The sequence below is a fragment of the Deferribacter abyssi genome (assembly GCF_049472655.1).
Classification (GTDB): domain Bacteria; phylum Chrysiogenota; class Deferribacteres; order Deferribacterales; family Deferribacteraceae; genus Deferribacter; species Deferribacter abyssi.
Genome location: NZ_JAQNCS010000015.1, coordinates 1 through 57,671 on the forward strand (window position 1 = coordinate 1; position 57,671 = coordinate 57,671).

Sequence of the window (57,671 nt, forward strand, 5' to 3'; positions counted from 1 at the left end):
ATTTTCTCATAAAAAATTCCATCTAATTTTTTAAGTTTCTATAATATCCGTGGAATGAAAAATATTAGAATTCAAGTGCTCATCTATCATTTTTTGAAAGAAAATTATTACCAATACATAGTTTTCACTCTTTCACTGAGAACTATCTACTTTCTAAGGTTATGAAAAAGTTACAAAATGTATAACATTAACGTGTATCTATATAATAATCTTCTTACCATTATAAATCCAGACAAAAACAATAGGTATAAATACAAGAGTTAAAAAGGTCCCAACCATAAGTCCACCTATGGCAACCGCTCCTAAAGGTGCTAGACGTTCCAGACCTATAGCCCAACCAAGCGCAACAGGAAGCATTCCAGCTGTTGTGGCAAAAGCAGTCATAAGGACAGGTCTCGTTCTTATTTTGATACTTTCTAACATTGCCTCTTTGGCACTTAAACCTTTTTTCATACCTAATAATGCAAATTCTATAAGAAGAATTGCATTATTAACAATTATACCACTCAAAAGAATAAAACCCATCATAGCTGGCATCGAAACATGATATCCAAGTATTAAAAGTATCCAACTTGCACCAATAAGTGTCAAAGGTATTGAAAATATTATCAATAATGGTGATCTAACAGAATTAAACATCGGAACAAGTGTTAAAAAAATCAATAATATACCAAAGACAACTGCTTTTATCATTCTTTTTGCAGAATCTTTGAATTGAGCTATATCTCCAGTTTGAGTTAATTTAACATTGTCAGGTAATCTTACTCCATTAAAAGCTTTATTAAAATTTTGCATAATATGTGAGATTGCTGCTTTTTCTCTAAATCCATACACATCAACTGTATATTCAAGTCCTTCTCTTGTAATCTTACTAGGCTCTTTAACTTTTTCAAACTTTGCTAATGTTAACAGAGGAATTTTCCCTTTTGGAGTATCAATAAGTACAGTTTTCAATAATTCTAACATGCTATCCCTGTCACTACTCCAGATACGTACATTCATATCCCGTGAGTTTTGAACGGTTTTGGAGGCAGCAGGAATACCTTTCAAAATCATACTAATCTGATTTGTAATATCATTTGCATTTACACCGTAAAATGCGGATTGCTGTTCGTCAATAACAAGCTTGTAAACTGTTTTGTCCAAATCCCAAGTTTTTGCCACATTGACTAATCCTTTGGTGTTTGCAAGCACTTTTAGAAGAATATTTGAAGCTTCTTGAAGCTTCTCAAAGCTATCGCTGCTTAACATTACGTCAACATTCCCTCTGATACTGGAAAGTGCTGTTGCTCCATAATCAAAAACAGTAAAATATTTTATATTTGGGATTTGTTCGATTTTTTCTCTCAACCGCTTTTCAATATCCCAAATATCTTCTTTTCTTTCAAATCTATTTACATAAGTGGCTGTAATGGAAATATGGTCTATCCCGCTTCCACTTCCAACGCTAAGTACTCCAGGCTCACTACCCACACTTGCCGAAACCCTCTTAACTTTTCCACTATCATAAATAGCTTTATCAACCTTTTTCAAAATTTCTTCACTTTTTTGAATGGAAAGATTGGGGTCAACGGTAATATCAATTTTTACGATTCCCGTATCCATTGGAGGCATCAATTCCTGCCCAACTATAGGCATGACCAGCCTGACACTTACAAAAAAAAGTCCTATTAGTACTACAAAATAAATAACGGTTAGCGGTTTACTCCCCATGGCTGATTTAGCTAATTTAGCAAAAAAACTTTTAGCAGAATTATTAAAGCCATCTGTTATTTTAGAAAACAGTGCTTCTGCTTTTAAAACCCAGGATGATTTTATAGCCAAAAATTTTAGGCTCAAAAGTGGAACGGTTGTAATAGATATAACATAAGAAGCCGCAAGTGCTATGAGCAGAGTTGATACCAGTGGTCTGAAAATAGTCTGTGGATAATCCCCTACAAACATAATAGGGAATAATGCAGCCATAGTAGTAATAGTCCCTGAAAGATCAGCAAACATAATCTCTTTAGTACCATCCAAGACCGCTTTATTTATTGGCTTTTTAAGCTCTTTGTAATGGCGCTCAATATTTTCCATAACCACAACAGCGTCATCAAGTAAAAGCCCCAATGCAAGGATGATTGCTGTAAGTGTAACCACACTAAATTCAATACCAAACAGATACATCATTGCAATTGTTGCAGCATAGACAAGAGGAATTGTAAAAAGTACTACCAGGACCTGTCTGAAAGATGCTAAAAAGAAAAATGCTACAATGGTAGACATAATAATGGCATCACGAAGCGATTCAAACATATTTGTAATACTCTGCTTAATCGTATCTTTTTGAGTATCGGTTATCTCAAAAGTGAGTCCTGGATAAGATGCTTTTATACTTTTTAATTTTTTCTCCACGTTTTCGATTGTTTTGATGACATCGGCATCAATTGAGCGTTGCACTGCCAAAGCAATAGCAGGTTTGCCATTTCCATAGTATAGAGCCGTATTATCATAATGCCCATAAAAAACCTTTGCCACATCTTTTAAACGGATATTTTCAGTAATAGGAAGTTGTTTAATCGCTTGCAATGTTTCCCTTTTACCTCTGGATTTAAGCAAAAATCTTCCTCGAGGTACATCAATAAAACCTATAGCATAATCCCGATCATTCTTCGATAATGCTGCTAAAACTTGATAAAGAGTTATTCCATATCTATCTACAAGAGATTTATTGACTTCTACCAATACCTCTTTTTTATAACCACCAAATACATCTACATTTGCAACACCTTTTATCTTTATCAAAATATTCTTTATTTCATTTTCGGCTATTTCTCTGACATCTTCCAATGATACTTTATTAGAGGAAACACCAATAGTTACAACAGGAGCTGTAGCAGCAGTTATTTTATGAATCTGTGGTTCTTTAATATCTGGAGGCAACAAAGATCGTATTTTAGAAATAGCATTTGCAACATCTGAGGCAGCACTGTCTATATCTTTTTCATACTCAAATTCTGCTCTAATTACACTCACTTCATCTATAGTCGTCGAATAAACCCTACGTACCTTATCTAAAGTATACAGCTCTTCTTCCACAGGTACTGATATATTGGAAGCAATATCTTTGGCTCCAGCTCCTGGCCAAACAACTACAACAGCAATTTCAGGGCGATTTGAATCGGGGAATAATTTTCTATCGATAGAATTATACCCATATAAACCTAAAAAAACAAAAAAGCTTAATAAAGAAATAATATAATAAGGTCGTTTTAATATTCTTTCGATCCAGCTGTTATTCATTGTTTACAGCCTTTGCATTTGTAATCACAAAAAGTTTAGATAATTTATCATTACTTCCAATTGCCACTGGCTTATCTATATCCGGAGACACCACTGCATATTTGTCATTTTGAGAAAGAATTTGTACTTTTGTGGGAGTAAATCTTCCACCATTATAAACAAAAAGATAAACTCCATCTTCCTTTTCAAGTAATGCATTTACAGGGACCGCACTACCCGTAGCTTCTTTAATAACAACTCCAATTTTTATATTGCTGTTTTCAGGCAATGGTAAAGTTGTATCCAGGTCAATGTAAGCAACCGCCAAAAATTTAGATGCAACAGGTAAAACCTTTGTTATCTCAGCCTGTTTACCTAAAAGGTAAGCTTTCTTCCCTTTTTTTATTTTTCCAATCATGTTTTGAGAAAACGAAAACTCTACTCTTTTTTTCATACCATACAATGTCAAAATCTGTTTGCCAGGTACGACCAAATCCCCATCTCTCAATACAACTCTGCCCACAACTCCATCTATAGGGGATTTGATGGATGTATATTTCAACTGATTTTCCTTAGACAAAAGCTGTGCTTTTAAGGACTTTAATTCCTCTTTTTTCGCTTCTATACTTTTTTGAGTTGATTTCAATTTAGCAAGCTTCAATTCCATCGCCACACGTGAAAAATCGAGCTTCTCTTTGGAAAGTGCATCTACTTTATAAAGTTCCTTATTTCTTTCATAAGCATCTCTGGCATATAAAAAATCACTTTCAAGAGCCTTTAAATTTACTTTTAAAGATTCTATAGACTGGATTAAAGCTCTTATTGCAGCTTTTTGTGCATTTATAGATTCTACAATCTCTTTATCATCAATTTTGACAAGAAGTTGTCCTTTTTTAACCTTTTCTCCATCCACCACATATAATTTTTCAATAAATCCACTTACTTTTGAAGCAATTACAGGATGCTGGATGGAGTAATAAGTTCCCAAAAATTGCCTTATCTCCTCAATATGCATATTTTTAGGATGAACAGTTTCCACAGTAATCGTTTTAGCTGGAGGAGGCTGTAGGGATGCCAACTGCTGCTTTCTTTCCTTGATAAGAAATACACCACCTGCAACAATCAAAATAATAATAATCAGAGAAAGAATTTTTTTCATTTTTCACCCGCCAACAAATAATTAAGATAAGCTTTCTGTATCCTAAGATTATACAACGCATCAATATAATTACTTTTTGCATCCTGATATTTTGCATAAGCGAATAAAAGGTCATACATATTTGAAGCACCCTTTTCATATTTGATTTTTTCCGCTTCTTTGACTTTTGATAAAAATTCCAGTTGCCGTTTAACAGATTTCACTTTTTCAACTGCTGTAGCAATTTTATTTTGTGCATCAATTATAAAGCTTTTAAGTTCTAATTCTGTTTTTTTAAGCTGAAGTATGGCATTCATATGAGAGATTTTCGCTTTTTGTAGTTGAGATTTTCTGCTACCAAAATCAAATAATAACCAATTTACAGTAATTCCTGCTTGCCATAATTCTTCTTTTTCACCTTTTGCATAATTGTTTCCATAATAAGCACTAAACCCAATCTTAGGATAATAGAGAGATTTTGACTTCTTTAATGCCTTTTTCGATTTTCTAACTTCAATCTCAGAAAGTTTGTATTTATAAGTATCTTTTACATCTATAAAATTATTAATTTTCTCATCATCGTTCACAGGGGCAACATCTTCTATCTCATCAACACCAATCAATGCAGCAAGCATTGCTTTCAAAGAGTCAATGGAGTTTTTAATATTCTCCATATTAAATGAAGCATTTTCAAGATCGGCAGCGACTTTTAAAAGATCGATTTTTGCTTTTTTCCCAAGAGCCACTTCTTTCGCAACATTGTCATATAAGATTTTTAATGCTTTATAATAAGTCAAAGCTGCTTCCTTTTGACTTTCCATAGCCAAAATCTTAAAATAAAGAGATTTAACATTAAAAACTAACTGCTCTTTTGTAATATTAAGTTTTATTTTAGACGTATTCTCACTCAAATCAGCAATTTTTACTGCTGTTATATCTGCAAAACCATTAAAAAGAAGTACATCATAAACTATCCCTGCACTAGTTATATCTTTACTCGTAATTACATCAGGACTTATAGGAGGCACAATAGGCGCTAAAGTACGAGGTATATTATATCTGGTATAACTTCCTAAAGCAATAATTTTCCCATAATTTATGGCTTTTTTTGCTCTTTTTTCCTCTTTTGCTTCAAGAAGTTTTTGTTTTTGTATCAAAAATTCAGGATTATTTTTCAGGGCAATCTCTATCGCTTCATTCAAAGTAATCGCATGCAAAGGAGCTATCTCGACAACTGTACAAAGAAAAAAAATTAAGAGAAATTTTTTAAACATTTAAGTCCACCATTTCTTTTTTACAATTATAACATATATTTTGTTAATAAAATTGATTGGAATCAATTTTTGAACTTTTGTTAAAAAGATAATTATAAAATTCAGTGAAGAATTAATGGCAGCTAGCAAGAGGTTTGCCTATAAAAAAACCCTGGGAATAATCTATTCCCAATTCAATTACTTTCTTATAAACTTCTTCGTTGTGCACAAATTCAGCTACCGTTTTGATATTTAATCTTTTAGCAAAACTAACTATGGTACTAACAATAAGTTCTGAATTATTATCAATGTGTATGTTTTTTATTAAAGAACCATCTATTTTAATATAATCCACATTTAACTGTAATAAGTAAGAAAAGTTTGAATACCCACTACCAAAATCATCGATGGCAATACTTGTCCCATATTCCTTAACATCTTTTATAAACTCCAAAACTACCTCAAAATTTTCTATACCCTCACTTTCCAAGATTTCAAAAGTTAATCTTTTTGCTATCTCTGGATATTTTTTTAACTTATCTATAATAAACAACTTTGTAGCATTATCAATAATATCGTCCACTGAAATATTTATAGAGAACTCACACGATTTATTTTTAAAATAACAAAACGATTTTTCAATTACACGCTTTGTAATTGCTCCATACAACTTTCCTTTTTTAGCAACATCCAAAAAAACACCGGGAGAAACCATTTCATCTTTTTCATCAAGCATCCTTACAAGACATTCAAATTTATTGATAACTCCTGTTTTATTATCCACAATGGGTTGAAAATACGGAATAATCTTATCAGCCTCTAATGCAACTTTTAGCGATTTAAGAACTTTCATATTAATTTCAACATCTTTTTCAAAGTTCAAATTTTCATTATAAATTGCATATTTTACTCTACTGTTTCGTTTCACATACTTCAGTGCAATATCTGCCTTTTCAAGTAACGGTTCATCAGAAGAAATACCTATTGAAATAGACACAGAAATAGACCATTGAAAAATTTTAAATTCATTGCTTTCTATTTTATTAACAAGATAATTCGCAACTTTCTCAGGATTATCAACATGTTCCTTTCTGACTAAAACTCCAAAATCATCAGATCCAAGACGGTAAATCTTCGCTTTATAAGTTTTTTCAACCAATTCAGTTATCTCTTTACCAAAAACTTTCAAGAACTCATCACCTACCCTTACTCCATAAAAATTATTAATGTGTTTAAAATTATCTATATTTATAATAAATAAAAAATGTTCTTTACAATAACGTAAATCATTTAATAAATGATACCTATTATAAAGTCCCGTTAGATAATCAATGGTCGCTGCCTTTTTAAGTTTTAATATATAATAACCTATAAAACCAATTGATAATATCACACCTATGGCAAATATTATTGCAAGCAATACTAGTTGTGAAAAAATATGATTGTTCTCTTCCTGATAATTCATTTTTAATTTTATTAAGATATTTTTAGTTTTAATATCAGTAATTTTATTCAGATGATAAACATATAACGGAAAGTATTTTGCAAAAACATTAAAGTGATTAACAATCCGATCATTAACTAACTTTTGTTCTTTATTTTTAAGCTCAAAACTTTTTAACTCTTCAATATTTTGTTTTAATTCATCAATCAATCCCAAATCCAAATTATTTCTAAGTAATAAAAGATTTGATACCATAACAGAAACTTGTTTAATATAATCAAGTTCGTAAGAACCAATAGAATGTATACTTTTTATGACCAGAGTAGGAATATACACCACAGTATTTTTAATAGTAGAATTATATCTTATAAATTTAAAGAGATTTTCTCCTTTTTTATCCAACATTCTAACATATTGATTTACTAACTTCTCAATCTCTTCAGCCGATCTATGATTTCTATGTAAAACATCTTCCTGCAATTCGTGAGAATACTGTTTTAATTTGTCATACACATCTATGATTTCACTATAATTATAGTATAATAAGAAATTACATTCTAAAACTTTTCTCACCAACTCCTGTTCTAACCGTCCTAATCTTTCAATGTTTCTCAAAACATTCAAATGATCTCGGTACTTCCCTTCCAAACTGACAATAAAATAACCAGAGACAATAGCGGACATAATACTAATAAAAAAAATCAAAATAATATTAACAATTCTTCTCATTTGCTATTATTCTTCTTTCAATATTTCTGGAAGCTCACCTGTCAAGGTCTTAAGAAAAATACATATCTTACTGAGTTTATCTTTTTCTATGTTAAATCCTAAGTTGTGCAAAGCCATTTTTTCCACAGCATCTTCTAATGTTTTAGCACTTCCATCATGAAAATAAGGATAAGTGAGTTCGATATTTCTCAATGTGGGAACTTTAAAAACATTTTTATCATCAATATCTTTAGTTCTACTAAACAAATCAGGTGTGTTTTTATTCCATTTATAAGGAACTATCAAACCTATTTTTTGAAAAGAATTACCACCAACATTAACTCCATTATGACAGGTAATGCAACCTAAACTCTTAAAATAAGAATAACCTTCGCTCTCTTCCTTGCTAAGCTTTATTTCACCTCTTAAATATTTATCAAATTTACTATTTGGAGTGATCAATGCTCTCTCAAATTCTGCAATTGCATCAATAACATACTCAAACTTAATCTCTTTTGTACCATATATATGGTAGAACAAATCTCTATATTTTAAAGATTTATTTAACCTATATTCAACCTCTTTTTCAGTCATATCCATTTCTAAAAAACCTTTAATAGCCATTGCAGCCTGTTCTTTTAAATCCTTTGCACTACCATCCCAGTTTTGCCTAAAATTGAATACACAATTAAAAACTGTTGGGATGTTTACTAAAAGCTCCCTATTAAACACACCTTTAGAAAATCTTTTATGTACAGTACCACCATCATATAAAACATGACAGGACGCACAAGATACTTTTTTATCTTTTGATAACATTTTTTCATTAAACAATTTTTTACCAAGTAACGCTTTTGCCTTATTATAGCTTATTTTTCTAGGTATTGGAGTAATTATCTCAACCGCAAAAGAATTCAAGGATAATAATAAGATAAAAACAATAAACAATATATTTTTTTTTGAGTTCATTTTGAAACTACTCAATAACGACACAATAAAAACCCACTCTTACATAAGATTTTTACTCAACTTGTCAAAAATTTTATAGCTTTTAATATTATACACAAAATTATCAGGAATATCCACATTTTTACTTTGTATTAACACGTTGAAGTTTGTACCAAACCCACCTTCAGGAATAATTAATGACTTTACTCTAGCTCTATGAAGATCAGATTTTGCCTTTTTAATTTCATCCAAAATACCACTTTGTAGCAAAAACACCCATTGTGGCTCAAAATTTACCACATTCAACCCAGCTTCTTTTCCATATTCCATCAAAGCTGAAAAATCTACAAAAGCAGTAATATCTTGATATCCTATCCTTTCAAAAAAATCATTATTTTGAGTATGTTTAAAATAACATGTCACAGTCCCATCCATTCTAAACGGAGCATATAAATTTTTTGCGTCAAAACCATAATCAATAGTTATGACCAAGCCTTTATCTACTTTTCTACCCAAACTTTTAATCCATTTTACAGCATCTAGATTTATATCCGCAATCTGTTTATCAACAAGTTTAATACATAACCTCTCAAAATATTCCTTTAAATCAGCGGTAGAAAATTCTTCAGGATAATATTGTAATTTATTATCATAATAAATAACATAAAGCTCTTTTAAATTACCATTAATGTTTATTACTCTATGTACAGGAAACGCATCCACTAACTCATTAGAAAAAAAGATACCTTCAAAATTGTCTAGTTCATCAAAAGATATCCATTCTACTTTACCTTGATGTTTACTTAGCAATTCTTTTTGCATCTCAATTAAATATTTACTCTTTTCAATAATTATATATTTTAAGTCGTTATAAAACTTATCTGATTCGCTCTTATAATAATTTAAGATATCATTCGCAAGCATTCCACTACCAGCTCCCATTTCACAGAGCATCGGAGCCAAATCGAGTTCTTTTATAGCTCTCTCAAACCCTTTTGCAAGAGTTCTACCAAAAGACTCAGAAGCATCTACAGATGTATAAAAGCTTCCCTGCATCCCAAAAGGATTTTCTTTTTGATAATATCCATATTTAGGATGATAAAGAGCAATTTCCATAAACTCTGCAAAAGTTATTTTGCCTTTTTCCTTAACTAATTCAATTACATACTCTTTTAAAGTTGTATCCATTTTCATTTCACCCTGAAAAATAATGTTATTTCCACAACATCTGGTTTATTATAATCGACAGCATCAAAACGCAATCCTTTTACAAAATCTATAGCAATTTTTTCCACATTACTACTACTGCGAGTTAATAAATTTATATCAAATGGCTTTCCATATTTATCAACTTTAAAACTCAAAGTAATTTTTGTCCCTCTTTCAAGAGAAAAATTAGGTTTTGGTGGTTCATAAACAATTTTACGCTTGAGATTAGTAATGCTTTTTATTTCATAAAAGTCGTTTTTAGCAAAACTCTGCTGTTCATTTATAAGAGCCTTATCATTATTTGTTTTTTCTATCTCACTTTTTACCCTTTCAAGCTCACTTAAAATAGGTTTTTCATCCTGCTTTTCAATGTGTCTATTTTCCAAAATTTGCATATTGTTTAAATCAGGTATTAATACTTTTTCCTCCGTAGTCATAGTAGGTACTTCTACCACTTCTTTATTACCGCTATCACTTTTATTAAATTTTTTCCTTAATTTTTCTTTTAAATTTTCGATTCTTTTGTCACTAAAGAGAGGTTTCTCTTTTTCCTTTGTCTTGTCTTTTTCCTTTTTTATTGATTGCTTTAAAATTTCTATTTTCACAGTCTTCGGTTTGATATTTTTAAAGTCAAGATTATACTCTGGAATCATTTTCAAGAGCAATATATGCAAAACAATCGATAGAACAAAAAATAGACTTAATCTAGGATAGTTTATCATTCTTCTTCTACTGCAATGGTAAACCTGTCAAATCCAGCTTTTTTACATTGATCCATCACAAAAACCACAGTACCGTGTTTTGCATTCTTATCAGCTTGAAGTATAATGGGTATATTGGGATTCTTCTCTTTCAGATCCTTCATTACCCTGTAAAGTGCAAATTTCGGAACTTTCTTTTTGCCTACAAAAATCTGATTATTACTATCCACCACAACCACAATATTTTTATTTACCGTTTGTTCATCCCCTTTTGCCTTTGGTAAATCTACCTTCAAGGCATTTGTATAAATAAAGGTTGTTGATACCATAAAAAATATCAGTAACAAAAAAACCACATCTATCAACGGGGTTAGATTAATCTCTAACCCTCTATCATTTCTTTTGTCCGAAAATTTCATTTTAACCCTCTTTAAAAATTAGGTTAATTATCTTAGCAGTAGCTTTTTCAAGCTCAATAGTTAACTTTTCAGACCTATGCCTAATAATATGATAAAATATAACTGTAGGGATAGCTACTGATAAGCCAGCTGCAGTTGTCAAAAGAGCTTCAGATATACCTCCAGCAAGAGCCTGTGCATTACCAACACCTTGCTCAGATATCACAATAAAAGTTTTTATCATCCCTAAAACCGTTCCTAATAAACCAAGTAAAGGGGCAATATTCCCAATTGTTTGTAGTGTTGGTAAAAACCTATCCAATTTTGTAGCCTGAAATCTTCCCACATCTTCTGCAAGCTCCATAAGCCTTGTTACCGGTAAATCAAGATTACTCAGTATTTCTCTTGCAATTTCACTTATGGGACTCTTTTGCAATTCGCACAAATTCTTAGCATCTTCAAAATCTTTTTTCTCAAGATAAACCGAAAGCTTTTCTAAAAATGTATCTGGAACAAAGTTGCTTTTTCTAAGAGTAAATAATCTCTCTAGAAAAACAGCAAGCGAAATCACTGACAATGCAATTATGGGGTACATCAAAATTCCACCCTTTTGAATAATTTCAAACATTTATCCCTCCAGCTTTTTTAATATTTTTTCGATTTTATCAGCTTCATTTTTCTTATTTAAACGTTCATAACACATTTTAGCTTCATATAAACTTTTTTTAACATAAGCACTTTTTTTAAATAAGTAATATACTTTTAGAAAATGTTTCAATGCATACATATACTCTTTTTTATCAAACAAATATCTTCCTTTAAAATATAAGCCAGCAGGAATAAATTTTTCATTTCCGCTATTTAACAACTCTTCAATATATTGATAATCTTCATCAGAAAAATTACTCTGAAAATTCAAATACCTTTCAACACCTGCCAAGTAGATTTCCAAATTTTTATCTTTAAAATAAAGAGCATAATTCAAAACTTCCGAACTATTATCTGAAATAAAAATCAGCTCTTTCTTACTTAAAAATTCATAACCACTCTTACCTTGGACCAACTTCTTGAATAAAGGATATGCTTTTTTGACATTAATATTTTTAGTACACTCTGCTTTTAAAAACAAAGCTTCATAATCCTTAGAAATTGCAAGTGCAGCATTAGCATCATAAATACATTCTTGATACATCTTTTTTGACTTATAAAAGTTACCTCTTAAAATGTATGCCTCTTTTTTATACTTTGACTTCGGAAAACTTTTAAAAAAATAATTGATAAGCTTCATATAGTTTTCTTTATCCTGATTTTCATAAGCAATTTTAGCAAGCTGCAATATCAGAAAATCTTTATTTTTAAATGTCAACCTAGATGTAATATTAAAAATATTATTTATAAAATTTTCTTCATTTTTTTCTTTTTTAATTGAAATCAGTCCAAATATGGTATCAAAAAGATATTTCTTTTTATCTAAAAGTAGATTAAAATACCTTTCTGCTTCATTATACCTCTTAAGAGAATACAGTGCTTTTGCCTTTATAAGAGTCAGATAATCATCATTTAATCCACTTTTATCAATAAAATAAAGCGTATCTACATAATCTCCAGATAAAAATAAATATTTCACACCTTCTTTTATAAACTTATTATCAGTTTTATATTTTTCCATGATTTTAATAGCATCTTTTATTTTATCATTTTTAAATGACAAAAGCATCTTTAAGTAATCAACATCTTTTGTAGTTTTAGTCACTTTTTCTAACTCATTAAATGCCTTATTATAAATTTTTAAATTATAGTATGCCGCTGCTCTTAAAAAATAAACTCTATCACTTTTTATCCCTTCAGTAATTCTCAACACTTCATTAAAGTTACCTTTATTGAAAAAAACTTCACCTTTTATCCTCTTGCATAAATCCGAAAAACAATCAGCCACTATCAGAAAAGCATCATCTATTCTATTATTAAGAAGCCTAATTTGAGCAACTATAAATCTAGCTACATCTACTTTTTCTTCGTCAAAAGAGTTGTTTATATAATCAATCAACAGCTTTTCAGATGTTTCAGGATTATTATAAGCCTCTGCAACACCTCTATAAAATAATGATTCATTGTACAATTTATCATTAAAAATTATTTTACTTAAATAATATGATACCTTTTCATATTCTCTATTTTCTAAATAATAAATACCTAGATAAAAATTTTTATAATCATTTAACTTGTTATCATAAAAATCTAAACTTTTTAAAATCTCTACATTTATTTCAGGAAACCATTTTGAAATATAAAAAAGCATTAATGATAATTTATCTATATCTTCAAAATTAGAAAACAATTTTTTATCAACTACATTATCTAATATTTTCAATTTGACAAAGAAATAACGTTTTGTGTACTCATCACCAATTTTATTTATTTCATCCTGAATACCAGATAACTCATTTAAAGAAATTTTAGCATCCACCACAAAAGGTAAAACAACATCTGATACATCTTGAATAGATATAATTTTTTCAAAATCGCCCTTAAAATAAAGAGACAGCACATAAAAATCTTTTATAAAAGAATAGGCTAACTGTTTTTCAGAAATAAATTTTAGGATTTCATCATACTTCTTGTTTTGTTTCAAAATAGAAAGGTAAACATATGTAGAATAAGGTGTTTTATAATCAATACTTTGATAAATATTTATCAATTTTTTATTATCAATCCCATACAAAACGTCAAAATAAAAATCAAGAGCCGAATCTCTGAAAATATTTTCGCTATAAATTATCTTATTTAATTTTTCAAATGCTTCACTTTTGAAGTTTGCTTTGAAAAGGGAAACGGCATAAATAAAATCCACTTCATCTTTAATTTTTTCGTCCTTTAACTTTTCATAATACTTTTTGTAGTTCTCAATTACATTGATGTAATCCCCTTTTAAAAAATTTTTTAAAAGATAATTTCTATAAGCTTTCTCTCCCACAAAAATTACTGACAGTGCTGTACCAAATTTTGATGAATATATATTTCCTGGCTCACTAGCTCTAAATTCTCTTTTTTGAGGCTCTTCAATTTTTATTTTAGCAGACTGCAAGTAACTATTAAACTGGGATATATCGGAAAAATTTATTTTTACATTACTAAACGAAGGTTTAATATTAAAAGAAGATACTTCTTTACCTACAAAAGAAAAATTAGGAACCTCAACTGCAGCATAGGATATTAAAGGAAAAAATATTAAAACTAATAAAAATAACCGTAACCTTTTCATTGATTTTGAGTATTTGTCTGCTCGGGAGATGTAGGAGTAGAGTTTGAACATCCTTCACAACCAACTAAAACTGTCAATGAAACTAAAAAAATAAATATAAAAACAATAAATTTCATTCTTCCCATTCTTTGACCTCCATTTTCATCTTATGAAAAAAATTATAATTTGTCATATCGTATTTTAAGGGAGTAACACTTATATAACCACTGTTTATCGCTTTATCATCACTTTCATCAACAGACTCAACCTCAATTTTCTCACCTGTTAACCAATAATAAGTATTACCTCTTGGATCAACTCTCTTTTCAAAAGTATCAAGATATTTTGTTTTACCCTGCACAGTAAATTTCCATCCTTTAATTTCATCTCGCTTTAATGGTGGAACATTTATATTAAACAGAAGATTTTCACCCACATCAAGTTCATATAAATATTTTGCAAAAAATTTACCAAACTGTGCAGCAACAGAAAAATCACCATATTCTACAGAAGCTAGACTTATAGCAAAAGACTTAACCCCCATCATAGCACCTTCTGTGGCTGCTGAAATAGTTCCAGAATAAATAACATTTGAAGATAGATTTGCCCCATGATTTATACCTGAAACTACCAAGTCCGGTTTTGTTGTTAAAATATCGTCAAATGCTAACTTAACACAATCAGCAGGTGTCCCTTTAACACCATAGCCAAAAAATTTGTTTTTTCTTGTAACTTCATAAATCCTCAAAGGGTCAGAAATTGTTATAGCATGCCCAACAGCACTTTGCTCAGTAATAGGTGCAACTACTACCACAGTTGCTATTTCAGAAAGCTTTTCATACAAAGCATAAATTCCTTTTGAATATATACCATCATCATTAGTTAATAAAATTTTCATCCTAAACTCCTTTAAACCTTTTTACATCATTTTTGATACACTTTCAACCATACCTTTTAATTTTATTTTTATTGAAAATTTCATATTTCTAACTATATTAGCATTTGTTTATAAACACAACAAGGAGGTTTCAAATGTCTTCATGCAATTCAAATAGCTCATGCAGCAGCTGTTCATCTCAAAGCAGTTGCGACACTTCTGAAAAAGAACAGCACACAAAAGAACTTTTAAAACAAAGACTCTCAAAAATCAAATGTACATTAATGGTAATGAGTGGTAAAGGTGGTGTAGGTAAATCAACTGTGAGCACAAATCTTGCCACAATGTTAAACATGTTAGGACACAAGGTAGGTATTTTAGATGCTGATATACATGGACCCAATATTCCAAAAATGCTTGGAATTAATGAAAAAGGAGTACTGTCATCAGCTGGAGGTATCATCCCTTTTGAACCTATTGAAAATCTAAAAGTTATGTCTGTAGCATTTCTTCTTAAAAGCGATGATGATGCCGTTATTTGGAGAGCACCTTTAAAACATAGCTTAATAGAGCAATTTATTAGTGATGTAAATTGGGGTGAACTCGATTTCTTAATAATTGACTTGCCTCCGGGTACAGGTGATGAACCATTAAGTGTTGCTCATGTTATAGAAAACGTTGATGGAAGTATTATCGTAACAACTCCTCAAGAAGTTGCCCTATTAGATTCAAGAAAATCTGTAACATTTAGTAGGAAATTGAATATCCCGGTTATTGGTATCGTTGAAAATATGAGCGGATTTATTTGCCCAAATTGTGGTGAAAAAATAGATCTATTTAAAGTTGGGGGTGGCGAAAAAGCAGCAAAAGAGTTGAATGTTGATTTTTTAGGTAGAATACCTATCGATCCACTTGTCGTGGCACATGGTGATGCAGGAAAACCATATATTCTTGAATATCCAACCTCAGAAGTATCAAATGCATACAAAAAAATAGCAGAAAAAGTAATCTATAAAACAATCAAATAATATATCAATTTCTTTAGGGTGTTATAAAACACCCTGCCCTTTTATTAAAAAATCAAATATTACTATACTACTATTTCTTTTAATACCAACTAATAAACAGTAGTATTATCCACACAAAGCCAATTATTTTAGTTTATTATTATTTTTTTCTATTAATTTTCCATTAACAGACATAAAACTTAACTTTGTTCAATAAAATCATACCTATGATATTTATTTACAATAAGTAACCTGATTTAAATTAATATTTAATTTTATTTTTACAATAATTTATTGATTTTAAAATATTTATTGACAATTTTATTTTTCTATATTAAACACCTTTTACATAAGGAGGGTGTAATGAGAATAAAAAAAATACTCGCGGCAAATCGAGGTGAAATAGCAATAAGAATATTTAGAGCTGCAACCGAACTTGGGATTAGAACTGTAGCTGTTTATTCAGAAGAAGACAAGTATTCGCTTCACAAATACAAAGCTGATGAAGCATATCTTATTGGAAAAGGACTTGATCCAGTATCAGCTTACCTAAACGCTGATGAAATTATTGATTTATGTATCAAAAAAAATATTGATGCTATCCACCCAGGTTATGGATTTCTTGCTGAATCATACGAATTTGCTGATAAATGCGACAAAACAGGTATTATTTTTATAGGTCCCTCTCCAGAAACAATTAAAATCTTTGGAGATAAAAAAATAGCCAAAGATTTAGCTAAAGAGTGTGGCGTCCCAGTTATTGATGGTTCTGATAAAATCAATTCACTTAAAGAAGCAAAACAAGTTGCAAAAATCATTGGGTACCCATTAATGATTAAAGCAACAGCTGGAGGTGGTGGTAGGGGAATAAGAATAGTACAAAACGAAGCAGAACTTGAAGAAAATTTTTACTCAGCAAAATCTGAAGCTTTAAAATCCTTTGCAAACGATGATATTATTCTTGAAAAGTATATTAAAAATCCTAAACATCTAGAAGTCCAGTTACTTGCTGATAAATTCGGAAACATTGTACACCTCTTTGAAAGAGATTGCTCTATACAGCGTAGACATCAGAAACTTATAGAGATAGCTCCAGCATTAAACATCCCTGAAAGTGTTTTGAAGCAAATCTATGATGCAGCCGTAGAAATAGGGAAAAAGTCACACCTTATAAGTGCGGCAACTATAGAGTTTTTGATAGATAATGAAAACAATTTCTATTTTCTTGAGGTAAATCCAAGAATTCAGGTAGAACATACAATTACAGAAATGATTACTGGTATAGATATTGTCCAATCGCAAATATATATAGCTGCTGGCAAAAAACTTTCTGATAAAGAAATAAATATACAAAACCAGTCATCAGTTACTAAACATGGTTTTGCTATACAGTGCAGAGTTACTACGGAAGATCCTGAAAACAACTTTCTACCTGATACAGGAATATTAGAAGCATACAGGTCAGCATCAGGATTTGGTATAAGATTAGATGTAGGAAATGCCTACACTAACGCAAGAATTACTCCATATTATGACTCTTTATTAGTAAAAGTTTCTTCTTGGGCACTAACTTTTGAACAAGCTGCAAGGAAAATGTATAGAGCTTTAAGCGAATTTAGAGTTCGCGGTGTCAAAACAAATATACAATTTCTTGAAAACGTTATTACACATCCAAAATTTTTAACAGGCAACTTTGATACTACATTCGTAGACAACACAAAAGAACTTTTCATATTTAAGAAAAGAAAAGATAGAGCCACAAAAGCCTTAAAATTTCTTGGAAACAATATAGTAAACAATCCATCAAATGCAAAAATTAGCCAAAACACAGTCCTACCAGAAATTAAACTACCCGTAGTCAAGTATGGAGAAAAAATACCTGCTGGTACTAGAGATATTCTTCTCAGAAAAGGGGTTAAAGGGATTTTAAGTTATATTCAACAAAGTAAAGAAGTTCTTTTCACCGACACCACATTTCGTGACGCTCATCAATCTCTATTAGCCACAAGGCTTCGCACATATGATATACTACAAATTGCAGATGCCTATGCTCATCATATGCACCAACTGTTTTCCTTGGAAATGTGGGGTGGAGCAACATTTGACGTCGCTTATAGATTTTTAAAGGAATCACCATGGGATAGGTTACGTCTATTAAGAGAAAAAATTCCCAATATACTTTTTCAAATGTTACTTAGAGCATCAAACGCCGTTGGTTATACCAATTATCCTGATAATGTAGTTAAAAAATTTATTCAGCTTTCAGCTAAAAATGGTATAGATCTTTTTAGAATCTTTGACTGTTTTAACAATACCGAACAAATCACACCAATTATTGACGAAGTTAAGAAAAATGAAAAAATTGCTGAAGCTGCAATATGTTACACAGGAGACATTTTAGATGATAAAAAAGATAAGTATACTTTAAAATATTATGTGGATCTTGCAAAAAAACTTGCAGAAGCTGGTACTGATATTTTAGCAATAAAAGACATGGCTGGCCTTGTAAAACCATATGCAGCAAAAAAACTCATAAAAGCAATTAAAGAAGAAACAGGCCTACCAATACATTTTCACACACATGACACAAGTGGAAATGGAGAAGCAGCTTTGCTCATGGCCATAGAATCCGGTGCCGATATAGTAGATTGTGCCATCAGTTCAATGAGCGGTCTTACCAGCCAACCTAATTTAAACTCTATTATAGCAGCACTAGAACATACTAATAAAAATTCATCCATTGATAAAGAATGGGCCCAAAAAATATCTGATTATTTTGAAAGAGTACGTAGGTACTATTTTCCGTTTGAAAGTGGATTAAAAGCTGCTACGGCAGAAGTGTATGAACACGAAATACCTGGAGGTCAATATTCCAATCTTGTGGTTCAGGTTGAAGCAATGGGATTGCTGGACAAATGGGAAGAAGTGCGAAAAATGTATAAAGAGGTTAATAACGCTCTAGGTGACATTATCAAAGTCACACCTTCTTCAAAAGTAGTAGGTGATCTTGCCCTCTTTTTAGTAAGAAACAACCTTACAATAAAAGACCTATATGAAAAAGGTGACACTTTATCTTTCCCTGACTCAGTCGTAAGTTTTTTCAAAGGTTATCTAGGGCAACCATATGGCGGTTTTAATAAAAAACTTCAAAAAATAGTGCTCAAAGATGAAAAACCCATTACTGTTAGACCTGGTAAATTATTAAAACCTTTTGACTTTGATAAAGCAAAAAACGAATTAAAAAACAAATTTAAAAATCATCATTTTACAGATGAAGATTTAATCTCTTATGCCTTGTACCCAAAAGTGTTCGAAAACTACTTAGAATTCATAGAAGAATATGGTGACGGCTCCATATTTGACACAAAATCATTTTTTTATCCACTCAATCCAAATGAAGAAATAAGTGTAGATATAGAAGAAGGTAAAACATTAATAATAAAATATTTAGGTATAAGTGATGTAGATGAAAAAGGGTATAGACGACTCTTTTTTGAACTGAATGGGCAACCGAGAACAGTTGCAGTGAAAGATGAAAAAATAACAGATATTATAAAATCAAATGAAAAAGGTGATATAACAAATCCAAAACATGTTTGTGCCACAATGCCAAGTAAGATAGTAAAAATATTTGTAAAAGAAGGTGATTCTGTAAAAAAAGGTGATCTTTTAGTAATCACTGAAGCAATGAAAATTGAAACAAAAGTCAACGCAAATTGTGATGGAACAGTTGAGAGAATCCTCCTGCACGAAGGGGATAAAGTAGAAGCTGGTGATTTAATCTTGAAGCTGTCCTGATTTTATTAGGACAGCTCCCCCTCTTCATTAACAATAATAAGTGATATTAGTTAACCATAACTCCTAAGTAATCACAACTAACTATGAATAGCATTTTTTAATTTATTTGCGATAACAGCTGCAATAACAAGCTTTATAATGTCAAAAGGTAAAGGCAATAACATTCCAATATACAACACCTTACTTAAATCTATTGCTTTATGCTGTATAAAATTCAAATTCACATACAAATAAATTACTCCAAAACCATATATAACTACTAGTCCCAATATCCCTCCTAACAAATAAAAAGTAAACTTTTTAAATCTGGCAAAATAACCATTTGGAATTGCAGATAATACAAAACCTATCAAATAACCAAATGTTGGTTGCAATACATATGCAATACCACCACCATGAGCAAAAATAGGTAATCCCACTAACCCCAAAATTAAATATGCTACAAACCCAACTAATGATACCCGTAAACCGAATATCATAGGTGTTAGCAATACAACAAATGGTTGAAGAGTTAAAGGAACAGGGTCAATTGGAATTTTAACAAAAGTACTTACTGCCAATAATGCACAAATAAGACCAGAAAAAGCCAAACTTCTTTCTTTGTTCATAACTCCCCCTTTTCTAATATTTTTTTAACTAACAACTTTCCTTCCTGATATCCAATATTAATTATTTCTTTTGCTTTTGTAAAATCGGTTAATTTAAAATTATCTAAATCTGGCTTAACCCTTATACATTGTACATCATCCATTACATATTCTGCTACCGACTCCTGTAAAATAGCAATACTCTGCACCAATATCTCAAATATATTAGGATATTTTATTGTTCCATTTCCATTACTTAAATTTAAAATATCTTTAATAAATTTATTTATAGACAGAGAAAATCCGCTTTTATTTTCTTTTTCAAAATTATCGTTTTTATAATATCTACTTACAAGTTCTTCTTTTTCTGCAAAAGGCCCAACATGAATTGCAATTTTTATGTCACAATCATCAGGCAACCTATTTACTGGAACAGGATTTTTTAATCCTCCATCAATCAAAAACATACCATCTAAATAAGCAGGTATAAATACACCAGGAAAAGAGATGCTTGCTCTTAAAGCTTTAATGAGAGAGCCAGATTTAAAAATCACTTCATTGCCTGTGATAAGCTCTGTGGCAACACAACAAAACTTAATATCAAGGTTTTCTATCTGTACGTCACCTACAAATTCATTAATAAAATTTTCTATTTTTTTACCATCAACAAGCCCAGATTTTGTGATTTTTAAATCAAAAAATTCAGTAAAAATTTTCCAATCAAGCTCATAAATCATTTTTTCAAGATGTAAAATATCATAACCTGCAGAATATAATCCACCTATTAAAGCTCCCATACTAGAACCACTTATAGCATATATCGGAATTTCTGCTTCATCAAAAGCTTTTAATATCCCGATGTGAGCAAGCCCCCTCGCTGCACCACTTCCTAAACTAATCCCAATTTTCATACATTCCTCTTTTCATAAAAGAATTTTTTATTACGTATATACAATTTCACCATCAAAAAAATTAAAAAAATATTAATAACCTCTTGAATAATAATACAATTTTAAGAAAATACATAAAATTTACCAAATTACAAGAAAATTATGTTTCTGCTATCTATCCTTTTTGCAAAAGATTGTTTAATCAGTATATAACAATATTAACTTAACCCCATATTAATCTGTAAATTGTTCGACCTATATAATAAAACACAAAACCACTAACTATTCCTCCAATCAAATCTATTCCATAATGATAGCCACAATACACAGTTGCTAAAGCAAGTGAAGGCACAAGAATCAACATTGCTTTATAAAACACTCCTTTTACTTTTTTTAAATTCATCAAACATAATATGGCAATACCAACATGTGATGATGGAAATGCTCCGCCGTCGATCTCCTGAGTTAAATATATGTAATCAACAATTTTTTTAAAAATATATCCATTTCTTGCATATATATCCACATATGTTCTACCACCAACAGCAGGAAAATAAATGAAAATTGTATAATAAAGATAAAAGGAAAAACATAGAGTAAACATGTACTCCAGAATATATTCATTCCTTTTCAAATTATCTGTTTTTAATTTTATAAATATATAAACAAAAGTTAAAGGTACCATAAGATAGTAAAAAAAATAAGAAAAATGAAAATATTCTGAAATCAACTTTTGTGGAAATAACTCATAAAACCAAAAAATTGGTGAATTACCAAAAAGCATGTTATCCCATTTTAACAATAGATCGTCAAAATACCCTTTATGAAAAATTTGATTTAACACTCCAGTTTCTTGATAGATAAAAGTAAATAACAATATTGGATAAAACAAATGTAAAAACCTAAGTAACCATATTATTTTATTATTATCATGTTTAGCTAACAAAAAAATAAAAAACAAAACAGCTAAGTGAAATAAAATATACCAATGAGCACTATCTACATTACCATAATTAACAATAATAATAAATGTTATAAAAACAAAATAAGTAATTGTAAGAAAATCATGCGGTAGAAAATTATAACCAATTATTCTCTTTATACCATATGAATGTTTCTTCAAGGGCAACCTCAATAGGAGTTTCTTGAAAATTAATATATTTTTTTACTTTACTATTATCGCAAATCCAATCACCTGCTACAATTTCCCTCACTTTATCAACTGATAAAATATCTGGTTTACCAGACAGTTTTGATTTTATTTCATTAATATATGCCAAAGAATAAGCTACAAGTTCTGGTATCCTTATAAACTTAACGTTTTTATTCATAATATTAGCTATTGTTTTTATAAAATCCGTTTGAAAAATTGGTTTATCAGCTGAAACAAAGAAGATTTCACCGCTAGTTATATCTATTTTTGAAATTTGCAATATAGAATCAACCAAATCTTTTACAAAGATATAACTAAACTGACTATTTTTAACAATTGGAATAATACCATTTTCCACCAACTTAAATGTCTTTAAAAAATCTGAATCATATGGGCCAAAAACAGCGGGTGGTCTTATTATAATAATACAAATTTTATCTTTATATTTTAGAATCTCCTTTTCAGCTATTAATTTACTCTTACCATACATACTTACAGGAATACATTCATCTTCTTCATTAATAGCTCTATTTCCAGCGGCAGCCTGAGATGAAATAAAAATAAACTTTTTAACTCCAGATTTGACAGAAGCACTTATTAATCTCCTACTCCAATCAACATTAACTTTAAAATAATCTTGCTTGTTAATAGCCTTTGTACACCCTGCCATATGTATTACCGTATTTACGGTATCTGGAATTACAATTTCTTTATCAGATGATATGTCAAATGAGATAAAATTAGCAAAACCTAAGTTTCTCCTACCTAAAACATAATATTCATCAGGGCTTAGATTCTTGATAAGATTTTTCCCTATAAAACCAGTAGCACCAGTAATCAAATAAATACATCACCTCCAGTTGTAAAAAAGAAAATCATTTTAATTTCTTATAATACATATCTTTCTATACAATCTCAAAAAAAAAAGTTATAAAAATATTGACATTAAGTCTCTCGCCTTAAATATATTAAAATTATAATTATTTGAACTGATTTCAAACTTATCAGAATTTGGATAAAAATGTGAAAACAAAAGATTTTTTACATCTGCACTGACAGCTATATTTAATATCTCATCATAGGACATATGCCCACTCATTGTCTCACCTTTAATTTTGCCACAATCAGCTATAAATAAATCCGCTCCATAAGAATGATGAATTAAATCATCAAAATATTCAGAATCACCTGTATAAACAATTTTTTTCCCAGCAATGTAAATTTTAATACCAACAGATTCATCAGAATGCACCGTCTTAAATAATTCATATTCAAAATCATCGAAAGAAAATTTCGTATCTTCAATTATTTTTATGTCAATTTCAGGCTCTAACCAATGTCCAAGTATCTTCTTAAACTCACAAATATAACTTTTTAGCCCCTTAAATCCAAAAACAGTTAAGTGGTTATTGGAATATGAAGATTTATTCTTTCTAGCAAAAAGAAAATGTACAAGTCCCATGAAGTGATCGGGATGTTTATGAGAAATAAAAATATAATCTATTTCATCAGCAAAAACCGAGACCTTTTCAAGTCTATCAAGTAAGCAAAAACCAGCATCAAGAATAATATTCTTATTATTATATTTCAAAAGATAAGATGAAGCTCCCCTATTTTCATACTGAACAGCCGAGCCAGAACCCAAAACAGTAAATTTTACCATTTGATTTCATTCCCTTTTATTTTTTCTCAATGTATGATATATAAAAAGTAATGGTTTGTTGCAACATAAAATATACTAAGTGAGGATTAAAATGACCATAGGTCTTATAATCATTGGATTAATTACTTTCTTAGTCATCTTATTTATCTACTATTATAACAAATTCATTAAACTTAAAAATCAAGTGGATGAGTCTTGGAGTGGCATTGATGTACAGCTCAAAAGAAGATATGACCTTATACCAAACTTGGTAGAAACAGTAAAAGGATATGCTAAGCATGAAAAAGAGACTCTTGAGAATGTTATAAAAGCAAGAAATATGGCATTAAATGCCAAAAATGTTGAAGAAAAAGCTCATGCTGAAAATATGCTCACAAGCACTCTAAAAACAATCTTTGCCCTCGCAGAAAACTATCCGGACTTAAAAGCTAACCAAAACTTTTTAAATCTTCAAAACACATTATATGAAATAGAAGAAAATATCCAGAATGCAAGAAGATATTATAATGCTGTTGTTAGGGATTATAATATACTTTGTGAAGCATTTCCTTCATTAATAATAGCAAATATGTTTGGATTCAAACAACGCGATTTCTTTGAAATAAAAGAAGAAATGGAAAGGAAAAACGTAAAAGTAAAATTTTAGCAAATCGGCAAAACAACTCGTGAAAGCAAAAGTGTAAATGATACTTTTATATATTACATTCACAAAAATACCTAATCTGTAGGAGATAAAATGAAAAAACTATTAATCTTCCTTGTAACTTTATTACTATTCGCTTTTTCTAGTATCGCAAAAGCTGAGTACTTCTTCATAAAAGATTACGTAGTAAATATGTTCATAAACAAAAACTCTATCATTGATGTAGAAGAAAAAATATTAGTTCATTTCAATACTCCTCGTCACGGTATTTTTAGGAAAATTCCATATAAATATACTGTAAAGAATATAGACAAAAACCTTGAAAGACCATTTATTTACGGAAAAACTTATAAAATAAAAATCTACGATATCAAAGTGGAAAACTTTAACTTTACTACACATAAAAAAGACAACTATGTTTTTATAAAAATCGGCAGTGCAAATAAATTTGTTAATGGTGACATTCAATATATCATAAAATATAAAATTTATGGTGCTATCAACTTTTTTAATGACCATAGCGAATTTTATTTCAATGTAATAGGTCAAGAATGGCCTGTTCCAATAAAAAAAGCAACCTTCAATATTTATTTCCCAAACAGTTACAAACCTGATGAAACCAAATACTTTATAGTTTCTGGAAAATATGGTGAAAGAAACAATGACATATCTTACATAGCAAGTGAGGGTTTAATAACTGGAGAGATAAATAATACTTTGCCACCAAAAAATGGTATTACAGTAGGAATTTGGTTTCCTCATAACCTTATCTCAAAAGGCTCTTTTTTTTCAAGAGTTTCATTTGTTATTCTCAATAATAAGATATACTTACTACCTTTAATAGTTTTTATCTCCATGTTTATTCTCTGGTATCTTTTCGGAAAAGATAAAAATATTATAAAAATTGTACAATATAAACTACCAGAAAACATTACTCCTGCAGAAGCAGGAGTCTTGATAGATGATAAAACTGACAACAGAGACCTAATTTCTCTTATTTTCTACTGGGCAGCAAACGGTTATCTAGAAATTGAAGAAACAGATAGTAACGGTTTAATACTCAAAAAGAAAGATTATATATTAAGCAAATTAAAAGATCTGCCAGAAAATGCAAAATCTTTTGAAAAAACTATATTTTATGGATTATTTCCTGGCACCACAAAAAGCGTCAGAATCAGTTCTTTAAAAAACAGATTTTATGTTTATCTAAATGACGCCAGAGAACAGTTAGAAAATGAAATGACACTGCAAGACTATTATGAATCAACTTCGCAAACACTAACTACTATCTCTTACTTTATATCTGTTGTTATGTTCATCCTAGGTGTTGGAATAGGTATCTTCTTTCAACGTATCGACTATATTGTCTCATTCGCCATATCAGCAGCAATTATTTTCATTTTTGCAAGAATAATGTCCAAAAAAACTGAAAAAGGTACAAAGGTCTATCAACTTGTCAACGGTTTCAAAGAATTTATTGAAAGAGTAGAAAAACCAAAACTAAAAATCCTCCTAAAACAAGATCCTAACTATTTTGATAAAATACTCCCATATGCAGTAGCTCTTGGAATAGAAGATAAAGTTGCACAAAAATTCAAAGATTTAATAACAGAACCACCAAAATGGTATAGAGGCTCAACTCATCGAAGATTCACTACCGTATTATTTGTTCACAGTTTGAATGACTCAATGAAAGTTATGAATACAGCCTTTACTTCATCACCTCAAACTAGCAGTAGCGTTGGTAGTGGATTTTCAGGCGGAGGTGGAGGAGGATTTTCAGGAGGAGGATTTGGTGGTGGTGGAGGAGGTAGTTGGTGAAAATATCACTTTTCCTTGATAATTATACCGGTTATAAATTTATGGAATTATTATTAGAAGAAAAAGATTTTGAATATAACATATACACATATCATCCCAATTTTAAAAGATCACAAAAAGTTTATGATTTCTCTAAATTTGCAAAACAGTTCAATATCACCTACTTAACAAACAATCGTTATAAAAACTGCAAAACCAAAATAAAAAATTGTGAATTTGCCATTTGTATAGACTGGACTAAAGATTTTTTTAAAAACTCAAACTATCCTTTTCAAGTACTTTATTACCATCCATCTCTTTTGCCAATGTATAGGGGGTATGGTGCAATAACCGAACAGATTTATCGAGGAGTAGTTAAAAGTGGAATAACAATCTATATGCCCAATGAAAAAGTAGATGCGGGCGACATTATTTACCAGCAAGAAATTGATATTCTGTTTACAGATTACCCTGTAGATTTCATAAGCAACTGCGTTAAAAAGCTTTATAATTTTTTAAATTTATTAAAAAATAACCAAATCAATTTAAAAGATAAGAAAAAACAAAATGAAAATCTTTCTTTCTACCTTGTACGAAAAAGACAAAAGGATGCAATAATAGATTTTAACAAGTCAGCTTATGCAGTTTATAATCACATTAGAGCTTTTTCTTATCCATTCTTTGGTGCACACGCTTATTTTAACTCAGAAAAAATTATAATATGGAAATGTGCAATAGAAAAATGGGAAGGTAACTTTGGTAAACCAGGAGAAGTCATTGAAAAAAATAAAAATGGTATCGAAATAGCTTGTGGTAGTGGTAGTATAATAGCTACTATTATTGAGATAAATAATCAGATTTATAAATATGAAGATATCCCTATTAAGAAAAAGGATTTAATTAACCAATTTTAATCTGAATAATACGTAAAGAATAAAAACTCTATAATCATTTGAATTGGCGAATTGGCTTTGAAATCAATTAGAAAACTAAAAAGTGCCCAGGGGCGGAATCGAACCACCGACACGAGGATTTTCAGTCCTCTGCTCTACCGACTGAGCTACCTGGGCTTCCGTTGAAAGCAAGAAGCTTTTACATAATTTGTTCTATAATGTCAAGCACTTTTTAAAAAATTATTACCCTTGATAACCAAGCCTTTTTGATATTTCCCTTGCATACCTTTTTGCCACAGGATAAATTTCGTTAAATATTTTATCATCGCTCATTCTACATGCTGGTCCTGTCACACTAAGAGCTGCAACAGGCACTCCTAAATAGTCTTTAATAGGAACGGCAATACACCTTACCCTTTCTTCATACTCTTCATTATCCAAAGCATAATCATTTTTAAGAACATCTTTAAGATGCTTTTTCAATTCAGGCAAAGAAGTAATAGTATTATCTGTAAACCTCTTCAACCTAGCACCCATATAAATACTATTAATCTCCTCTTCAGAAGCATAAGCAAGCTGAATTTTACCAATAGCTGTACAATAAGCCGGAACATCTTTACCAACTCTAGATACAACTCTCACATTTTGATTAGCTTCTACGATATCTAAATACACAACATACCCTTTTCTTAAAATACCAATATATACTGATTCATTAACCTCAGACACAATCTTTTCCATAAAAGGTTTTGAAAGTTTTAGTATACCAAGCTTATTAATAAATTGTTGCCCTAAATTAAAAATCTCAATCCCAAGTCTATAATTTTCTGTCTCGGGATTTTGCTCAATATACCCTCTAGATTCAAGGGTGGCCAATAATCTAAAAACATTGTTTTTATGTAGCCCCAAAGACTTACTTAATTCAGTTACCCCAAACTCATCCTTATTTTCAGCTGTTCTAAATACTTCAAATAACTGCAACGCATGAAGAACTGATTGTACTAATTTAACATTAGCCTTATAAGTCACAATACACCTCTCATTTTTTATAAATTTTATAAACTTAAATCATCATTATAGAACATACTAAATATATACCACCGTTAAACAAAAAATCAACAAAACCAATAAATCTAACAAGTTTTTTATAAATCATTTTAAAAAATTGATCAACTCCATCTAATTTATTTAGATAAACAAAAAGCCTCTTTTGGATCAAAACCTATCCTTATTGCTCCCCAATGATTACCATCAATTATTATAGGAAAAGAAAGATCACAAAGGATCTCACCTGTATCCCTCATGTATGTTTGTAGTAAAAATTTTTCTCTATTTTTCGCAGCACTTAGCCCCGTTGAATCATTAAAAATCCTTTTATCCCTACTATTTATTAAGTCTACTTCATAGTTACCCGTGATCGGCTTTGAATACTCAGAATTATGTGTTGGCGCATACCCATTTCTATCAACGCACAACATAAAAATACCACCAGGTACTTCCTCGACACCTCTGTCATAAATAGGCTGCAACTCTTTTTCGAAATAAGTATCATAACTCGTTTTATATTTTTGAGGATTAGTATCAGGTATGGGGATATAATTCGCATCAAACACATCTATTCCCCTATCTTTAATAGACTTAATTTTCTCATAACAGATATCTCTGTACTTCATCCCAATATTTAATACAGTCTCAAATTTACACTCTCCTGCACCAGTTTTAAATTTAGAAACTAATACCTGCATAAGCTGTGTTTCTTTGTTCAACTCATCAGTGGCAACATTTGCCTCTTGCATTTTACTTAAAACACCTTGACTTAAAGCATGTATCTCCTCTACGTTTTTATGTATTTCATCATTTGTAATAGACAACTCCTCAATAGCTGAAGCTATTTTCAACAATTGATCACTGTTATTTTCAAAATCACTGATCATTTTTTCAAACTGATTTGCCGTTTTATCAATAACCATCGTAGCTTCTCTAACATCTTTCACAATATGCTCACTTTCACCTTTGGTAACATTAACATTATCTATCATATTCTTAATATTTTGGTTGATTTCATCAGTTGCATCTTTCACTTTTTCAGCTAATTTTCTCACTTCATCAGCAACTACTGCAAAACCTCTACCATGTTCACCAGCTCTAGCAGCTTCAATGGCAGCATTAAGCGCTAACAAATTAGTTTGATCAGCTATATCTTGAATCAAATTTAATACCTGTTTTATTTTTTCAGAGTTTTGACTTAACATCTCTACAACACTAACAAACTGCTGAAATTGGTCATTTATTTTTTTCACTTTATCTGCAATATCATTCATTTTTAATAAAGATTCCTTAGCAGAATCTAAGTTTTCTTTTGTTGTATCTGTTACTACTTGTGTATTTTTTGTAACTTCCCCTATGGCAATATTTGCTTCATTACTCGCATTAAAAATAAGTTGAGCAAGTTCATTTTGCTTCTCCGCATTAATAGTAGCTTGACCTATTTTAGCTTTAACTTTTGCTGAACTTATTGCAATAAGAATCCCATGAGATCTAACATTGTCTATAATTTCTCTAAGTTTTCTTATGAAGTCATTATAACTACTCGATAGAGTTCTAAATTCATCATAAGTAACAACAGGTAAATTTTGGGAAAGATCACCTTCACCTCTGCTAATCTCATTAAAAATCCTAATAACCTTTTTCAATGGATTAAGTATTAAAAATCTTAAAAAATAAACAATAATAAAAGCTACCAATATAGACACTGCTGACATCACAATAAAATATAACGAACTTTCTTGCAGAACCTTTCTTGCCAGAACTATATTTCCTTCATTTACATAAGTTATTAACGTTGATTTTATTTTAAAAAAAATCATTGTATTTATCAGCTGAATGAAAATTAAAATAGAAATATTACCAAGAAGTTTTTTTGTTACTGAATCAAACAAATTCTTTTCTAAAAAAAGATACATGTTTTTTAACATCTTTCCTCCCTACAAAAAAAACTTTGCATCTTCAATATTCTTAATCTTTTCATAATATGCTATCAGTTCTTCCTCATTCAATATTTCAATAACTATAGTATATGAAATGTATTTATTTGACCTGCTTTTCTCCCTCTTTAAAGATAAAATTTCCTTTTGACTAAAAATAGCTTCAACACTTGAAACAAAATTATCACTATTCATACCTATTACTTTAAAAGTATATATTACAGGAAACTCTATTAATTCTTTTATTTTTTCTTTACTAACATTTTTCACTTCACACCTACACCTATAATTTTAATCATACTTTGTTTTAGATTTCAACGAATTTTTTCGAGTAATCCATTTGTTTTATCCACTGCCCATAAATTTTTCCCTCACCTTCCAAAGACTTAAGCCGCATTAATGATCGTTCACTTAACTGTGACGGTATTTCATTTTCAAACTCACTACCTGGTAATGGCATAAAATAGTGAGCATGTATTCTAACTCTTTTATTCCATCTTTCAATCCACTTTATACTCTCCATAACATCTTCTTCTTGTTCAAAAGGTAATCCAAAAATAAAATCCACATCAACATCAAAACCAAACTTCAAAAACTCATTAATCACATTTTCAACTTTTTCTAGATTAGTAGGTCTGTTTATTTGTGATAGTAATCTCTCACTTGCTGTTTGCAATCCTATTACAACTCTACTATTTGAACAAAAACTTTTCATTAGTTTAATCAACTCTTTATTAACATGATAAGGATTTATTTCCGAAGGAAATGAGCCATAAAAGATTCTACCATTATATCTTGTAATCTGTTTTATTCCAACAAAAAGCTCTTTTATAGCTTCTACATTCACCCCTCTGTCATGCTGATATATAGCAGCATCAGGCGTGATAAATCTAAAGTCAATTTTATTGTTTTTATACGCATATTCTATATCTTCAAAAATTCTATTCAAATCTTTATGCCTTACCTTTTTATTAAAAAGATTTGGGGTCTGACAATATTTACAACGAAAATAACATCCTCTTGTAATCTCAATAGGTCCAAACATTTTTTCTCTTTTTGGAAAAGATGAATAATCATTAATATTAACTAAATTAAAATTCTTATATATTCCACTCAAACAACCATTTATAAAATCTTCCACAATATCTCTAATAACCTCTTCACCTTCCCCTACACAAACAGCATCAAAATATTTTTTACACTCAAAAGGTCTAGCAGTGGGATGAGGTCCACCACAAACAGTAATTCCACCCTTATCTTTTATTTTTTTTGCCAAAATAAAATATTTATTCTTATTAAAAGTATTAAATGAAAAGAATAGAACCTTGCCTTCAATATTTAAATGATCTATATCTTCAATATTTAACAGTTTATAATCAAAAGGAAAATACTTCTCGTATGCTGAAATCAATGCTCTAATGGAATATTTATTATACCTATCTTTTATAAAGAGATAATCACTCATCTTTTGCTTTTTCAACTAATAATTTTAACCCCTTTACTTCTTTTACTTTAACCAAATCACCTTCTTTAAAGATTTGATCACTAATTGCATCCCAATACTCACCATTAATAAAAACTTTTCCCTTGTTATCACCCCAATGTACTACTTCTCCCTCTAGATTTTTAAATTTTTCAGCACCTGTAACCGGATTTCTTTTATAATCTTTAATTATAATTTTGCCAACAAATAACATTAACATAACTATAATCAATACAATAGTTGCTATTACATACCAGGCCACTTTTATCCCTAAATTTCCATCCACTTTATAAAGTAAATTAAGACTTAATATGATTAAAACAATGGCAAAAAAAGCAAGAAGTCCAAAACTAGGGATAAAAATTTCCATAACAAGCAACGCTATTCCAATCAAAAACATCAATAAAGCAAAATAATTAACAGGTATAATATTAAGACCTATTAAAAAAAGAACAAATGAAATTATTGCTACCCCAGCAAAAACAAATGTCCCTCCAAATTTTATCTCAAGATAAAAAGAAAGCAAAGTAATTATAAGCAACAAAACAAGCACATTAGGATCACTCAAGAAAAATTTTACTCTTTCAAAAGTTGTAGGCTTTACAAAAATATAATTAACAATTTTTAGTTTAAATACATCTTTTAAAAAAGAATCAATTTTTTTATCTGAATCTACAATACCATCAATCAAGCCATTTTTATAAGCTTCTTTATCTGTATAACTTTTTGATTCAGAAACCATCAAAACTGCACTACTTACATCTCTTTTTCGCTTTTCTGCAATAGCTCTCATAAATGCCACTGTATCATTTTCAATCTTCTTTCTCATATCACCTTCAATATTTTTTCCTGTTATCGATATAGGATGAGCCGCACCGATTACAGAACCTTCAAACATCAAAGCATAATTTGACGCCATAACTATAAAAGAACCAGCAGAACCTGCTCTAGCACCAGCAGGATAAACTACAGAAATAACGGGTACATTACTTTTAAAAATTAGCTGTACTATATTTCTTGTGGCAGACAGAAGGCCGCCTGGTGTATCAATTCTTAACATCAAAATTCCATCTTGTTTTTCAGCTGTTGCAATCCCCTTTTTCACAAAATTAGTAGTTGCTGAAGTTATAATTCCTTTTATATCAATTACTATTACACCCTTAGCAAACAAATTTAACGTTATAAATAATAAAAAAATTATAGAAAAAAAGATCGATTTATTTTTCATTCTTCAAATGAAAGAAGTAAACACCGGTTTTTGAAGCAAATTTTCTATAATATTTTGTAGGATAATAATTAACCAGTTCATTTACATACCAGCAACCAAAAACAGATTTAAATTTACCAGATGTAATCAAATTAGCCACAATCTCTTCCTTATACCCAACATGATCAGTAGCGATAAAAAGCTCACCATCAACCAATAGTTTTTCTGATATTAAATTCAAAAATTCTGGTTTTAATAACCTTCTTTTATGATGCTTTTTTTTAGGCCAAGGATCAGGAAAATTTATATAAAATCTCTTTACTGAGTTGTTAGGAAAAAGGTTTACAAAAAATTTTGCATCAAAGTGTATAAGTCTAACATTTTCAAGCCCCTTGCGCTCTACTCTATTGATCGCCTTCTTCAAAATCTTCTTTACCACTTCAAAACCAAGAAAATTTTCTTCCTTATTTAACTCCGCATAATGAGTTATAAACTCACCATTGCCAATACCAATCTCCACACATACAGGATTCTCATTTTTAAAAATTTCGGAAAATTGGATTTCATCATAATCAACAAAAGGTTTAATCTGAGGTTTAATTTCTTCAGAAAACACATAAAATTTATCAGCAAAGTCCAAAACTATTTTTTTTCTTTCAATTAAACTTTTTTCCATCTTACCCCTTTACTATAATATGGTTTTACCTTACCATCTTTTTCCAACCAATGTAAATAACCTTTTACTGTAGAATTTATCAGATTTACCAATCCCATATCTATATTAACGTCGAATTTCCTAAATAATTCATCACTTATTTCTTCAGCCGTAAGCCCATTACAAAGTTCATAAATTGTATTATACATACTGTTTAAATGATTATAATTTATTTCAACTATACTCTTAACTTCTTCTTTATCTACCATACCCTTATGACAGAAAATAACTTTTTTGCACTTAATCTTTATAATCTTGTTTAATGACTGATGATATGCCAACGGATTGAAAATATACAAAATTTTATACTTTTTCATAATGGCAGGTGAAAATAATGCATCTCCAACAAATAGATATTCATCAACGAGATATCCAGTCAACCCAGGTGAATGACCACTCAAATCATAAACATCCACACCATTTTCATCCAAAAAATTAGTCCCTCGTTCAAGCCTATCAACCAGTTCCACTGAATCAGCTGCCAAAAATTTCCCTGTAATATCAACATAAGCAGCTCCACCATAAAGTAGAGATGGTTCTAAAAACGTATTAACAATAAATGATAACTCTCTTTTATCTATGTAAACACTACTATTGTACTTTTTTACAAAGAAAAAATCTCCACCAATATGATCAGCATGCGAGTGTGTATGAAATATAGCAAATACATTTCTTTGAAGAACTTTATCAATTTTTTTGGCTTTCGAACTATCAAGTGATGTATCAAAAAGAACTACCCCATCTTCAGTATGTAAACCGCAGGTATATGTAGGTCCTTGATCAATAATAAAAAACCTACTATTTAGATCAGTAATTTTCACTTATATATTCCTCCAAAGCTCTTATAAGTTCATTAACATTTATACCGTGCATCATACACCCTTTTTCAAGAGTTTCGTTTTGCACACCTAAACAACTAACGCACCCCATGTTAAATTTTTCAAATACTTCAACAATCTTTGGAAATTTTCTTAATACATCTGCAATTACCATATCCTTACTTATTTGCATAACTCACCCCCAATTTTTTCTAAAATTTAACATCAAACAAAATGAAAAGCAATAGACTCTTAACCCCTAAGTTATCTCAAACTATTAATGAAACGCTACCACATTAGTTTCAAAAGAAATAATCAAAGCAAACCCTAGTTTTCACAAAACCTATACCATTATTTGTAAGCAGATAAAATCCTAGATATATCTCTAACTACCACATCACTTTCCACAAGCGTCTTCTCTTTCAAAATTGAATGTTGTTCTTCATATGACGCTTTAGAGACATCTTTATAAATAATCCCTAGGGCAATCTTATCATCTTCAAAAGCCAACTTATATGCGCTTTCTCTAGAAGTAAAATCATAATCATTATCCAATTTATAAACCTTGTTATCATAATAATCATAAGAAAACTCTTTCGCAAAAGTTATGCAAGGTTGTAAAATATCAATAAGCGCAAAACCATTATGACTAATACCTTCCTTTATTAACTCTTTTAACAACCCACTTTCACCCGAATAACCTCTTGCAATAAATGTTGCACCTGCACTTAATGCATATGCAATAGGATTAACAGGTTCATCAATAACACCCTCAGGAGTTGACTTTGTAACAATCCCCTTTCTTGTTGTAGGTGATGCTTGACCTGTTGTTAAACCATATGTTCTATTATTATGAACAAGATAAGTTATGTTTGCATTTCTTCTCATCGCATGCATAAAGTGTCCTAACCCCATACCGTACCCATCACCATCCCCCCCGTTAGCAATAACTGTAAGTTTATTGTTAGCTAATTTAATACCTGTAGCAACAGGTAACACTCTACCATGAAGAGAATGAAAACCATAACATTTGATATGATTTACCATTTTTCCAGAACAGCCGATTCCTGAAATAGTTACTACTTCCCATGGATTTAGATCTAACTCCACTATTGCGCCTTTAATAGCATTCCATATGGCATAATTACCACATCCTGGACACCATACTGGTTTTTTATTTGTATTGAGCTCCATAGGCTTCATTATAAAACCCTCTCCAATATTTTTAAAACCTCTTCCACAAAAAACGGTCTTCCATCATACTTTAAAAATCTATCTTCTATGATTATCCCTGTTTTTTCAGCAATAATGCTTCCCAGTTGCCCTGTAAAATTATTTTCTAAAAGAATCATTTTTTTTCTCGTTTCAAGCAACCCTTTTGTATTCTTCCAATCAATAGGATATATTGAAGGAAAATGAATAAAATTAAATTTTTTTTCATATTTCATTGTTTCTAAAAGGACTGTTTTTGTAGAACCCCAGGATATAAAAGTAACATCAGCAGTTTCATCTCCATAAAGCAATGGCGTCGGCATATCCTTAGTTAAATTTTCTAACTTTCTAAATCGTCTTTCTTGCTGTTTTTTTCTAACATATGCATCATCACTCACAAAACCATACTCATCATGCTCATTACTAGGGGTTTTATGGATCCCACCAGGGGTACCTGGAAAAGTTCTTTTAGGAATACCATCTCTATACTCTTTATATCTAGGGAATAAGTTCATTGGATCAGATTCATCCCCTTCAAATATATACCCCCTATCGATCTTTAAGCCCTCTGTCTTAAAACCATTTTCCATAAATATGGACTCAGAAAGATATTTATCAGACAACACAAAGACAGGAATCTGATACTTTTCAGCAAGATTAAATGCATCAAATACAGCATAAAAAAGTTCTTTCAAATCCCCAGGAGTAAAAACAGCTCTCACAAATTCGTCTTGTGAAGCATGAAGAACAAATCTCAAATCAGCTTGCTCCTGCCATGTGGGCATTCCTGTTGCTGGTCCGGGCCTTTGACTAAGAAACAATACAACAGGAATTTCAGTAATAGCAGCAAGTCCAACACCTTCCACCATCAAAGAGAATCCCCCACCAGATGTTCCAGTCATTGATCTTGCACCAGCATATGCTGCCCCTATGGCCATCGTTATCCCAGCAATTTCATCCTCCGTATGTTTTACAATAATATCGTAATCTTTGGCATACTTTGCTAAAAAATGAAGTACGGAAGAAGCAGGTGTCATAGGATATGTACTGTAAAAGTTTAAACCTGCAGCTATTGCAGATGTTGCTGCTACTTCATTTCCAGTCATTATCACATGCTCACTTAAGTCTTTATTATTCCATTCAAAACTCATAAACTGTTTTTTACATAACTTATACCCATATTCTGCAGCTTCAATGTTGATTTTCAGTATATTCCATGGTAATGCTTCTTTTAAAACATCCAGCAAAATAGAAATATCTACCCCTATCCCTTTACAAATATAAGCAATACCAATAATATTTTGTACAATATCTGGTAATTCCTTTTCTTTGATAATTTTAGAAAAAGGAACATCATATATTTTGCAATTTAAGTTTGATCTATCAATCTTTAACTTGTCAAAATCGGCAATTACGATAGTATCTGGTTTTAAATATTCCTTTTCAAAAGACAAGCTACTATATGACAACAAAATATCTGCTTTTTTATAGGGAGAATACACAGGTTCATCAGATACAGAAAGAAGATAACTATTATAACCTCCACGAATAAGTGAAGGATACTCTGGATATCCCATTACATACAAACCATGCCTTTTTAACACCTTAGTTAGCAATACCCCTATACTCATAATACCAAAACCAGCAGGAGCTGCTAACTTGATTCTTAATACACCCATAAACTACCTCTACCAAAGTATTAATTTTACTTTAAACTAATTCTAATTTTTTTCAATAAAATATCTGGGTAATATGATGATTTAGCCTTTCTTAAAGCCATTTGCCCCAAATCTTGTTCAAAATTTAAATATTTATACCTTTTAGGTAATCTTTTTGCAAAATCATTATAAATGAACTGATAAATCCCCTTAAACTTCTTCAACCCTTTGGCAAAATGAATAACAAACATATCATCATTATGTTCTTCTCCAAGAATAAAACCTGCAGGTTTACCTTCTACATAATAAATCAAACCACATAAAACAAGTTCATCCAATAAATTAAGCGCCTCTAAACATGCGTAATAATCTGTGGCTTCTCTATCTAATTCGTTTTCATCTACCCATAAATCTAAAACTGTTTTCGCATCATTTACAAAATTACATGTTAAAGGCTTACATTCATGTTTATAAAGCCTGTAAAACTGCTTTAACAAATTCCTTTTTTTATGTAATTTTCTCCCTTTATAAGTACTAATTTTTTCAACTGTGTATATATAGTCAGAATCTCCATCTTTATAATCAAAAACAAACTGATCTTTCAAATAGTTAAGCCACTTCTCATCTACAGGGAATATAGTATCTACAAAGTTTAAAACATCTACAATTATATCTTTTGGAATTTCTATAAGGTTTATAGTAGGCATAATATAAAGCAAGCCATCATAGGTAACACCTTTAATAAATAAATACTTAGAGTTATCTTTCCTGTCGTACCAACACAATTCGTAATTATGTTTATCTCTAAACAAATAAATATTGGCAAAATTATATTCAGAAATCATAGTGTTAACTTTTTTAAGCCTATCAAATAAAATTTGCTTATGTTTAAGACATATTCTCTCACAAAACATATTCCATCCACCTCTTCTTCCAATATTGTCTTGTCATTAAAAAACATTGAAATAAAATTGATATATTCATACTCCACCATATATATGAAGCACTAAACCCTAAAATACTCACAAAAACAAATGCCAAAGGTAATCTTATAACCCACAAAGAAAAAAGTACATTTTTCATCACAGTTTTTGTATCTCCAGCTCCCGACATTGCTCCGCCTAAAATTACTCCCCAAGCCATAAAAGGTTCGCTAATCATACTTATATATAAATAGTTAATAGTTTCAGTTATAACAATACTGTCATTTGACAGAAACTTTGCAATATTTCTAGCATTAATTATTACAAAAAATGTCATTATCAAGACTACAATAGTCCCCATAACAGCAGTTACAAGCCCATTTTTAAAAGCATCATTTTTCTTGTTTTCTCCAAGTAGATTTCCAATTATAACAGCATTTGCCATATTAAAAGCAAAAGCAGGTAAATAAATAGCTGCTTCAATCCTTATTCCATTAGTAAAGGCCGCCATAACTTCCACACAATTTTCCTTCAAAGAATTGATTATTAAAAATAAAACTGTAGAGCCAAGTTGCCATCCTATCTGTAATACACCACTAGGAATACCTATTCTTAAAACTCTTTTAATAATATCAGTTTTTAAGACCAATTTATTAATCAATTCTCTCAAATAAAAAAAGTTTATTACAGCTCCAAAAAATACACTCAAAACAGTGGAAAGAGCTACCCCTCTATAACCAATAGGTGTTGTAAATACAAACAAAAAATTAAGAGCGACATTAGACATAGCTACAATAAACATTGTTGTAAGAGACTTTTTTACACTCTTAATAGATCTTAATACACCATTGCTTAAAATCAATAAATAATGAAACACAAGACCAAACGAATAAAAAAAAGCAAACTCAGCAGCTATTTTTCTAACATGAACTACAATGGGTATTTTTAGAATTAATGCTTTTGCAAACAAAACTCCAAAACTTGATAAAATAATACCTATAAAAACAGCTAATATAAAAACTGATGAAACAATTATCTCTAATTCACTTCTATTTTTTTCACCCCATTTTCTCGAAACTACAGCCACAGTTCCCATTGTTATAGCATTAACCACAACAATAAAAATAAAATAAATTTGAGAAACAAAACCAATAGCTGCTTGATATTCTTTACCTAGTTTACCAGCAATATATACATCAGTAAGACTTATTAGAAATTCAAAAAACATAATCAGAATCATTGGCCAGCTTATAGACCAACTCTTCTTAATTAAACTTTTCACCGTCTATCTCTTCAATTTTTTGTGGACAATCATACCGAATAAGTATAAATTAAACAATAAATTTTTTGACAAATTCTTTTATGAGATATAGACTATTAATTGTAAAATAAATAGTTTATACTCAATTTGATTTAAGTTTGGAGGAATGTATGTTATTTGATATAGCCTTCCTATTCTATTTGCTAGCATTTTTGCATATAATGCTCTATCTATTCTTAGGATACAAAAATCTCTTTAAAGCAACAAACATCTTTGTAGTGGTTGGTCTGATTTTTAATATTATATTCACAATTAAACTCTTTTATATTAAAAACAACTCACCATTTGATACTATAGGGGAAATATTTACTTTTATGACTTTATCAATGAATATTATTTATATAATTCTTTATTTGATTTACAAAAGACCATTACTTTATCTCCTTATTTCACCAGTAATTATTTTCTGTTCAATAATAGCAATATTAAAACTAAAAATTGTTGGAATACCTACAGCAAATAATGAATTTTGGTTATATATTCATCTACCATTTATTATATTCGGTACCTCCCTTTTCTTTTTATCTGCCATGACTGGCTTAATTTATTTTCTCCAAGAAAGACAAATTAAAAAGAAGCATTTTGGTTTAATTTTTAATAGATTCCCACCTCTTGAGACAATTAACAACTTAAATAATATAACATTACTTTCAGGATTTGCCTTTTATACAATCGGCGTTATAAGTGGTTTTCTTTGGGCTTTAAGTATCCAATATATCTCCATTACTACACACCCCAAAATTATCTTTTCCTTAATTTCATGGTTTGTTTTTGGTATCATTATCTTATTAAAATTCATAAGGGGATTAAGTCCAAAAAGTGGTGCTTTATGGAGTATAATTGGTTTTATTTCTTTAATAATTACTTATTTTACAGTTATAACATTTTTAAAAGGATAATCCGATGCAGATAGCTTTAGTAGGATTAAATCACAACACTGCACCAGTTGAAATTAGAGAAAAGTTAAGTCTTAAAGAAGATGAACTTCAAAAAGAGTATTCACTTTTATTATCAACTGAAAGAATATATGAAGCTTTGATCATATCAACCTGTAATAGAGTAGAATATTACATCATTACAGATGATTTTCTGTGCAATGTTGAAGCTATTATTAATAGGCTTTCCGAACGCAGTAATATGGAATTATCCGAGTTAAAAAATTATATATATGTCTACTGCGGAACTGAAGCATTAAAACATTTATTCAAAGTTGCATGTGGACTCGATTCTTTAGTCCTCGGAGAACCACAAATTCTTGGCCAGGTAAAAGAATCATTCAATCAAGCAAAATTATATGGCAAATATGGTACATATCTAAAACAACTTGAACAATTTACTTTAAAAACTGCAAAGAAAGTGCGCACCCATACTGCTATATCTGAAAATCCTGTGTCAGTTAGTTATGCTGCTGTTGAATTAGCAAAAAAGATTTTTGGTGATTTAAAAAACAATACAGCACTAATAATTGGTGCTGGTGAGATGTGTGAACTTGCTGCCAAACATTTACAAACTTCAAATATTAAAAAGATTTATGTAACAAATCGTACATTCGAAAGAGCAGTAACTTTGGCGAAAGAGGTAAAAGGCGAACCAATTCCTTTTGATAGTTTTATTGATAAATTACCAAAAATAGATATCGTTATTAGTTCTACAGGTGCGCCAAATTATATTGTCACATATCAACAAATGAAAGCCATAATGAAAAAAAGAAAATATTCACCGATGTTTTTCATTGATATTGCTGTCCCAAGAGACATTGATCCAGATATATCAAATTTGGATAATATTTACGTATACGATATTGATGATTTAAAAGATGTAGTTGAGGCAAATAAAAGAGAAAGAGAAAAAGAAGCACAAAAGGCACTGAAATTTATTGAATACTATGTAGGAGAATTTAACAAATGGCTCGAATCTCTAAAAATCGTTCCAACGATAAAACTAATTAGACAAAACTACGAAAAAATTAAAGATGCAGAACTTGAAAAATTCTTTACAAAGAATAAAATTGAAGATGATCTACTAAAAAAACAAATAGATTATTTACTTACCTCTTATATGAATAAAGTTTTGCACAACCCTCTTACAGTACTTAAAAATAAAAGTATTGAGAAAGAAAAATACACTATTTCTGAAGCAGCACAAATTTTATTTAACATAAAGGAGTGAAGATGGAAAAAATTGTAATTGGAACGAGAGGAAGCAAACTCGCCTTATGGCAGGCAAATTATATCAAAAGAAATATTGAAACAAAACATGGTATTAATGTGGAACTAAAGATTATAAAAACCACCGGAGATAAAATTCTTGACACACCACTTGCCAAAATAGGTGGTAAAGGGCTTTTTGTAAAAGAAATAGAGCAAGAACTATTAAAAGGCTCAATTGACCTTGCAGTACATTCAATGAAAGATGTTCCTGTGGAACTTCCTGAAGGGCTCGATATTTTTATCCATCCAAAAAGGGAAGAACCCTTTGACGCTTTCCTTTCAGTAAAATATGAAAATATTGACAATCTACCTGATGGAGCAGTGGTTGGAACAAGCAGTTTGAGGAGAAAAGTTCAGCTTCTTAGAAAGTATCCTAATTTAAAAATAAAAGATTTAAGAGGAAATGTTGATACAAGAATTAAAAAACTTTTAAACGGTGAATTTGATGCAATCATACTTGCTAAAGCTGGTTTAAAAAGACTTGGACTTACAGAACATATAAAACAAACATTGACTGATGATTTTATGATACCAGCTGTTTGCCAAGGAACATTAGGTATTGAAGTTAGAATAAAAGATACAAAAACAATAGATATTCTCTCTTTTCTAAATGATGAAGAAACCATTATTTGTTCAAAAGCAGAAAGAGCTTTTCTTAAAACTCTACAAGGTGGATGTCAAGTTCCCATTGGTTGCTATGCAAAGCTTAATAACGAAACTCTTTTTGTAAAAGGATTTCTTGCAAATTTAGATGGCTCAAAATTTTTATACGAAGAAATCATAGGTAATAAAGAAGATGCTGTAAAGCTCGGAATTAAACTGGCACAAACAATTTTAAATAATGGTGGAGATAAAATAATTCAAGAAATCTATGATACAGAAAATTAAAAACATATTAATTACAAGACAGCCTAATCAGTCGGTAGATTTTATAAATGAATTGTCCAAACATGGTTTTTACCCTTTTTTATTACCTATGGTAAAAATAATACCTTTGGATTATTCGCTTTCTTTAAATGATTACGATTTTATCATCTTCACAAGTACGAATGCTGTAAAATATTTTTCAAATAATTTAAAAAAAATAAAATTCAAAAATATAATCGCCATTGGTGAAAAAACAGCTTCTTTATTAAAACAGTATGATATTTTACCCAACATTATACCTGATGAATTTTCTGCCGAAGGTTTAATCAAAGTATTAGACAATCTCGATATTAAAAACAATTCTTTTCTAATACCTACAACTCCTACTAGAAGTGAACTTTTAGAAAAATATTTAAAACAAAGAGAAGCCCTGGTAGAAATTCGTTATGTTTACAAAACTGTAGGAGAAAATTATCCCGAAGGATATATCGAAAATTTTATTATTAACAACAAAATTGATACCATAACCTTTGCTTCACCATCGGCAGCAAAAAGCTTTTTACAGCAAGTAAAAAATACAAATTTCAATCTGCTCACCATAATATCAATAGGAAAAACAACTGCAACTTTTTTAGAACAAAACGGAATTAAATCTTATTATCCTGAAAAATATACTGTTAAAGGGATGGTAAAATTAATTTCATCTCTTTCAAAAAACAAATAACAAGTGGAGGATATTATGAGTTTTCCCATAGTTAGAGGAAGAAGATTAAGAAAAAATGAAACTATTAGAAGAATGGTCAGAGAGACAAAGTTAAGTGTAGATGATTTAATATATCCTCTTTTTGTAGTTGAAGGCGAAAACATAAATAATGAAGTTCCATCAATGCCAGGAGTGTTTCAAATGAGTATTGATAATATAGTTAAAGAATGTATCGAAGTTGAAAAACTAGGAATCCCTGGAGTAATCTTATTTGGCATCCCTAACCACAAAGACGAAATAGGGAGTGAAGCTTACAACGATAAAGGGATAATCCAAAGAACAATCAAAGCAATCAAAGAAAATACTAAAAATTTGTTAGTAATTACAGATGTCTGTATGTGTGAATACACAATCCATGGACATTGCGGCATTATAAAAGAAGGGGATGTGGATAACGATGAAACGCTAAAATATTTAGCTCTTGAAGCATTAAGTCATGCCAAAGCTGGAGCAGACATGGTTGCCCCAAGTGACATGATGGATGGTAGAGTATCAGCAATCAGAGACATTCTTGATGATAACGGTTTTTATCATATCCCCATTATGAGCTATGCCGTTAAATATGCTTCAGCGTTTTATGGGCCGTTTAGAGATGCTGCTGAAAGTACTCCTGCATTTGGAGATAGAAGAACTTATCAAATGGATCCACCCAATAGATTGGAAGCATTAAGAGAAGCAGAACTTGACCTGATAGAAGGAGCAGATATTATCATGGTTAAGCCAGCTCTTCCATATCTAGATATCATCAGAGAAATAAAAGATAATTTCAACATACCTGTAGCAGCTTACAACGTTAGCGGAGAATATTCTATGCTTAAAGCTGCCATTGATAAAGGGTGGTTAGATGAAAAGGTTATATATGAGTCTCTAGTGTCAATTAAAAGAGCTGGAGCAGATTTAATCCTTACCTATTTCGCTAAAGAAATAGCTATGAGGTATTGAATGTGGAAAACATTTTCAAAAACTGCATAGCTTTTAGATGGAATGGACAACAACTTGAAGAAATAAATTTTATAGAAAAAGTTAGTAAAACTGACTTGATAGGAATTGATAACCAGATAAAGCTTGCTAGCAAAAATATTGAATCTTTTATAGAAAAAGGTATCGCACTCAATATGCTTTTATGGGGTGAAAGGGGATGTGGCAAATCCTCACTAATAAATATGCTTCTAACTGAGTATAATAAACAAGGATTGAGAATCATAGAATTTCCACAAGAAAAAATTGAAACTATTTTTAAGCTTTTTAGGATTCTTCGTCCAGTTGAAAAATTCAGGTTTATTCTTTTTTTTGATGACATATCTTTTAATGAACAAGACATCTATTACAGAAAATTCAAATCAATTATGGAGGGTGGACTTGAATCTCCCCCTCCAAATGTTATATTTGTAGCTACATCGAACAGAAGGCATCTCATTGAAGATAAAACGTACGATTCTAACACCCCATATAGTAGAGATGAAATAAATGAAGCTATGTCACTCTATGCAAGGTTTGGTCTAGTAATTGGTTTCTATCCCATCAACAAAAAAATATATCTTGATATATGTAAACATTATATGAAGAAATACTCAATACCATTTATTGAAAACTGGGAAAAAGATGCTGAAAATTTTGCAATTTCCAGAGGTAAAAGAACAGCTAGAGTAGCAAAACAATTTGCTATTTATCAAAAAATATTTAAGTAAAACCTAGCTGATATTCAAAAAGCAATAAGTTACTAGAAAGCTTTAAACAGAGTTAAGATGTTTTATAGATTAAAATCGGGGCGAGAGGACTTGAACCTCCGACCCTCGGTTCCCAAGACCGATGCGCTACCAAACTGCGCTACGCCCCGAACGGATGGACTATATATTACAAATAATTTAACTTGTCAACTAGTTTTTAAAAGATTTTAATCCTTTATCAATCAAAGCTTTGTCAAAACCTTCCACTTTTTTCCCATCAAAAATCAATACTGGAGTTGCTCTAAATCCGTATTTTTCAGCAATTTTTTTCTGTCTCTCTATCCTATTAATAATTTCTTTAGATTTCACAAGTTCCTCAAACCTTTTAGCATCATTAGTCTTGCGTGCAAAATATTTAATAATCTCATCACTACTTTTACTATCAAACTTTCCACTATAAAGTTCACCTGCAAAATTGTATCCCATAGCCATACCCGCTTCAAAAACTTGTGAATAAATCATAGCATTCTTATGAATTGGCAACGGAAAGTTTAACATATAAAGAGCAATATCTTTCCTATCTTTTATTTTTGGTTCAAGATATTTATAAGCCTTTCTACAAAATGGACACTGAAAATCGCTTATTTTAATAATAGTATGTTTTGCATTTTTTGAACCATACATAAGAGTTAAGTCTTTTGTAGGGATATTTACTGTATCATACTTAAAACTCATTTCTTTTATTAAACTAGTTCCTGTTTTAACGTTTATAATATCAGGAATAATAATTTTACCATCAGAAATTAAAAACTGTGAAACTTGTCTATTCCTCTTTTTATCATTAATATTTACTTTAACAAAATAAAATCCTTTTGGATTATCAACCTGTTTAATTACTTTAACTGAAATTTTAACATCCCTCAAACCTCTTTTAGCAAAATTCTTCATTAAATTTTCTTTTAAAACATTTTCAACATTAAAAGCAAAAGAGATATTACTCACAAAAACGAGCACCACAATTAATATTAAAAATCTCTTCATAAAAACCTCCTGATTTTATAAAAAAATAATATACATAAAAAAAGATTATGTAAACCATAAAAAAGTTCAGATAATGCCTTGATTTAAAAAAAGTTTAGTGCTAATAATCAAACTCCGAAAAAACTAAATAAGGCGGGTGAATATGGAATATAAAGACACTCTAAATCTACCAAGAACAGATTTTCCCATGAAAGCAAACTTAACAAAAAATGAACCTATCAGACTAAAAAAATGGGAAGAAAAAAAAATTTACAACAAAATATTAGAAAAAAGAAATCCTGAAAATAAATATATTTTACATGATGGGCCTCCATATGCAAATGGACATCTTCATATGGGGCATGCTTTAAATAAAATTTTGAAAGATTTTATAATCAAAACCAAATCCTTAAAAGGTTTTTATACACCATATATCCCCGGCTGGGATTGTCACGGTTTACCAATTGAACATCAAGTTGACAAAGAGCTTGGCAAGAAAAAAAACGAAATACCAAAACATGAAAAAAGAAAACTTTGCAGAAAATACGCAAGTAAATTTATTGATATTCAAAGAGATGAATTTAAAAGGCTTGGAGTCTTAGGAGATTGGGAAAACCCATATATTACCATGGATTACACATATGAAGCAAACACATTGAAAGAATTGTATAAATTTTTTAACAATGGTGGTGCATACAAAGGGTTAAAACCAGTTTATTGGTGTATTTCCTGTATAACAGCTTTGGCAGAAGCTGAAGTCGAATATCATGACCACACATCACCTTCAATTTATGTTAAATTTCCTCTCAGTAATGATGCTAAAAAAGCTCTAAATATTGAAGAAGATGCTTCTGCTGTTATCTGGACTACCACACCTTGGACATTGCCTGCTAACCTTGGAATAGCTATGAATCCAGACATTGAATACGCTGTTGTTAGAGTTCTAAAATCAGACAATAAAAATATAAATAAAAATGACTTATTAATTTTAGCAAAAGAATTAATAGAAAAACTCAAGAGTATTTTTAAAATAGAAGAGATTGAAATAGAAAAAACATTCAAAGCAAACATACTTGAAAAAACAAATGCAAAACACCCTTTTTATGACAGAAATTCATTAATTATTCTTGGTGATCATGTAACCCTTGAACAAGGTACAGGTCTTGTACACACAGCCCCTGGACACGGTCAAGAAGATTATGAAATCGGTTTAAAATACGGATTAAAAATACTCAATCCAGTGGATGATTACGGAAACTTTAAAAAAGACACAGAACTATTCGGTGGAATGAACATATTCAAAGCTAACAACGAAATTATAAAATTATTAGATGAAAACGGTAACCTATTAGAAACATCAGAAATTGAACATTCATATCCACATTGTTGGCGATGCAAAAATCCTGTAGTTTTCCGAGCAACTCCGCAATGGTTTATTTCTATGGAAAAAAATGATTTAAGAAAAAAAGCTTTAAATGAAATTGATAAAGTCCAGTGGATACCATCATGGGGAAGAAACAGGATTTACTCTATGATTGAAAATAGACCTGATTGGTGTATTTCCAGACAAAGAAGCTGGGGTGTTCCAATAGCAGTTTTCCTTTGTAGTGAATGCGGAGAAATTATTATAGATAAAGAGATTCAAGAAAAAATATTATCTGAGTTTTACAAGTTTGGTGCTGATATCTGGTTTGAAAAAGATGTTGAATATTTTTTGGGTAAAAACTTTGAGTGTCCACATTGTAAAAGCAAAAATATCAGAAAAGAAACAGACATTTTGGACGTTTGGTTCGATTCTGGTGTAAGTCATGCAGCTGTTTGTGAAGTAAGGAAAGAACTTAAATGGCCTGCAGACATGTATCTTGAAGGTAGTGACCAGCATAGAGGATGGTTCCATAGTTCGTTGTTAGAAAGTATTGGCACAAGAGACAAGGCTCCATACAAAGAAGTGCTTACACACGGTTTTGTGGTAGATGGTAAAGGGCTTAAGATGTCCAAATCTATGGGTAATGTGATAACTCCGGATGAAATAATAAATAAATATGGTGCAGAAATTTTAAGACTATGGGTAGCTGCAGAAGATTATACTGAAGATATAAGAATTTCAAACGATATTATAAAACATTTAGTAGAATCATATAGAAAAATAAGAAATACTCAAAGATACCTTCTAGGTAACCTTTACGACTTTTCTCCAAATAAAGATATGATTGAATTTGAAAATCTCAAAGAACTCGATAAATATATCTTAATAAGATGGCAAAATGTGAAAGAGAAAATTTATAAAGCATACGACAATTATCAATTTCACATATTTTACCACTCATTCTTAAATTTCTGTATCAATGAGTTATCATCTTTTTATTTAGATATAATAAAAGATAGAGTCTACGCTTATAAAGCAAATTCTTTTGAAAGAAGATCAGCTCAATCAGCAATGTTTATTCTTTTAAAAGAAATGGCAATAATTATGTCACCTATTCTCTCCTTCACTGCAGATGAGATATGGGAATTTCTACCAGATTTTGAAGGAAAGGAAGAATCAGTATTTATACACACCTTCCCAGCAGTAATGCAAATAAAAGACAAAGAACTTATTAAAAAAATGGAATTTTTAAAGGAATTAAAATCTGTAGTTAATAAAGCATGCGAATTAGCAAGAAGAAATAAAATTATAGGCCACTCATTAGATGCAAAAATAACTGTTGCTATAAAAAATTACGAAGAAGATCTATTAAAAGTTGATGAAGGAATTGAAAAAATATTTATAGTTTCAGAGTTTTACATTGGCGATTTTGATAAACTAACCGATTGTCATACTTCAGAAGATGGTAATATTAAAGTAAAAGTTGAAACATCATCTTTTAAAAAATGTGAAAGATGTTGGACACACTCTGCATCAATAGGTAAAAGTACTAAACATCCTACCCTTTGCGAAAGATGTGTTAACCAGCTTTAAAGGGAGCTATTACGCTCCCTGTTTTTTTATTCTAGGGGGTTATAATGAAAAACAGAATTTTTATAATTATTTCTTTTCTAATTTTAATATTAGATCAATATACCAAATATCTCATCAAGAAAAATTTTCATCTCTTTGAAATAAAGCCTATTATAAAAGGTTTTTTCAATCTTACTTATATTTTAAATCCCGGCGCTGCTTTTGGCTTTCTTGCAAATTTAAACGAAAAATATAGACAGTTATTTTTTGTACTAGTTACATTTATTGCTGTCATTATAGTAATCTATTTATTTATTAAAGAGAATAAATCTATTCTACGTAAAATATCATACTCACTAATTTTAGGTGGAGCTCTTGGTAATTTCATTGATAGGCTATTTATTGGTAAGGTGGTTGATTTCCTCGATTTCTATATAAGTACATATCATTGGCCTGCTTTTAACGTAGCAGACTCAAGTATTAGTATCGGAATACTTCTTCTTATTCTAGATATGGTAATTGACAAAAAGGAGGATTCACAATGAAAATAATGCCAGAAAGAGCACTTATAAGTGTTTCAAATAAGGAAGGTATTGTTGAATTTGCTAAAAGCCTTGTTCAATATGGAATTGAAATCATCTCCACTGGTGGCACTGCAAAACTGTTAAAAGAAAATAACATTGATATTATAGAAATATCCGACTTCACAGGATTTCCTGAAATACTCGACGGTAGGGTGAAAACACTTCACCCAAATGTTCATGCAGGTATCCTTAATGTAAGAGACAATAAAGATCATACATGTATTATGGAAAAGATGAATCTTAAAAACATTGATATGGTTGTAGTAAATCTTTACCCTTTTGAAACCACTATATCCAAAGAAAACTTTACATTTGAGGAAGCTATTGAAAATATCGATATTGGTGGTCCAACAATGATTAGGAGTGCTGCAAAAAATCATAAATTTGTAACTGTAATAGTGGATAATAAAGATTTTGACTTGATTTTAAACGAATTACATGAAGGAGGTATTTCTTATAATACAAGATTAAATCTCGCAAGAAAAGCATTTTCTCATACTGCCCTTTATGACAGTATCATTTCAAATTATTTTAACAAAATTTGTAATATTAAATATCCTGATGAAATTACCATTCCAATGAGAAAAAAACTTAATTTGCGCTACGGTGAAAATCCTCATCAAAAAGCAGCTTTTTACAAATCACCTATTATAAAGGAAATCAGTGCTACAACATCTGAAAAATTACATGGTAAAGAACTTTCATTTAACAACCTAATAGATATAAACGGAGCCCTTGAATTAATCAAAGAATTTGAACAGCCAGCAGCAGCAATAATTAAACATACAAACCCCTGTGGGGTTGGTATCGCAGACAACATCTTTGATGCATACAACTATGCTATAGAATGTGACCCCACAAGCGCTTTTGGAGGAATTGTTGCACTTAATAGAACAGTTGACAGTAAAACAGCAGAAAAGTTATCTGAAATATTTTTAGAAGTTGTAATTGCACCAGATTTTGAAAAAGAAGCTTTTAATTTGTTAACTAAGAAAAAAAATCTAAGATTAATCAAAACTGGTAATTTAAACAACTACAGAGATAACGAATATGATATAAAAAAAGTTGTTGGAGGATTCTTACTCCAAGATAGAGACTTAAAAAACTTTGATGAAAAAACTGGATTTAAAGTTGTTACACAAAGAAAACCAACTCGGGAAGAATTCGAAGCCCTTAAATTTGCATGGATTGTTGTGAAACATGTAAAGTCCAATGCTATTGTGTATGCAAATCATAACCAGACAATTGGAATCGGAGCTGGACAGATGAGTAGAGTTGACTCAAGTAAAATCGCTGCTATAAAAGCCAGAAAACCTCTCAAAAACGCTGTAATGGCTTCTGACGCTTTTTTCCCTTTTAGAGATTCTGTTGATGAAGCTGCAAAACACGGTATTACTGCAATCATCCAACCTGGTGGTTCCATAAGGGATGATGAAGTTATTCAAGCAGCAAATGAACATAACATTTCTATGATTTTTACAGGAGTTAGACATTTTAAACATTAAAACCTAAAATCAAATGTGTAAACAAAGAATTTAAACAACAAAATTGGGGTGGGTTATGAAAGTCTTAGTTATAGGCTCAGGTGGTAGAGAACATGCTTTAAGTTGGAAAATAGCTCAAAGTGACCTAGTAGAAAAGGTTTTTGTAGCTCCGGGAAACGGTGGAACTGCCATTGAAAAAAAATGTGAAAATATAAACATAAAAGCAGATGATTTTGATAGCCTTCTAAAATTTGCTAAAAACAACAATATTGACCTCGCTGTTGTAGGACCTGAAGATCCTTTGGCAAAAGGGATTGTGGATGCCTTTGAAAAAAACAACATAAAAATCTTTGGTCCAAACAAAGCAGCTGCAATGATCGAAGCTAGTAAGGCATTTGCAAAAGACGTAATGCTAAAAGCTGATATTCCAACCGCATATTATAGTGAATTTAGTGATTTTGATTCAGCAAAATCTTATGTGGTAGAAAAAGGTGCACCAATAGTAGTAAAAGCTGATGGACTAGCTGCTGGTAAAGGCGTTACTGTTGCAAAAACAATTGAAGAAGCCGTAAAAGCATTAGAAGAAATTTTCATTGAAAAAATATTTGGTGAGTCAGGTAATAAAGTTATAATTGAAGAATTTCTTGAAGGCGAAGAAGCATCATATCTTGCATTTACTGATGGAGATACAATTCTTCCATTAGTCTCAAGCCAAGATCACAAGCCGATATACGACAATGATGAAGGTCCCAATACCGGGGGGATGGGAGCTTATTCTCCTGCACCTGTTGTTACTGAAGATATCTTTAAATTTACCACGGAAAAAATAGCAAAACCTCTCATTAATGAGTTGGCAAATAGAGGTATTACATATAAAGGAATCATCTATGCAGGCCTCATGATTACTGAAAAAGGTCCTAAAGTTTTAGAATTTAATTGTAGATTTGGTGATCCTGAAACTCAACCTATCCTATACAAAATGAAATCTGACATTGTCCCAATAATACTTGCTGCAGTAGATAGACAACTAAAAAATACTTCTGTAGAATGGTATGATGATACTACCGTTTGTGTTGTAATAGCATCAGGAGGTTATCCAAAATCATACAACAAAGGATATGAAATAACAGGTATTGATAGTGCAGAGCAAATTGAAGGTATAAAAGTATTTCACGCAGGAACTAAATTAGAAAACAAGAAAATCCTTACAAATGGTGGACGTGTCCTTGGTGTTACAGGAAGAGCTAGTAACCTTCAAGAAGCTATAGAAAAAACTTATTCAGCAGTTAAAAAAATCTACTTCAAAAATATGCATTATAGAAATGATATTGGGAAAAAAGCACTAAGGAGGTAAGATAATTATGAAAATAGGAATTATTATAGGAAGTAAATCTGATTTTCCCGTAGCAAAAACAGTATTGGATGTATTAAAAGAATTTGGTATAGAATATGAACTGATAGTTTCTAGCGCACATAGAACCCCCGAAAGAACAAGTGAATGGTCCAAAACGGCAGAAGAAAAAGGAATTGAAGTAATCATAGCAATTGCCGGTGCAGCCGCTCATCTTGCTGGAGTCGTGGCTAGCGAAACAACATTACCTGTTATTGCTGTACCAGTGGCAGCCACAACACTGGGAGGTATAGATGCACTATTATCAATGGTACAAATGCCTGGAGGAATTCCTGTAGCCACAATGGCAATAGGTAATGCAGGAGCAAAAAATGCTGCTATATTTGCCTGCGAAATATTAGCTGTCAAATATCCAGAAATTAATGAACGACTTAAAAAATATAGACAAGAAATTAAAAATAAAGTTATCAATGATAATGAAGAAGTACAAAAAATGGTACAATCTTAATAATGATAATTTACAAAGCATCAGTAAAAAACTTTATAAAAATCATCGAGTTATGTGACAAAAACTCATTACCATTTATTTATCCCACCGATACAATTTATGGTATCGGTGCCACTTTCTTAAATCATGAAGCCAATAAACGTATATATCAAATAAAAAAACGCGACAAAAACAAATCATTTATTGTTTTGATAGGAAATTTAGATCAATTATTTATGTTAATTGATAAGTCCTCTTTTAATGAAATTCACAAAAAATTTATTAATAATCTATGGCCTGGTGAGTTTACATTAATATTTAGGGCAAAATCTACTTTGCCTGATTATATACTAAATAAAGGGAAAATAGCAGTCAGATTCCCTAAATATAAAGATTTAGCATTAGCTATTGAATCAACATGTCCTATAACTTCAACAAGTGCAAACCTTTCCTACACTAATATCAATCATAGCTTTAAAGATATTCTCTCTCAATTTAAAAACAAAATTGATTACTTTATTTACAAAGAGTTACACTCAAAAACCCCTTCAACTATCATTGATATATCTGATTCTTACAATCCAACTTTCATAAGAAACCCTAAAAAGTATAAAATAGATGATTTAACAAAATAATTATCATCAAAACCATTGACATATAATATCTTTTTAGCTAAGATTTAAGAAATGGAGGTGTCTTATGACAAAAGCTGACATCGTTGAAAAAATTTATGAAAAGCTTGGTATCACTAAAAAAGATATTGCAAAAGTCGTTGATATGGTTTTTACCACAATGAGAGAAGAAATCTTAAGTGGAAATAGTGTAAAAGTATCAGGCTTTGGAAATTTTGAAGTTAAAGTAAGAGGAAGAAGGGTTGGAAGAAACCCAAAAACTGGTGATGAAGTTATAATACCACCAAGATACGTTGTATCTTTTAAACCTAGCCACCTATTTAAAGAAGAGGTTAATGCTTAAAACTCAAAAACTGTACTACAAAATTAGTGAAGTTTGTGAAATTACTGGTTTAAAACCTTCAGTTTTGAGGTTTTGGGAAAAGGAATTTAAACAATTAAGACCAATAAAAACAAGCAGTAAACATCGTTTATATACTCAAAAACATATAGATTTGATTTTAAAAATAAAAAAAATGCTATATGATGAAAAATTAACTATTGAAGGCGCTCGTATGCGCCTTTCTGATGAATCAGCTAAATTATCTAAAGAAGAAATCAAAAAAGAGTTGCAAGAAATTTTAAATATGCTAAAAAAATAGCCCTTGTCGGGGCGTGGCGCAGCCTGGTAGCGCACACGCATGGGGCGCGTGTGGTCGCTGGTTCAAATCCAGTCGCCCCGACCATTTTATATAAGATATCAATATAATTAAAAAATTTTTTTTAAAAGCCTGGCAACTTTCTGACAACTTTTACAAATCTTATATCTTTAAAATAACTATAAAAAAGGTATATTTACTTAAATAAAAAAAATGTTAAGATAAACTTAAGTAATTTTAAATACATAAAAATTTCTAATAATAAGATAAACTTTTCCTCTCTCCCTTGATTTTTTGTGTCTTTAAAACAAGCTTTTTATTTTCTCATTAAACTTAACCCAAGAAGAAGTACACAGTCTTTGTTACAAGGTAATAAATTAAAATAATTTATATTCTTCTTGAAAGTATCCTTGACAAATTAAAACATAATTGCGAAAATCTAATATGAAAAAGTTGTTTATCGCCTTTTTCATAATTCATTTTTTATATGCTGTTGTTACTTTCGCTGAGGAAGAAATCGATACTACCCTCCTGCTTCCTGATATTCAAGACGTAAATACTTTGTATAATAAAAAGTTTAACATAGAAAAAAGCGATTTTTACCCAATTTATAAAAATCATTATGATAGTGAGGAAAAGTCTATTACCTCATCTATATTTTTTATGACTAAAAATTACGAGATTTTGTATATAAGTATTTCTTATTGTAAAAATCCAGAAAATGTGTGGAAAGAGCTTAAAAACCGTATTGTAGAAGCTACAAAAAGAAATAAGAAACAAACTTCATCATTAAATTTAGGTGACGACAGTGTTTTTGGACCGGCAAGCTGGGCATCTTATGGTGTAAAATATAACAACTTTGTTATCTTTGTAGTTGCCCAAGATTCTCTTGACGGTAAGTTAATCATATCCAGCCTCTTAAAAAAGATAGATGACTTTAATAGCGGCTTGTTAGAAGTCAAAAGCAAAAAAAACAGATTTCTTTACATAAAACGTGCATATTTAGAAAAATCTTCAATTTTCAATAAAGCTGGTTCTTACGAGCAACCTATAAGAATTCAGATTTTTACCAGAGGGAAAGAGCTTTATAATAAGTTTAAAAAAGGTCGTTTTGAGCTAAAAAAAGAACAAAGCATTTATCAGTTTTCGTTATTATTCCCTCTTGATAAAAAGATAGTAAAAGTTTTGAAAGACATTAATGATGGAATTTTAATACTATCAATTGAAAAATATAACCCTTTAATAATAAAAAACATTAATGCTTCTGATTTTATTGATATGGGGGAATATCTTACCTGTACTAAAACAAGTGGTGATGTAATGTCAATATTTACACCACCTGAATATTGCACAAAACGTGGGTTGAAGAAAAGTGCAGTATTACATAACCTGGCTCATAATTCTTTCTATTTCTACTTAGGCAAAAACATTTTTGACAATTTTTTTCTATTTAGTGAGCATTTTACCGGCAAACCCCCTAACGCCTTTATAATTGAAAACAATTATGGATTGAATAACCTTCAATTTTTCTTGGATGAAAAAGGTAGATTAGCTGCAAGACCTTCATATAAAAATACTCTTTATGTTGTTAAAAACGGTAAGCTGGTCGAATTACCTAAAGTTTCTGTAGCAGATAATAGTAAACTTGGTGTAAAGATAAATGAATCTTATATTTTTAATGGAGAATTGATAAATCACGGTTCATGGCTTACCCCGTATATCACCCTATCAGGTAATGAAGCAATTAATTATGGGGCTGTTTATCTTTATAAAAGAGATTATCAGTGTGAAAAATTGATGGAATTTATCTGTAATGGAAAATTAAAAACCAAGAAATTAACTTTCACATTCTCAAACATATTAGAGATAACCCCAAAATGGAAAGGTAAATATGAAGTAAAAGGAAATATTTTGAAAAAACCTAAAGAAGCTGTCTCTCCTCCAGAGAATTATTATCTACTTAATGGCCAATTGGTAAAATTAAAAGAGAGTACTCCAAATGCAACATATTGTACGACTGAAAAAAACGAATTAAAATGCAGATTTCAAGATTATTTTAATGGGAAAAAGATTAGAGACGTAAACACAGCTTCTGATGAATATTATTCAAAGTGTTTTAGATTGGGTATTCCCGGTTCTTGTGAAAATGAAGTAAATATACCTATCGATTTTGGTATACCAATTGCTCTTTCTAATGATTATATCCTTAATCAATATGAAGGGCCATATTCTGAGCTGATCATTTGTGACAAAGGGGTTAAAAAGCAATTTAACATTAAACATACTGGATGGATAGTATTTGATAATAAAATGGAAAAAGATATTAGAATTACAGTTTTTAAAAAAGGTTTCGAAAAAAAGATTGAGCATTTCACAATATCTATAGAAAATGTAAAAAATGCTACTATTGAAGGAATCATAACAGATAGGAGCGGGAATCCCGTTGAAAATGCAAAAGTTACAATAATGGATAAAACTGTTTATAGTGATGAAAAAGGTCATTATAAGGTTATTTTATCGATTTCGGAAAATGGCGAAGACGCTGTATTCAACTGGGATGAGGTCTTAACACCAATTTTAAAAACTTTTCATGTAAACCTCTTGAAACAAGATAAGTTTTTCCCAGATAAAAATAGTTATTTTATAGAATTTGAAGTTTTAGACAACAAAACACCTCTGAAAAAAATTCCTATTAACATTGCTAAATATGAAGCTATTTACGACAAAAATGGTAATAAACTTTCAGTAAAAGATTTCGAAAAAGGTGTGTATATCAATAAGAGAGTGAAAAGTGATGAGCATGGTATAGTAAAAACTACGATTAAATCGTTTGTTTTGAAAGATGAGGATATCAAAAAGTTTCACAAGCTGTTGTTTCCTCTAAAAGTCAGGTTAAAGATTTGTGAAGAATTAAACCATAAGTGCGATAATATATCCATTGAAATCAGCGATCCTTCACCTGTAATAAAGGTTATTGTTCCATCAGGGGTAATGGAAGGGACTTGGCAAGAACGTGCCACTAAGGTAACAATAAATGATGAAAACAGCAATAAATTTAAAATAGAAGTAAAAGCACCCGGTAGAATTAAGCTTAAAG

General features: G+C 30.4%; 50 protein-coding genes and 3 tRNA genes (1 of these 53 running past the window's edge). 21 read left to right on the plus strand and 32 right to left on the minus strand.

The features are described from left to right. Window positions 1–198: 198 nt before the first annotated feature. The 12 genes from OWK30_RS08775 to surE all read right to left on the minus strand — a co-directional run bounded on the left by OWK30_RS08775 (window position 199) and on the right by surE (window position 15,199). Complete coding sequence (locus OWK30_RS08775) at window positions 199–3,282, minus strand: efflux RND transporter permease subunit (protein ID WP_423325634.1); 3,084 nt, start codon at window positions 3,280–3,282, stop codon at window positions 199–201. Continuing rightward, entirely contained in the window at window positions 3,275–4,420 is a 1,146-nt protein-coding gene (locus tag OWK30_RS08780; protein ID WP_423325636.1) for an efflux RND transporter periplasmic adaptor subunit, read from the minus strand. The genes OWK30_RS08775 and OWK30_RS08780 overlap by 8 nt, the downstream gene beginning before the upstream one ends. Next, on the minus strand, window positions 4,417–5,673 hold the full coding sequence (locus OWK30_RS08785) for a TolC family protein (protein ID WP_423325638.1): 1,257 nt from the start codon (window positions 5,671–5,673) through the stop codon (window positions 4,417–4,419). The genes OWK30_RS08780 and OWK30_RS08785 overlap by 4 nt, the downstream gene beginning before the upstream one ends. Before the next feature lie 112 nt (window positions 5,674–5,785). Continuing rightward, a complete protein-coding gene (locus OWK30_RS08790) occupies window positions 5,786–7,780 on the minus strand; it encodes an EAL domain-containing protein (RefSeq protein ID WP_423325640.1) in 1,995 nt (664 codons plus the stop codon). Between the two features lie 51 nt (window positions 7,781–7,831). Continuing rightward, on the minus strand, window positions 7,832–8,773 hold the full coding sequence (locus OWK30_RS08795) for a cytochrome-c peroxidase (RefSeq protein ID WP_423325642.1): 942 nt from the start codon (window positions 8,771–8,773) through the stop codon (window positions 7,832–7,834). Window positions 8,774–8,812: 39 nt separating this feature from the next. Continuing rightward, window positions 8,813–9,940, minus strand: coding sequence for a class I SAM-dependent methyltransferase (locus tag OWK30_RS08800; protein WP_423325644.1), 1,128 nt, complete (start codon window positions 9,938–9,940; stop codon window positions 8,813–8,815). A gap of 2 nt (window positions 9,941–9,942) precedes the next feature. Further along, a complete protein-coding gene (locus tag OWK30_RS08805; protein WP_423325646.1) occupies window positions 9,943–10,683 on the minus strand; it encodes a hypothetical protein in 741 nt (246 codons plus the stop codon). Next, window positions 10,680–11,081, minus strand: a complete 402-nt coding sequence (locus OWK30_RS08810; RefSeq protein WP_423325648.1) for an ExbD/TolR family protein — start codon at window positions 11,079–11,081, stop codon at window positions 10,680–10,682. Before OWK30_RS08810 ends, OWK30_RS08805 begins: the two co-directional genes overlap by 4 nt. 1 nt (window position 11,082) lies before the next feature. After that, on the minus strand, window positions 11,083–11,688 hold the full coding sequence (locus tag OWK30_RS08815; RefSeq protein ID WP_423325650.1) for a MotA/TolQ/ExbB proton channel family protein: 606 nt from the start codon (window positions 11,686–11,688) through the stop codon (window positions 11,083–11,085). Beyond that, a complete protein-coding gene (locus OWK30_RS08820; protein WP_423325652.1) occupies window positions 11,689–14,322 on the minus strand; it encodes a hypothetical protein in 2,634 nt (877 codons plus the stop codon). It abuts the gene before it with no gap. Beyond that, window positions 14,319–14,447, minus strand: coding sequence for a hypothetical protein (locus tag OWK30_RS08825; RefSeq protein WP_423325654.1), 129 nt, complete (start codon window positions 14,445–14,447; stop codon window positions 14,319–14,321). The genes OWK30_RS08820 and OWK30_RS08825 overlap by 4 nt, the downstream gene beginning before the upstream one ends. After that, on the minus strand, window positions 14,435–15,199 hold the full coding sequence (gene surE, locus OWK30_RS08830) for a 5'/3'-nucleotidase SurE (RefSeq protein ID WP_423325656.1): 765 nt from the start codon (window positions 15,197–15,199) through the stop codon (window positions 14,435–14,437). The genes OWK30_RS08825 and surE overlap by 13 nt, the downstream gene beginning before the upstream one ends. A 134-nt stretch (window positions 15,200–15,333) precedes the next feature. Here surE and OWK30_RS08835 point away from each other — a divergent pair, with 134 nt between their 5' ends. Both OWK30_RS08835 and OWK30_RS08840 read left to right on the plus strand, forming a co-directional pair. Beyond that, a complete protein-coding gene (locus tag OWK30_RS08835; protein ID WP_423325658.1) occupies window positions 15,334–16,206 on the plus strand; it encodes a P-loop NTPase in 873 nt (290 codons plus the stop codon). 342 nt (window positions 16,207–16,548) lie between these two features. After that, on the plus strand, window positions 16,549–19,983 hold the full coding sequence (locus tag OWK30_RS08840) for a pyruvate carboxylase (RefSeq protein ID WP_423325660.1): 3,435 nt from the start codon (window positions 16,549–16,551) through the stop codon (window positions 19,981–19,983). A 77-nt stretch (window positions 19,984–20,060) separates the two neighbouring features. Here the strand turns inward: OWK30_RS08840 and OWK30_RS08845 are convergent, their stop codons facing one another. The 5 genes from OWK30_RS08845 to OWK30_RS08865 form a co-directional block, all read right to left on the minus strand. Beyond that, window positions 20,061–20,591, minus strand: a complete 531-nt coding sequence (locus OWK30_RS08845) for a biotin transporter BioY (RefSeq protein ID WP_423325662.1) — start codon at window positions 20,589–20,591, stop codon at window positions 20,061–20,063. After that, entirely contained in the window at window positions 20,588–21,481 is an 894-nt protein-coding gene (locus OWK30_RS08850) for a patatin-like phospholipase family protein (protein ID WP_423325664.1), read from the minus strand. Before OWK30_RS08850 ends, OWK30_RS08845 begins: the two co-directional genes overlap by 4 nt. Before the next feature lie 202 nt (window positions 21,482–21,683). Continuing rightward, window positions 21,684–22,583 (minus strand): phosphatase PAP2 family protein, encoded by a 900-nt coding sequence (locus OWK30_RS08855; protein ID WP_423325666.1) that lies wholly within the window; start codon window positions 22,581–22,583, stop codon window positions 21,684–21,686. Further along, window positions 22,540–23,454 carry an NAD-dependent epimerase/dehydratase family protein gene (locus OWK30_RS08860; RefSeq protein ID WP_423325668.1) on the minus strand — a complete coding sequence of 305 codons (915 nt, stop codon included), beginning with the start codon at window positions 23,452–23,454 and terminating at the stop codon, window positions 22,540–22,542. The genes OWK30_RS08855 and OWK30_RS08860 overlap by 44 nt, the downstream gene beginning before the upstream one ends. A gap of 87 nt (window positions 23,455–23,541) precedes the next feature. Continuing rightward, the gene (locus OWK30_RS08865) at window positions 23,542–24,276 is read right to left on the minus strand and encodes an MBL fold metallo-hydrolase (protein ID WP_423325670.1); all 735 of its coding nucleotides are present in this window, start codon (window positions 24,274–24,276) and stop codon (window positions 23,542–23,544) included. A 91-nt stretch (window positions 24,277–24,367) separates the two neighbouring features. On the opposite strand from OWK30_RS08865, the gene OWK30_RS08870 reads away from it, so the two are divergent. The 3 genes from OWK30_RS08870 to OWK30_RS08880 all read left to right on the plus strand — a co-directional run bounded on the left by OWK30_RS08870 (window position 24,368) and on the right by OWK30_RS08880 (window position 27,633). Then, the gene (locus OWK30_RS08870; protein ID WP_423325672.1) at window positions 24,368–24,922 is read left to right on the plus strand and encodes a LemA family protein; all 555 of its coding nucleotides are present in this window, start codon (window positions 24,368–24,370) and stop codon (window positions 24,920–24,922) included. A 90-nt stretch (window positions 24,923–25,012) separates the two neighbouring features. Further along, on the plus strand, window positions 25,013–26,740 hold the full coding sequence (locus tag OWK30_RS08875) for a DUF2207 domain-containing protein (protein WP_423325674.1): 1,728 nt from the start codon (window positions 25,013–25,015) through the stop codon (window positions 26,738–26,740). Next, window positions 26,737–27,633 carry a formyltransferase family protein gene (locus OWK30_RS08880; RefSeq protein WP_423325676.1) on the plus strand — a complete coding sequence of 299 codons (897 nt, stop codon included), beginning with the start codon at window positions 26,737–26,739 and terminating at the stop codon, window positions 27,631–27,633. Before OWK30_RS08875 ends, OWK30_RS08880 begins: the two co-directional genes overlap by 4 nt. 83 nt (window positions 27,634–27,716) lie before the next feature. On the opposite strand, the gene OWK30_RS08885 is transcribed toward OWK30_RS08880, so the two are convergent. The 13 genes from OWK30_RS08885 to OWK30_RS08945 all read right to left on the minus strand — a co-directional run bounded on the left by OWK30_RS08885 (window position 27,717) and on the right by OWK30_RS08945 (window position 39,894). Beyond that, a tRNA-Phe gene (locus OWK30_RS08885) sits at window positions 27,717–27,789 on the minus strand. Window positions 27,790–27,855: 66 nt separating this feature from the next. Beyond that, window positions 27,856–28,641 carry an IclR family transcriptional regulator gene (locus OWK30_RS08890; protein WP_423325678.1) on the minus strand — a complete coding sequence of 262 codons (786 nt, stop codon included), beginning with the start codon at window positions 28,639–28,641 and terminating at the stop codon, window positions 27,856–27,858. Window positions 28,642–28,796: 155 nt separating this feature from the next. After that, a complete protein-coding gene (locus OWK30_RS08895; RefSeq protein WP_423325680.1) occupies window positions 28,797–30,587 on the minus strand; it encodes a methyl-accepting chemotaxis protein in 1,791 nt (596 codons plus the stop codon). A gap of 9 nt (window positions 30,588–30,596) precedes the next feature. Then, window positions 30,597–30,866 (minus strand): HP0495 family protein, encoded by a 270-nt coding sequence (locus tag OWK30_RS08900; RefSeq protein WP_423325682.1) that lies wholly within the window; start codon window positions 30,864–30,866, stop codon window positions 30,597–30,599. A gap of 37 nt (window positions 30,867–30,903) precedes the next feature. Further along, window positions 30,904–32,061 carry a TIGR04013 family B12-binding domain/radical SAM domain-containing protein gene (locus OWK30_RS08905; protein ID WP_423325684.1) on the minus strand — a complete coding sequence of 386 codons (1,158 nt, stop codon included), beginning with the start codon at window positions 32,059–32,061 and terminating at the stop codon, window positions 30,904–30,906. Beyond that, window positions 32,054–33,307 carry an NfeD family protein gene (locus OWK30_RS08910; protein WP_423325686.1) on the minus strand — a complete coding sequence of 418 codons (1,254 nt, stop codon included), beginning with the start codon at window positions 33,305–33,307 and terminating at the stop codon, window positions 32,054–32,056. Before OWK30_RS08910 ends, OWK30_RS08905 begins: the two co-directional genes overlap by 8 nt. Beyond that, window positions 33,297–33,962 carry a tRNA (guanosine(46)-N7)-methyltransferase TrmB gene (trmB, locus tag OWK30_RS08915; protein ID WP_423325688.1) on the minus strand — a complete coding sequence of 222 codons (666 nt, stop codon included), beginning with the start codon at window positions 33,960–33,962 and terminating at the stop codon, window positions 33,297–33,299. Before trmB ends, OWK30_RS08910 begins: the two co-directional genes overlap by 11 nt. Beyond that, window positions 33,947–34,822, minus strand: a complete 876-nt coding sequence (locus tag OWK30_RS08920) for an MBL fold metallo-hydrolase (protein ID WP_423325690.1) — start codon at window positions 34,820–34,822, stop codon at window positions 33,947–33,949. Before OWK30_RS08920 ends, trmB begins: the two co-directional genes overlap by 16 nt. Continuing rightward, a complete protein-coding gene (locus OWK30_RS08925) occupies window positions 34,809–35,012 on the minus strand; it encodes a DUF1858 domain-containing protein (RefSeq protein ID WP_423325692.1) in 204 nt (67 codons plus the stop codon). Before OWK30_RS08925 ends, OWK30_RS08920 begins: the two co-directional genes overlap by 14 nt. 158 nt (window positions 35,013–35,170) lie before the next feature. Continuing rightward, entirely contained in the window at window positions 35,171–36,022 is an 852-nt protein-coding gene (locus OWK30_RS08930; RefSeq protein ID WP_423325694.1) for a thiamine pyrophosphate-dependent enzyme, read from the minus strand. Then, window positions 36,022–37,710, minus strand: a complete 1,689-nt coding sequence (locus tag OWK30_RS08935) for a 2-oxoacid:acceptor oxidoreductase subunit alpha (RefSeq protein WP_423325696.1) — start codon at window positions 37,708–37,710, stop codon at window positions 36,022–36,024. Before OWK30_RS08935 ends, OWK30_RS08930 begins: the two co-directional genes overlap by 1 nt. A 26-nt stretch (window positions 37,711–37,736) precedes the next feature. After that, window positions 37,737–38,603: a DUF2156 domain-containing protein gene (locus tag OWK30_RS08940; protein WP_423325698.1), complete on the minus strand. Its 867-nt coding sequence runs from the start codon at window positions 38,601–38,603 to the stop codon at window positions 37,737–37,739. After that, window positions 38,593–39,894: an MATE family efflux transporter gene (locus OWK30_RS08945; RefSeq protein ID WP_423325700.1), complete on the minus strand. Its 1,302-nt coding sequence runs from the start codon at window positions 39,892–39,894 to the stop codon at window positions 38,593–38,595. Before OWK30_RS08945 ends, OWK30_RS08940 begins: the two co-directional genes overlap by 11 nt. 149 nt (window positions 39,895–40,043) lie before the next feature. On the opposite strand from OWK30_RS08945, the gene OWK30_RS08950 reads away from it, so the two are divergent. From OWK30_RS08950 to OWK30_RS08975, 6 genes are read left to right on the plus strand one after another with little or no spacing between them, the layout of a single operon-like run. After that, entirely contained in the window at window positions 40,044–40,832 is a 789-nt protein-coding gene (locus tag OWK30_RS08950) for a cytochrome C assembly family protein (protein WP_423325702.1), read from the plus strand. 4 nt (window positions 40,833–40,836) lie between these two features. Next, the gene (gene hemA / locus OWK30_RS08955; protein WP_423325704.1) at window positions 40,837–42,102 is read left to right on the plus strand and encodes a glutamyl-tRNA reductase; all 1,266 of its coding nucleotides are present in this window, start codon (window positions 40,837–40,839) and stop codon (window positions 42,100–42,102) included. 2 nt (window positions 42,103–42,104) lie between these two features. Then, on the plus strand, window positions 42,105–43,031 hold the full coding sequence (gene hemC, locus OWK30_RS08960) for a hydroxymethylbilane synthase (RefSeq protein WP_423325706.1): 927 nt from the start codon (window positions 42,105–42,107) through the stop codon (window positions 43,029–43,031). Next, a complete protein-coding gene (locus OWK30_RS08965; protein WP_423325708.1) occupies window positions 43,015–43,734 on the plus strand; it encodes a uroporphyrinogen-III synthase in 720 nt (239 codons plus the stop codon). Before hemC ends, OWK30_RS08965 begins: the two co-directional genes overlap by 17 nt. Window positions 43,735–43,749: 15 nt before the next feature. Beyond that, entirely contained in the window at window positions 43,750–44,715 is a 966-nt protein-coding gene (gene hemB / locus OWK30_RS08970) for a porphobilinogen synthase (protein ID WP_423325710.1), read from the plus strand. Window positions 44,716–44,717: 2 nt separating this feature from the next. After that, complete coding sequence (locus tag OWK30_RS08975; protein WP_423325712.1) at window positions 44,718–45,461, plus strand: DUF815 domain-containing protein; 744 nt, start codon at window positions 44,718–44,720, stop codon at window positions 45,459–45,461. A gap of 75 nt (window positions 45,462–45,536) precedes the next feature. On the opposite strand, the gene OWK30_RS08980 is transcribed toward OWK30_RS08975, so the two are convergent. Continuing rightward, a tRNA-Pro gene (locus tag OWK30_RS08980) sits at window positions 45,537–45,610 on the minus strand. A gap of 40 nt (window positions 45,611–45,650) precedes the next feature. Beyond that, window positions 45,651–46,481 (minus strand): DsbA family protein, encoded by an 831-nt coding sequence (locus OWK30_RS08985; RefSeq protein ID WP_423325714.1) that lies wholly within the window; start codon window positions 46,479–46,481, stop codon window positions 45,651–45,653. 142 nt (window positions 46,482–46,623) lie between these two features. On the opposite strand from OWK30_RS08985, the gene ileS reads away from it, so the two are divergent. From ileS to OWK30_RS09035, 10 genes are all read left to right on the plus strand, one after another. Continuing rightward, window positions 46,624–49,419: an isoleucine--tRNA ligase gene (gene ileS / locus OWK30_RS08990; RefSeq protein WP_423325716.1), complete on the plus strand. Its 2,796-nt coding sequence runs from the start codon at window positions 46,624–46,626 to the stop codon at window positions 49,417–49,419. A gap of 44 nt (window positions 49,420–49,463) precedes the next feature. Further along, window positions 49,464–49,943, plus strand: a complete 480-nt coding sequence (gene lspA, locus OWK30_RS08995; RefSeq protein WP_423325718.1) for a signal peptidase II — start codon at window positions 49,464–49,466, stop codon at window positions 49,941–49,943. Between the two features lie 5 nt (window positions 49,944–49,948). Beyond that, entirely contained in the window at window positions 49,949–51,487 is a 1,539-nt protein-coding gene (purH, locus tag OWK30_RS09000) for a bifunctional phosphoribosylaminoimidazolecarboxamide formyltransferase/IMP cyclohydrolase (protein WP_423325740.1), read from the plus strand. 55 nt (window positions 51,488–51,542) lie between these two features. Then, a complete protein-coding gene (gene purD, locus OWK30_RS09005) occupies window positions 51,543–52,820 on the plus strand; it encodes a phosphoribosylamine--glycine ligase (RefSeq protein WP_423325720.1) in 1,278 nt (425 codons plus the stop codon). A 7-nt stretch (window positions 52,821–52,827) separates the two neighbouring features. Next, window positions 52,828–53,325 carry a 5-(carboxyamino)imidazole ribonucleotide mutase gene (purE, locus tag OWK30_RS09010; protein WP_423325722.1) on the plus strand — a complete coding sequence of 166 codons (498 nt, stop codon included), beginning with the start codon at window positions 52,828–52,830 and terminating at the stop codon, window positions 53,323–53,325. A gap of 2 nt (window positions 53,326–53,327) precedes the next feature. After that, window positions 53,328–53,939 carry an L-threonylcarbamoyladenylate synthase gene (locus OWK30_RS09015; protein ID WP_423325724.1) on the plus strand — a complete coding sequence of 204 codons (612 nt, stop codon included), beginning with the start codon at window positions 53,328–53,330 and terminating at the stop codon, window positions 53,937–53,939. Window positions 53,940–54,003: 64 nt separating this feature from the next. Beyond that, entirely contained in the window at window positions 54,004–54,279 is a 276-nt protein-coding gene (locus tag OWK30_RS09020; protein ID WP_423325726.1) for an integration host factor subunit alpha, read from the plus strand. Then, a complete protein-coding gene (locus OWK30_RS09025; protein WP_423325728.1) occupies window positions 54,272–54,577 on the plus strand; it encodes a MerR family transcriptional regulator in 306 nt (101 codons plus the stop codon). The genes OWK30_RS09020 and OWK30_RS09025 overlap by 8 nt, the downstream gene beginning before the upstream one ends. 7 nt (window positions 54,578–54,584) lie before the next feature. Further along, window positions 54,585–54,661, plus strand: a tRNA-Pro gene (locus OWK30_RS09030). 357 nt (window positions 54,662–55,018) lie between these two features. Continuing rightward, on the plus strand, window positions 55,019–57,671 hold the 5' portion of the coding sequence (locus OWK30_RS09035) for a carboxypeptidase-like regulatory domain-containing protein (protein WP_423325730.1). 815 nt of this gene lie beyond the right edge of the window; 2,653 of the gene's 3,468 nt are visible here — the first part of the coding sequence; its start codon is at window positions 55,019–55,021; the stop codon falls past the right edge of the window.

What these genes read in the sequence shown, in the direction of transcription:
- OWK30_RS08775 (WP_423325634.1), bottom strand. Translation starts at nt 3,282, where the DNA reads ATGAATAACAGCTGGATCGAAAGAATATTAAAACGACCTTATTATATT.
- OWK30_RS08780 (WP_423325636.1), bottom strand. Translation starts at nt 4,420, where the DNA reads ATGAAAAAAATTCTTTCTCTGATTATTATTATTTTGATTGTTGCAGGT.
- OWK30_RS08785 (WP_423325638.1), bottom strand. Translation starts at nt 5,673, where the DNA reads ATGTTTAAAAAATTTCTCTTAATTTTTTTTCTTTGTACAGTTGTCGAG.
- OWK30_RS08790 (WP_423325640.1), bottom strand. Translation starts at nt 7,780, where the DNA reads ATGTCCGCTATTGTCTCTGGTTATTTTATTGTCAGTTTGGAAGGGAAG.
- OWK30_RS08795 (WP_423325642.1), bottom strand. Translation starts at nt 8,773, where the DNA reads ATGAACTCAAAAAAAAATATATTGTTTATTGTTTTTATCTTATTATTA.
- OWK30_RS08800 (WP_423325644.1), bottom strand. Translation starts at nt 9,940, where the DNA reads ATGGATACAACTTTAAAAGAGTATGTAATTGAATTAGTTAAGGAAAAA.
- OWK30_RS08805 (WP_423325646.1), bottom strand. Translation starts at nt 10,683, where the DNA reads ATGATAAACTATCCTAGATTAAGTCTATTTTTTGTTCTATCGATTGTT.
- OWK30_RS08810 (WP_423325648.1), bottom strand. Translation starts at nt 11,081, where the DNA reads ATGAAATTTTCGGACAAAAGAAATGATAGAGGGTTAGAGATTAATCTA.
- OWK30_RS08815 (WP_423325650.1), bottom strand. Translation starts at nt 11,688, where the DNA reads ATGTTTGAAATTATTCAAAAGGGTGGAATTTTGATGTACCCCATAATT.
- OWK30_RS08820 (WP_423325652.1), bottom strand. Translation starts at nt 14,322, where the DNA reads ATGAAAAGGTTACGGTTATTTTTATTAGTTTTAATATTTTTTCCTTTA.
- OWK30_RS08825 (WP_423325654.1), bottom strand. Translation starts at nt 14,447, where the DNA reads ATGGGAAGAATGAAATTTATTGTTTTTATATTTATTTTTTTAGTTTCA.
- surE (WP_423325656.1), bottom strand. Translation starts at nt 15,199, where the DNA reads ATGAAAATTTTATTAACTAATGATGATGGTATATATTCAAAAGGAATT.
- OWK30_RS08835 (WP_423325658.1), top strand. Translation starts at nt 15,334, where the DNA reads ATGTCTTCATGCAATTCAAATAGCTCATGCAGCAGCTGTTCATCTCAA.
- OWK30_RS08840 (WP_423325660.1), top strand. Translation starts at nt 16,549, where the DNA reads ATGAGAATAAAAAAAATACTCGCGGCAAATCGAGGTGAAATAGCAATA.
- OWK30_RS08845 (WP_423325662.1), bottom strand. Translation starts at nt 20,591, where the DNA reads ATGAACAAAGAAAGAAGTTTGGCTTTTTCTGGTCTTATTTGTGCATTA.
- OWK30_RS08850 (WP_423325664.1), bottom strand. Translation starts at nt 21,481, where the DNA reads ATGAAAATTGGGATTAGTTTAGGAAGTGGTGCAGCGAGGGGGCTTGCT.
- OWK30_RS08865 (WP_423325670.1), bottom strand. Translation starts at nt 24,276, where the DNA reads ATGGTAAAATTTACTGTTTTGGGTTCTGGCTCGGCTGTTCAGTATGAA.
- OWK30_RS08870 (WP_423325672.1), top strand. Translation starts at nt 24,368, where the DNA reads ATGACCATAGGTCTTATAATCATTGGATTAATTACTTTCTTAGTCATC.
- OWK30_RS08875 (WP_423325674.1), top strand. Translation starts at nt 25,013, where the DNA reads ATGAAAAAACTATTAATCTTCCTTGTAACTTTATTACTATTCGCTTTT.
- OWK30_RS08895 (WP_423325680.1), bottom strand. Translation starts at nt 30,587, where the DNA reads ATGTTAAAAAACATGTATCTTTTTTTAGAAAAGAATTTGTTTGATTCA.
- OWK30_RS08905 (WP_423325684.1), bottom strand. Translation starts at nt 32,061, where the DNA reads ATGAGTGATTATCTCTTTATAAAAGATAGGTATAATAAATATTCCATT.
- OWK30_RS08910 (WP_423325686.1), bottom strand. Translation starts at nt 33,307, where the DNA reads ATGAAAAATAAATCGATCTTTTTTTCTATAATTTTTTTATTATTTATA.
- trmB (WP_423325688.1), bottom strand. Translation starts at nt 33,962, where the DNA reads ATGGAAAAAAGTTTAATTGAAAGAAAAAAAATAGTTTTGGACTTTGCT.
- OWK30_RS08925 (WP_423325692.1), bottom strand. Translation starts at nt 35,012, where the DNA reads ATGCAAATAAGTAAGGATATGGTAATTGCAGATGTATTAAGAAAATTT.
- OWK30_RS08930 (WP_423325694.1), bottom strand. Translation starts at nt 36,022, where the DNA reads ATGAAGCCTATGGAGCTCAATACAAATAAAAAACCAGTATGGTGTCCA.
- OWK30_RS08935 (WP_423325696.1), bottom strand. Translation starts at nt 37,710, where the DNA reads ATGGGTGTATTAAGAATCAAGTTAGCAGCTCCTGCTGGTTTTGGTATT.
- OWK30_RS08940 (WP_423325698.1), bottom strand. Translation starts at nt 38,603, where the DNA reads ATGTTTTGTGAGAGAATATGTCTTAAACATAAGCAAATTTTATTTGAT.
- OWK30_RS08950 (WP_423325702.1), top strand. Translation starts at nt 40,044, where the DNA reads ATGTTATTTGATATAGCCTTCCTATTCTATTTGCTAGCATTTTTGCAT.
- hemA (WP_423325704.1), top strand. Translation starts at nt 40,837, where the DNA reads ATGCAGATAGCTTTAGTAGGATTAAATCACAACACTGCACCAGTTGAA.
- hemC (WP_423325706.1), top strand. Translation starts at nt 42,105, where the DNA reads ATGGAAAAAATTGTAATTGGAACGAGAGGAAGCAAACTCGCCTTATGG.
- OWK30_RS08965 (WP_423325708.1), top strand. Translation starts at nt 43,015, where the DNA reads ATGATACAGAAAATTAAAAACATATTAATTACAAGACAGCCTAATCAG.
- hemB (WP_423325710.1), top strand. Translation starts at nt 43,750, where the DNA reads ATGAGTTTTCCCATAGTTAGAGGAAGAAGATTAAGAAAAAATGAAACT.
- OWK30_RS08985 (WP_423325714.1), bottom strand. Translation starts at nt 46,481, where the DNA reads ATGAAGAGATTTTTAATATTAATTGTGGTGCTCGTTTTTGTGAGTAAT.
- ileS (WP_423325716.1), top strand. Translation starts at nt 46,624, where the DNA reads ATGGAATATAAAGACACTCTAAATCTACCAAGAACAGATTTTCCCATG.
- lspA (WP_423325718.1), top strand. Translation starts at nt 49,464, where the DNA reads ATGAAAAACAGAATTTTTATAATTATTTCTTTTCTAATTTTAATATTA.
- purH (WP_423325740.1), top strand. Translation starts at nt 49,949, where the DNA reads ATGCCAGAAAGAGCACTTATAAGTGTTTCAAATAAGGAAGGTATTGTT.
- purD (WP_423325720.1), top strand. Translation starts at nt 51,543, where the DNA reads ATGAAAGTCTTAGTTATAGGCTCAGGTGGTAGAGAACATGCTTTAAGT.
- purE (WP_423325722.1), top strand. Translation starts at nt 52,828, where the DNA reads ATGAAAATAGGAATTATTATAGGAAGTAAATCTGATTTTCCCGTAGCA.
- OWK30_RS09015 (WP_423325724.1), top strand. Translation starts at nt 53,328, where the DNA reads ATGATAATTTACAAAGCATCAGTAAAAAACTTTATAAAAATCATCGAG.
- OWK30_RS09020 (WP_423325726.1), top strand. Translation starts at nt 54,004, where the DNA reads ATGACAAAAGCTGACATCGTTGAAAAAATTTATGAAAAGCTTGGTATC.
- OWK30_RS09025 (WP_423325728.1), top strand. Translation starts at nt 54,272, where the DNA reads ATGCTTAAAACTCAAAAACTGTACTACAAAATTAGTGAAGTTTGTGAA.